We start from the raw sequence: 57,671 nt of genomic DNA, 5'->3' as shown, positions 1-57,671 counted from the left end.
CCGATTTATATTTGGTACCAGAAGTTGTCATCATACCGTCTGAAGCTTGCCCAACGGTAGTAATCATTTTTTCTATTTCTGGTTTTTTAGAAAGATACGCCTCTGCTTTTTGGGTAAGTAAATTGGTTTGCTCGATTGATGCATCTTTTGGTAATTCAAACTGTAAAAACAATTCTTCTTTATCGTTTCCAGGGAAGAAACTTCCACCGATGTATCCTGTAAAAAGAAGTAATATTGATCCTACAAAAAGAGCCAAAGTTATTAGCAAAGTAATTAATTTATTGAACCAATGTTTTAACGACCATTCCAAAATACCTGATATTCCGTTGGTTAATTTGGTTAATCCGGCTTCAAATCCGTGCAAAATTCTACCAAAAAGCGAATTTTTGCTGATGTGTGATAATTTTCCGAAACGAGAATACAACCACGGCACAACGGTAAACGAAACCAACAACGACAATAAGGTGGCGATAACTACTGTAACACAAAATTGACGTAAAATATCGGATACTAAACCGCTACTCATCGCAATTGGTAGGAATACAACCACAATAACCAACGTGATGGCTGTAACCGTGAATCCGATTTCTTTAGTACCATCAAATGCTGCGCGTACTTTGTTTTTTCCCATTTCCATGTGGCGGTGAATGTTTTCGATAACCACAATGGCATCATCCACCAAAATACCTACCACTAACGACAATCCTAAGAGCGACATTAAGTTTAAAGTATATCCAAATAATTTTAAACCAATAAACGTTGCAATTAACGACAGCGGAATGGCGAATGTTGCAATAGCGGCATCGCGCAAACTGTGTAAGAAAAACAACATGATAAAAGCTACCAATGCTACTGCAATTCCTAAATCGAGCATTACGTGGTCTGCTGCACTAATGGTATAATCCGTAGAATCGGAAGCAATTAATATGTTAACATTTTGTTCTTTATAATCGGTTTGAACAGTTTCAATAGTTTTCTTTACCAAATCAGATACTTCCACAGCATTTGCATCAGATTGTTTGTAAACCTGCATTAAAATGGTGTTGGTTTGATTGATACGTGCAATTTTTTCCACATCTTTAATACCATCTTGCACATCGGCAATGTCGCTTAAGCGAATCATGGTTCCGGTTGGCGTGGTGAGCGGTAAATTGCGCATTTGTTCTAATGAAGTGAACTTACCAGACAAACGAATGGTGGTTTGATTATTGCGCGTTTTGATATTTCCGGTTGGGAAATCCATGTTCGATGCCGCCAAAATTTGCTGCACTTGACTAATAGTTAACCCATAACCTGCCAGTTTTTCTGGATTGATGCTTACTTGTATTTCTCGTTCTTCACCACCAACCAAATCTACTTTTGCCACACCGGTTGTACGTGCAAAAACCGGTTGAATTTTTTGGTCTAATAAATCATACAATTCTTTTTCGGTGAGGTTTGATGTCACCGAAAGGTTCATAATGGGAACATCGTCTAACGAGAATTTGCTCAAAGCTGGTGTTTCAGCATCATCGGGCAAATCGTTTACCACCGCATTAATTTTTCTTTGTGCATCGGTAAGCAAAAAGTTTACGTCGGCACCAGTGTTTAGGGTAATCATCACCACCGAAACACTTTCCATTGATTTTGATTCAATTTTCTTTACATTTTCAAGCGAAGAAACCGCATCTTCTATCACTTTGGTAACCGATGTTTCAACTTCAGACGGAGCTGCACCTGGATAAATGGTTTGAACGGTGATTACATTCACGTCGAATTTCGGGATCAACTCATAACCTAAACTTAAGTAGGAGCCAATTCCACCCAAAAGTAATAACATGAACATCACGATGATTACACTGGGTCTTTTTATTGATATTTCAGATATTTTCATTGATATTTTTGCTTTTTAGGCGATAAGCTTTGGGCAATAAGCAAGGTACTTATAGCAGACAGCTTACAGCTCATTTATTTAATGACTTTTACGGCCGTTCCGTCGGCTAAATTTATTTGTCCGGATGTGATTACTTGTGTGCCTTTTTCAATTCCTGATACCACTTCGATAGATTCACCGAAAGTTCTTCCGGCAACAACTGTGGTTAAAACGGCTTTTCCGTCTTTGTAAACAAATACTTTATTAGAACTCACAGAACCCACAAAAGCATTTCTAGGTATAATTAACACATTGGCCATTTGGCTGTTTCCAAAATAGGCATTCCCATACATACCCGCTTTTAAATCGTTGGCAGCATTGTTTTGAATCTCTAATTCTACCGGGAAATTTAAGCTGGCATCTGCCTTTGGAGCAATGAATGTAATTTTCCCTGTGAATTCTTTATCTGCCACAACTGGCGATTCCACTTTATAGCTTTGACCTAATTTTAAAGAGGCAATATTTTTTTCATCTACATTTACTTTTAATTTTAAGGTAGATACATTTACGATTTCAAACAATTCTACGCCCGGATTGGCATAAAAACCTGGCTCTACGCTTTTTTTGTTTACAATACCAGAAAAGGATGCTTTAATGTTTACATCGCCTGCATTAAGTTGTGCGCTTTGCAAATTGTTTTTAGCGTTTACCAATTGCAGTTTCATTTGGTCTAACTGTTGTTTGGTAACACCGCCTGTTGCATAAGCACTTTCAAAGCGTGCAACTTCTGCTTTTGCATTGTTGTAAACCGCTTGTGCATTGCTAAGGTTTACGTTTTGTTGGTCTGCTTTAATAACCGCTAATGTTTGTCCGGCACTAACGCGAGATCCTTCAGAAACCAAAACGCGTGTTACTCTGCCCGGTACTTCGGTAGAAATTTTTACTTCTTGTTTAGGAACAAAAACGCCGTTTGCAATGTATTCACCGTTTACTTCTTTAAAATCGGCTGTTTCAACACGTACTGTTACCGCATTATTTTTTTCTGCAACAACAGCGGTTTGTGCTTCGTTTGATTCTTTGTGATTATTTAAAACGTACATAATTCCTGCTAAAGCGGCAATTATTATTACTCCTGTTATAATGACTTTTTTCATGTTTAAATGCAATTAGTTTTATTCTTCTGTTAATGATTTTAATGCTCCTTTTGCTTTAATTAGTTGAATTTCGGCAACCTTATAATCTAGTAAAGCGTTGGTGTGATTGTTTTGTGCATCGGCATATTGCGTTTCTGCGTCTAACAAATCGGTTAAAGTTGCCAATCCAAATTTGTAGTTGTTTTCTATATTGTCTAAAACTTCTTTAGCCAAATTCACATTTTCTTTTTGAATGTTGAGTGTGATTAAAGAATTGTTTAACTGTGTTATTGCGTTTTTTAAAGACATATCCAGTCCTAAACGAACATCGCGCTTGTCTGCTTCTAAACGATCAAGGGCAACCTGTGCTTGTTTTACTTTTGCTTTTACAGATCCACCATTAAAAATAGGAATGTTTAAATTTAAACCAATCGATGAAAAGTTAGACCAAGCTGCATTTGGAAGCGTTTGAAACCAAGGTAGTTTTTCACCAAAACCTAAATAACCATAAGTAGCATTAATGCTTAAACTTGGATAGCCTTGTGCTTCAATTGCTTTTTTGTTTAGTGTTAATAATTCGGTTTGTTTTTCTAATAATTGAATTTCAGTTCTGTTTTCAATCGTTACAGATTCGTCCACCAAAGCGTGTTTTGTCACCTCGAAGGTGTTGTTTGGCAATTCAATATCCTGATTCATATCCATACCAATTAAGTATTTCAACGCATTTTCTTGCAATTGCAAGGCATTTACAAGTTGCTGGCGGGTTCCTTTTAAATTGTTCAAAGCAACCTCTGTGCGGTCTAAATCAATTTTTTTTGCCAAACCATTATCAAACAAACTTTTAATAACATCGCGCACGCGGGTAGTGTTGGCAATAGTTTTATCAATAGTTTTTATCTGCGAATCGGTTTTATATGCTTCGAAATAACTGTTGGCCACCTTTTCAATAACCTGTTCTTCGGTTAATTGCGCGTTTATTTTATAAAACTCTCTGGTAGTTTTTGCAGCTTTTAAACCCGTAAAAACGGCTTGGTTAAATAATTGCTGATTCAGAGATACTGCAGCATTTGTTTGCCAAGGCAATCCAAAAGGAATCATTACAATTCCATCGCCTTGCCCAAAAAATTCTCCTGGAACAGCACTTTTTTGAATAATGGCATTGTAGGTTAAGCCGCCGTTTGCACTAATCTGCGGTAAAGCACTTGCCCGAACTTCATCGATCTGGTATTCGCTGTTTTCCACGTCTAAACGGGCTTTCACGGCTTCGGCCTTATTTTGCAAAGCATAATTAACCGCATCTTTAAGCGTTAATTGTTCTTGTGCTTGGGCAAAGAAACCTAAAAACGCTAATAAAATCGAAACTTTATATTTCATTTGTATTTATGATTTTTGTAATAATTGTTCTAATATTTCTAATCCTTTTGGGGTTGCAATTCCCCTTATGTGGTATTCTAAAAACTTGTAGTTTAGCTCGTCTATAGATTGTGTGCTTTGCAGGTTTATAAACATTTCATCGTTAAAAAATGCGGTAGAACTCGCAAAAAAGATTTTTCCAACAAAATCAATATCAATATCATTTCGGTAATACCCTTGTGCCACACCATCGCGCAGGTTTCTCAAAATCGTGAAATCATAGTTTTCATGTTTCTTTTTTTGGATGCGTTCTGCCAGTTTTGGGTAATATTTGTTAAATTGATAAATGGTGCTTGCTTTTACGTTTCCGCCAAACAAATCGGCAATGCAGTTTTTCATGGCAAAATGTTCATGAATGGGCGTTTCGCAATTTCCTGCAATGCTATTCATTCTGTTTGTAGCCGATTCAAACACATAATCTACCGTTGCTTTTACCAAATCATTTTTAGATGAAAAATGTTGGTAAATTGTTTTTTTTGATATTCCCAACTCCTTAGCAATATCATCCATAGTGACCGATTTAAAGCCGTTTTTGGTGAATAATTCTAAAGATTTTTTTAATACAGTCTCTTTCATTCGTTCAAAAAAATTTTGGCAAAGATAGAAAGGAAACTTTAAGTACAAAAAAAGTTTCCAAAGTTTTTTAAAAAATTTTATTTAGTAGATTAATTAGTTTACATTTGTAAGCGCGAATCGAAGTTGATCCACTATATGAATAATTTCATTGATTATAAAAACACTGTTGCCGAATATATCAACCAAGTAAACTTTAGCAAAGAACCTAAAGAGCTTTATGAGCCTATAGCCTATATTGCCAATTTGGGCGGTAAGCGCTTGCGACCAATACTTACCCTTTTCTCTGCAGAGATTTTCGGAGCTGCTCCAAAAGATGCCATTCATGCGGCAATTGCGATAGAAATGTTTCACAATTTTTCGTTGATACACGATGATATTATGGATGATGCTCCGTTGCGACGAGGAAAGGAAACCGTGCATGAAAAATGGGACTTAAACACCGGGATTTTATCAGGAGATGCCATGTTGATTTTGGCTTATCAATATTTTGAAAACTATCCACCGCCTATTTTTAAAGACTTAGCAAAACTTTTTAGCAAAACGGCTTTACAAGTTTGTGAAGGGCAGCAATTAGATATTAATTTTGAAACCCGGAACAATGTTAGTATTTCTGAGTATATCAAAATGATAGAATACAAAACAGCTGTTTTGGTGGGAGCTGCATTAGAAATGGGAGCTATTGTAGCAAAATCTTCAGATAGTAATAAAAGAGCGATTTATAATTTTGGTCGCGACTTGGGAATTGCTTTTCAGCTACAAGATGATTATTTAGATGCTTTTGGCGATACTGCCACTTTTGGCAAGCAAATCGGTGGTGATATTTTAGAAAACAAAAAAACCTATTTGTATCTGAAAGCGCTTGAAAACGGAACAGATGAGCAAAAAGAACAGCTTTTAAAGTGGTTTACAGATAAAGAAGGTAGCCAAGAAAAGATAGCAGCCGTTAAGGATTTGTTTGAAAAAACACAAGCAACCACTGATACGCAGCAGTTAATTGAAACATATACCCAAAAAGCTTTGTTGCAATTAGAAACCTTAGAAATTCCAGAACATTTCAAAAAAGAATTAAAAGGATTTGCCTTGGCTTTAATGAGCAGAAAAGTATAAATAAAAAATCTGAAACATTTACGTTTCAGATTTTTTTTATCTAGAAGAACACTCTTATAAAAGGCATCCAAGCTTGGTTGTAAACCAAATCATTTTCATTATACAAAATATTGTAGCGCACACCAACAGTAACATTTTGAGTCGTGTAACCGGCACCTAAAAACAAAGCGGTGTTCCAAAAGTTTTGAGCTATTTTGCTAGATCCGCCGAAATCTTGCCACAGCGTATTATTTACACGCAACTGTTCTAACTCTGCTGAAAGCTGAATCATTTCTGCCGGACTATAAATTCCCAGAATATTCGCACCGTAAGAAGTACTTTCGTAAAAACCTTTCGAACGCAAATAATTAAACTGTAATCCCAAACCAGCCGAAAATTGTTCTGTAATTGGTTTTAAAGCCATAGGCGAAACTGCAATATTGGTAAAACCACTGCCAAAGCCCACGCCCAATCCACCACCAAACTGCACATCGCTAAAAAAATTCGTTTTTTTTGGTTGATACGTATCTTGCTGTGCAAATAAATTAAAAGTAGCTAGCAAACAAAAGCTTACTCCGTAAATGATTTTTTTCATGTTTTTAGTATTTTTGCTAAGATATTAAATATTCAGTTAAAACATTCTTAACGCTAAAAAATACATGATTTGTTTTAGCAGAAGTGTTTTTTTGAATTATATATTTTTAAAAATTAAAAGCAATTAAAGATGTTTTTTAGCAAATTAATAAAAAAAATCTTTTAAAAAACGATATTGTTAATATTTAAGTAAATTCACCCCAAAATGGAATAACACAAACGTACTATAAGTTGAAAATTAAATGATAAAACTGTACTAAATATTATATTATTAATGGAAACTATTGTATTTTTGTGAAAATTTTTTAACGAAAAAAAAGAGTCATTAGACAAATATTATGGATAGGTTTTCCTTTTTAAACGCTGCACATACCACATTCTTTGCAGATTTATACGATCAGTACCTAACAAACCCTGATAGTGTAGAGCCAAGTTGGAGAAGTTTTTTTCAAGGCTTCGATTTTGCAAATGAATACAATGGCAGCCCGGTAGAACAATTATCAAATGCATACCAAGGTTCTGGCGAATCTGCAGCAATTGCTGAAACGGTTAAAAAAGAATTTGCAGTTCTAAGATTAATAGACGCATACCGCACCCATGGGCATTTAGTAACCAAAACAAATCCTTTATTAGAGAAAACAGGCGAAGCTCCTGATTTCTCCATCGAAAAATTTGGTCTTACACAAGCCGATTTAAACGTAACTTTCGATGCTGCAAAAAGCATTCACTTAGAAAAAAGTACGTTGCAGCAAATCATAGATCACTTGAAAAATACATATTGCACCACAATTGGTATTGAATATATGTATATTCCAAATGAAGAAAAAGTGCAATGGATTGCAAAATATGTAGAATCTAAAGTTTCCGATTTAAATACCGATCAACAAAAACATATTTTAGAAAAATTAGTAGAGGCATCTGCATTCGAAAATTTCTTTCACACCAAATATGTGGGGCAAAAACGCTTCTCATTAGAAGGGTTAGAAGCTACTATACCTGCAATAGACGCAATGATTGATGCAGCCGGAACTGCTGGAGTAGAAGATGTGGTAATAGGAATGGCACACCGCGGCCGTTTGAATATTTTGGCAAATATTATGCAAAAGCCGCCCAAGAAAATTTTTACTGAATTTGATGGAAAAGATTATGCCGATGTTGCCGATACATTCGATGGCGATGTGAAATACCATTTAGGATACACCTCCGAACGCGAAACCCGTTCGGGTAAAAAAATTATATTGAATTTAGCACCCAACCCATCGCATTTAGAAACCGTTGGAGCTGTGATAGAAGGTGTGGTTCGTGCCAAACAAGACAAAGTATATCCAAACGATTTTTCAAAAGTATTGCCAATAGCTTTGCATGGTGATGCAGCTGTTGCAGGTCAGGGCATTGTGTACGAAATTGTGCAAATGAGTAAATTGCGTGCTTACCAAACCGCAGGAACCATTCATTTGGTGTTGAACAATCAAGTAGGTTTTACAACCAGCTATAAAGATGCACGCTCGGGCGTTTATGCAACCGATGTAGCAAAAGTAGTGTCTGCACCCGTTGTACATGTAAATGCCGATGATCCCGAAGCAGCAGTAAAAGCAATGTTGTTTGCATTGGCATACAGAATGGAGTTTAAAGAGGATGTTTTTGTAGATTTAGTTGGATACAGAAAATACGGTCATAACGAAGGAGATGAACCTCGTTTCACACAGCCTATTCTCTACAAATTAATCTCTAAACACCAAAATGCACGCAATATCTACAATGCGCAACTTGTTGAAAATAAAATCATTGATAGTTCTTATGTGGATCATTTAGAAGAAAAGTACAAAGCCGTTTTAGAAGAAAATTTGGCCGAAGCTAAAGCAACCGATAAAGCAGTAGTTATACCTTTCATGGAAAAAGAGTGGGAAGGATATCATATTGCAGATGTTCATCGCATGTTGCAAAGTTATGACACAAAGGTTTCTCGTGAAATGTTAGACGATATTGCACCTGCATTAACTGCCTTGCCATCAAACAAGAAATTTATCAATAAAGTATCCAAACTAATAAAAGACCGCTACAATATGTACTATGAAACCAATCGTTTAGATTGGGCTATGGGCGAATTATTGGCCTATGGAACATTAATTTCAGAAGGATATGACGTGCGTTTTTCAGGGCAAGATGTGCAGCGTGGTACGTTTTCGCACCGCCATGCTGTTGTGAAAACCGAAGACACAGAATATGAATATGTACCATTAAACAATATTAAATCACAAAACGGTCAAATGCGCATCTATAACTCGCATTTATCAGAATACGCCGTTTTAGGTTTTGAGTATGGATACGCCATGGCAAATCCAAAAGCTTTAACCATTTGGGAAGCACAATTTGGAGATTTCTCTAACGGGGCCCAAATCATGATCGACCAATACATATCGGCAGGTGAAGACAAATGGGGCAACCAAAATGGAATTGTAATGTTGCTACCTCACGGCTATGAGCACCAAGGCGCAGAACATTCATCTGCTCGTTTAGAACGTTATTTACAACTATGTGCAAACCATAATATGTATGTAGCAAACTGCACAACGCCAGCAAATCATTTTCACATGTTGCGCAGACAAATGGTAACCGATTTTAGAAAACCATTAGTTGTAATGTCGCCCAAATCGTTGTTGAGACATCCAGATGCCACATCTACCATAGAAGAATTAACCAATGGATCGTTTCAAACCATAATAGATGATCCAAAAGTGGAAGAAAAATCATTGGTGAAAACATTGGTATTTGTTTCTGGAAAATTCTATTACGATTTACAAACAGAGAAAGAAAATTTAGGTCGAAAAGATGTAGCATTTGTTCGTTTAGAGCAATTGTTCCCATTGGATAACGACAAATTAAAAGAAATAATTTCTTCTTACCCGAATGTAGAGGATTATGTTTGGGCGCAAGAAGAACCTAAAAACATGGGTGCTTATGGTTATATGCTGATGAATTTTGATTTGGTGAAATTCCGTTTGGCAGCACCAGCAGCATCGGCAGCACCAGCAGCAGGTTCATCTGTTCGATCTAAAGCAAGATATGCACGTGCAATTGCCAAAGTATTCGATAAAAATTTATAATTTTAGAACGTATTTTAAATAACAACAATATTAAATTAATATACTGATGAGTATCTTAGAAATGAAAGTTCCTTCGCCAGGAGAGTCAATCACAGAAGTGGAAATTGCTACTTGGTTAGTAAAAGACGGAGACTATGTAGAGAAAGACCAAGCAATTGCTGAGGTTGATTCGGACAAAGCAACTTTAGAATTACCTGCAGAAGCAAGCGGAATCATTACGTTGAAAGCCGAAGAAGGCGACGCGGTGGCAGTTGGTCAGGTAGTTTGTTTGATCGATACAAGTGCTGAAAAACCATCGGGCAGTGGCAATACAGCGACAGAAGCTCCAAAAGCAGAAGAGAAGAAAGAAGAAATAAAAGCAGCACCCGCAAAAGCAGAACCAAATGCTGCGGCAACTTACGCAACAGGTTCGGCATCGCCAGCTGCTAAAAAAATATTAGACGAAAAGAACATCGATGCCACAGCTATCCAAGGCACTGGTAAAGACGGACGTGTAACCAAAGAAGATGCTTTGAACGCAGTACCATCGATGGGAACACCGACGGGCGGACCTCGCGGAACCGAACGTAAAAAAATGTCGATGCTTCGTAGAAAAGTAGCTGAACGTTTGGTGGAAGCTAAAAACACTACTGCAATGTTAACTACTTTCAATGAAGTGAACCTAACAGAAGTGAACAAGTTGCGCACCGAGTTTAAAGATGCTTTTAAAGCAAAACACAATGTGTCGTTAGGATATATGTCGTTTTTCACAAAAGCAGTAACCCGTGCGTTGGCATTATACCCAGATGTAAACTCAATGATCGATGGTCAAGATCAAATTAAATTCGATTTTGCCGATATTTCCATTGCAGTTTCTGGTCCAAAAGGATTGATGGTTCCGGTTGTTCGCAACGCAGAATTATTATCGTTCCGTGGGGTAGAAGCTGAAATTAAACGTTTGGCAACAAGAGCACGTGACGGACAAATTACGGTTGACGAAATGACCGGCGGAACATTTACAATTACCAACGGTGGTGTATTTGGTTCTATGTTGTCCACACCAATTATCAACCCGCCACAATCAGGTATTTTAGGAATGCACAATATCATTGAACGCCCGGTTGCAGTAAACGGACAAGTAGTTATTGCGCCAATGATGTACATTGCATTATCTTATGACCACAGAATTATCGATGGTCGCGAGTCAGTTGGTTTCTTAGTGGCTGTTAAAGAGGCTTTAGAAAGCCCAATGGAATTGTTAATGAACAATGATCCTAAAAAAGCATTAGAGTTATAATATTTTATTGTTTTTATATTGTTAAAAGTCTTTCCGGAAGGGAAGGCTTTTTTTTGAAAAAATAATTATATATTTGTAACCAATGTCTAATGTTGTATAATTTGGTTATGATTGAATATTTAACTATTTCGGAAACAGCAAAATTACTAAATAAAAGTACTAAAACCCTGCGTCGTTGGGATGAAGAAGGTAAGCTTATTGCGGTTCGTGAACCAATGAGCAATTATAGAGTTTATCGAAGAAGAGAAGTAGAGAATTTGTTTGCAGAGTTTCTAAAATCTGATTTTGAAGAAACAGTATCAAATTTTGTTTTACCAGAGAGAGAATATAAAGTGTTAGAACTTTTTGCAGGTGCAGGAGGCTTAGCAGTTGGTATGGAAAAAGCTGGTCTGAAATGTGTAGCTCTAAACGAAATAGATAGACATGCTTGTGAAACTTTAAGAAAAAATCGTCCGAACTGGAATGTTTTGGAAGGGGATATTAGAAATTTTGATTTTACCGAATACCATAATCAAATTGATGTGGTTACAGGTGGATTTCCTTGTCAAGCATTCAGTTATGCAGGGAAAAGATTAGGTCTGGAAGATGCTAGAGGAACGCTATTTTATGAGTTTGCACGTGTTGTCAAAGAGGTGAATCCTCCAATTTGTATAGGTGAAAATGTGAAAGGTCTTTTAAATCATGATAATGGAAAAACATTGAAAGGAATGATTTCTGTTTTGGATGAGATTGGGTATAAAGTAGTCGCTCCTGAAATATTAAAGGCGTTAAATTATAAAGTTCCGCAGAAAAGAGAACGTTTAATTTTGGTTGGAATTAGAAAAGATATCAACGTAAACTATGATTATCCGAAACCGTATAGAAAAATTTATAATTTAGAAGATGCACTTAAAAAAGGGGAGTTGTTTGATTCAAATGTTCCGAAATCTATTGGCGCTAAATATCCTGAAAGCAAAAAAAAGGTTTTAGACTTAGTCCCACCAAAAGGTTATTGGCGTGATTTACCTATTGAACTGCAAAAAGATTTTATGGGTGCAAGTTTTTATTTAGGAGGAGGAAAAACAGGTATGGCAAGAAGGATTGGTTGGGACGAACCTTGTCTTACGTTAACATGTAGTCCTGCTCAAAAGCAAACAGAACGCTGTCATCCAGATGAAACACGACCTTTTACAGTTCGAGAATATGCTAGGATTCAAACATTTCCTGATAATTGGGAATTTGCTGGTCCAATGGCACAGCAATATAAGCAAATTGGAAATGCAGTTCCCGTTAATTTAGCATGCGAGGTTGCTTATTCAATCATTCATTTTTTGAATAGATATTATAGCTTATCAAATCCTAAATAATAGTTGTAATTTTCAAAAGTTATTTGATTGAGTATAGAACGTCTAGATTTTTCGGTTTCAGCAGTTATTTCTTCTAAAGCCGAATGTTCTTTGATATTGCTTTCTTCTTCGAGTGATTTTAAATAGTCATCAATTGCTTGTGGTAGCACCTTGTATAATTGAAATAGAGCATCACTTTCTCCTGTAAGCAAGGCGTAAAATTGATCACCCGAAATTTTGAACACTCTAGAATGGCTGTATTCTTTTCCATTAATATCACCTTTCCAATGTTCATTAAAGCTACCTTTGGCTAATATTTGAACCCAATAACATTTAGCTTTTTTGTAATCATCTGCATAGCGAGATAATTTCTGAAATAAAGCTTCCGACGAACTACTGTTCATTGTGTTGTGCTTATTTTTAATATCAGCAAACAATGTATCATCACTTGCTTTTATATCGAAACCACTCAAATTCCCAAGTTCAAAACCATTAATTCCACCTAAAACTTGTTCATGAAAAGTTCCTATTGAATTATTGATAGATTTATCAATTTGACGAAGCATTTCAGTTTGTATTAAATCATCTTCGCTAATATCATTAAATTTTGCATCGAATGTAAGTTTTATTGTATCAATTTTATTATTGTAAAAACTTTTTTTAGAAATTTTATTTTTCGATTTTAGATACGATTGATGTAAATTTTCTATACAATTTAATAAATGTTCGTCGGATATAAAGTTTACATATTTGTTTTTCATAAATCTTTTAATGTTACAGTGCTAAAATAGCCATTTTTTTATGAAAATAAATGTTTAATTGATGAATGTTATTTTTTTATCACAAGTGCTTATATATCAATGATTTATTCTCATCATTCATCAATATTTCTTCATTCGTAAAAGCATCAATATAGTTAAACTGCGAACATTCCAAACAAACTTTAAAAATTCCTATGGTTTTATTTTGCTTCTTTAGAATTAAAAAGTCCCGATAAATGGGCAAACATTTACTGTTGTCGATTGTGTTTTGGTTTGATGTCAACACTTGTTTCACTTTTTTGGCACTAGATTTATCAACCAAAGATCTTACAAAACCTAATTCTGTCAATTGATTAATAACCAAGGTGTCAGCAATAGTTTCAATACCTTTTCCAGATAAAATAGCAGTTAGTTCCTTTTTATTAGCAGCCAAAGAATCAACCTTATAATGAATTAATTCATCAAAATTAACAACCGATATCGGTTTTTTGTTACAAGAGATAAAGCATAAAAACAACCATAAAAATGCCACAGATTTCACCATAAATTATACATACTTTTAAAACACTAATTTATAAAAAAACCGAAGCTATTTCGTAGATTTGTTTTCTTAATAAAAAAAGTATGGGCTCTAAAAAGTCAGCTGCAATAGGTTTTATATTTATTACCATGTTAATTGATATTATTGGTATTGGTATTATTATTCCGGTAATTCCCAAATTATTACAAGAATTAAATCATTCCGATATTAGCGAAGCCGCACAGTTAGGTGGCTGGTTGGCATTTGCATACGCTTTCACGCAGTTTTTGTGTGCCCCACTCATGGGCAGTTTATCCGATCGATATGGAAGACGCCCTATTTTGTTGATCTCTTTAATGGCATTTGCAGTAGATTACTTAGTTTTGGCGTTAGCGCCTAGCGTTCCATGGCTTTTTGTAGGAAGAATTGTAGCCGGAATAACCGGAGCAAGCATCTCTACCGCAATGGCCTACATATCCGATGTAAGTACACCCGAAAATAAAGCCAAAAATTTTGGTTTGGTTGGGGCTGCGTTCGGAATTGGCTTTATCATTGGTCCGGTAATTGGTGGTTTGCTAGGGCAGTTTGGTTCACGCGTTCCGTTTTATGCTGCTGCGGCTTTGTGTTTTGTGAATTTTGTGTATGGATATTTTGTGCTACCTGAATCATTACAACCCGATAAGCGTAGAAGTTTTGAATGGAAAGCTGCCAACCCAGTTGGCTCTTTATTGCGCCTAAAAAAATTCCCGAATATTATTGGCCTAGTAGCTGCCATGTTTTTTATGTATTTTGCATCGCATGCCGTTCACGGAAATTGGAGTTTTTATACCATGTATCGATACAACTGGGACGAACGCATGGTGGGTATTTCACTAGGCGTTATTGGTTTGTTGGTTGCTATTGTGCAAGGTGGTTTGGTGCGATACATTAACCCACGTATTGGCAATGGGAAAAGTATTTTATTAGGCTATTCGATAAACTGTTTGGGTTTAATTTTAATTGCATTTGCATCAAAAGAATGGATGGTTTTTGTGTTTTTAATTCCTTATTGTTTAGGTGGATTAGCCGGTCCAGCCATTCAATCAGAAATTACCAATCACGTGCCACCAAACGAGCAAGGGCAAATTCAAGGAACATTGGCAAGCTTAAACAGTGCTACAGCTACATTTGGACCGTTGGTTATGACCAGTATTTTTTATTATTTTACGCACGATTCGGCTCCGTTTATCTTTCCGGGTGCACCCTTTGTTTTGGCATCTATTTTAATGCTATTCGCTTTTAGAATGGCATTTAAAGGTTTAAAGAAAACACAAACTATATAAATGAGTACTTTTTATTATATTGATAGAAGCAATGTTACGTTTGAAGATTTCATTGCATCGGCTGAAATTAAAAGTCATTTAATGGCGTTTTTGCATGAGCAACAGTTTAAAAATTTGTTTGATCAATACAAAATACCTATATCGAACAAATTGTTGTTGTATGGCGACAGCGGTACAGGAAAAACCATGACAGCTAAAGTGATTGCCAATCATTTAAACAAAAAACTAATGATTGTAAATTTGGCAACCATTATTTCATCGAAATTAGGTGAAACAGCTAAAAATTTAGATGCGTTGTTCAAAGAATCGCAGTATGAAAGTATGGTTTTGTTGTTAGATGAATTTGATTCGTTAGGACAAATTCGCGATTACGATAACAAAGACAATTCAGAAATGAAACGCGTGGTAAATGCCATTATTCAATTAATGGATTATTTTCCGCAGAAATCGATTTTGATTGCAGCAACCAATCAAGTACAGATGATTGATGAAGCTTTGAAACGCAGATTTGAATGGCAAATTTCCTACGAAAAACCATCAAACGAATTATTAGATGATTTGTACGATACTCTTAAAGTTTCGATACCAGAGAAATATCATCCCCAAAAACGTTTGTATCAAGTATCGTATGCGCAGGCAAAAGACGATTTTTACAAACAAGTAAAGCAAAATATTATAAACGAACAATTGTCTTAACAAAATGACAAATACGATAATGAACTGGAAGCAGTTACTTTCATTAAAAAAATTTGGCGATACAAACGTTCGCGAACGCAAAAACGAGAATCCTTCACGTATTGGTTTTGAAGTAGATTACGACCGCATTATTTTCTCGAACGCTTTTCGCAGTTTGCAAGATAAAACGCAGGTAATTCCGCTATCAAAAACCGATTTTGTACACACTCGATTAACGCATAGTTTAGAAGTTTCGGTTGTTGGCAGGTCTATCGGTCGATTGGCAGGCGACCAAATCATTAATAAATATCCTGAGTTAAGTGATTTAGGTTATACTATAAACGATTTCGGAGCCATAGTTGCCGCAGCTTGTTTGTGTCATGATATTGGAAATCCACCGTTTGGTCATTCAGGAGAAAAGGCTATTGGCGACTTTTTTAAACACGGAGCTGGTGAACAATTTCGATTGGATCTAGAACCTGCCCAATGGCAAGATTTAATTGATTTTGAAGGAAATGCCAATGGTTTTCATATTTTAACCGATTCGCGTCCGGGAGCAGAAGGCGGTTTGCGCATTTCGTATGCCACTTTGGGTGCGTTTATGAAATATCCAAAGGAAAGTCTTCCAAAAAAGCCAACCAACGAAATTTCTGATAAAAAATACGGATTTTTTCAAGCCGATAAATCAAGCTTTTTAGACATTGCCAATACGCTTGGTTTGTTGAAAAGAGAAGGGGAGCGGTTGCGCTATTTTCGCCATCCATTGACTTATTTAGTAGAAGCCGCAGATGATATTTGCTATACCATTATTGATTTTGAAGACGGAATAAACTTAGGCTGGATTCCTGAAGAGCACGCGTTGGAATTTTTAATAAAGATTGTAAAAGACAATATCAACTCGGTAAAATATGCACAGTTAAAAACCAAAGCAGAGCGTGTAAGTTATTTGCGTGCGTTGGCAATTGGCAGTTTAATAAACGATGTGGTGCGTGTGTTTATGGAAAACGAGGATGAAATCTTAAAAGGAAATTTCCCGTTTGCATTAACCGATAAATGTGCCTATGTAGCCCAAATGAAAGATATCATCACTATAAGTATTTCCAATGTGTATGAAAGCAAAGAGGTGGTAGAAAAAGAAGTGGTGGGATACAAAGTTTTGCATACATTGTTAGAAAAATTCATCGCTGCCACCAATAATAAATATAATGGCACAACCACTCATTTTGATGAACTTATTTTGAAATTGTTACCCGAACAATATCAAACTGAAAATGAAAGTTTGTATTTACGTTTATTAAATGTATGCAGATTTATTTCGTTACTAACAGATGGCAAAGCATTAGAATTGTATCATTCTATCGTGGGTAGGTGAGGTATAGATATATAATTAAAAAGGGTTTTCATTAAGAAAACCCTTTTTTTGCGGAGAAAGAGGGATTCGAACCCCCGGACCTGTTACAGTCAACAGTTTTCAAGACTGCCGCATTCGACCACTCTGCCATTTCTCCAAAAAATGATTGCTCATTTTCAGTGGTGCAAATATAAAATGATTTTTTAATTCTGCAAAAACAATTCTCTAAAAAATCTAAAAATTAATATAATCTACAATTTCTAAACCGTAGCCCACCATACCAACACGTTTACTGTGTTCAGAATTACTCATCAATTTAATTTTAGTGATGTTTAAATCGTGCAAAATTTGGGCTCCAATTCCAAAATCTTTGGTGTCCATTTGAATTTTAGGTGCTTTAACAATTCCCTTGGTTTCGGCTTGCAGCTCTTTTAATTCGTTTAAACGTTTCAATAAATCTAAGGTGTTGTATTCTTGATTGATAAACAAAACAGCCCCTTTGCCTTCTTTATCAATAGCCTGAAACATCAATTCTAACTTTTCTTCTGGGTTATTGGTTAAGTTGCCCAAAATATCATTGTTTACTTGCGAAGAATTAATGCGTGTTAAAACGGCATCGCCTGTATTCCAAATGCCTTTAGTTAGTGCAATGTGTACTTGTTTATTGGTTACTTGCAAGTAAGCTCGTAAACGAAATGTGCCAAATTTTGTTTGTATGTCAAAATCTTCTTTTTTCTGAATCAAACTGTCGTGCTTCATGCGATAGGCCACTAAATCTTCAATAGAAATAAGTTTCATATCAAATTTTTTGGCAACTTCCATTAGTTCTGGTAAGCGTGCCATGGATCCGTCTTCGTTTAAAATTTCTACTAAAATTCCTGCGGGTTTAAAACCTGCTAATCGAGCTAAATCTACTGCAGCTTCTGTGTGTCCGGTTCTTCTTAAAACGCCGCCTTCCTTTGCGATTAATGGAAAAATGTGTCCTGGGCGGCCTAAATCTTCTGGCTTGGTTTCATCTTTCACTAAAAACTCGATGGTTTTTGATCGGTCGTGGGCAGAAATTCCGGTTGTGCAACCATGACCAATTAAATCAACAGAAACCGTGAACGCTGTTTGGTGCAAAACGGTGTTGTTGGTTACCATTGGGTGCAGGTCTAATTCTTTACAGCGTTTTTGTGTAAGCGGTGCACAAATTAATCCCCGACCGTGTGTTGCCATAAAATTGATCATTTCTGGGGTAACTTTTTCGGCAGCTGCTATAAAATCGCCTTCGTTTTCGCGGTCTTCATCGTCAACCACAATAATAATTTTTCCTTGGCGAATATCTTCTATAGCTTCTTCAATCGTATTTAGTTTTATATCAGACATTTTCGATATTGTTTTGTTTCTTTTTAAACTTTGTTTTTAAATAATTCGTAAGTGGATACAGCAGGTTGTCTATGCTATTTATACCACGGTCACGAGTGGCTTTGTATGTAAATGTAATAGCCATGGGAAGTAAAATTAGGGTAGATAACCATGCACCAAAAAAAGGTGTAATTCCGTTTTCTTGAGCTAATTTTTTTCCAAATGTATTAATGAAATGATAGGTAATAAAAATTAAAACAGCAAAAACCATAGGCAATCCTAAACCGCCTTTTCTGATAATTGCACCCAAAGGCGCACCAATAAAAAACATTAATAAACACGAGAAAGCAATTACAAATTTTTCGTAAAGGGCAACCCAGTGGCGGTTTATGTGTTTTTCTTTTTCGTTTACTGCATTTTTATTGTTGGTGATATTGAATTTTATGTTTTCAGCAACAGCTACGGCATTGGAATATAAACTTATTTTTTGCGCATATTTTTTTTGCTTTAATAACGTATCTAAACGAATAGTTTTATAAGTGATTTCGGGTTCTTTTGGTGTGTTCGATAAAAACAAACGCGTATTTTCTTTGTCGGCATCTGCTTGAATTTTTATTTCGTTTTTAAGATTGTTATCTAACGAATCTATGGTGTAAGCAAGCTGCGAAATATTCATCATATTTGCTGTATTGGATATTTCTTGCAATTCTTCTTCCGATTTATCAAATTCTGAAACATCAATACTCATTATATAATGTTTGAAATCTGATTTAATAAAAGGTTCGTTTGATGAAGATCTGCGGGTAGTTACATCTTCATAATAATTGCCATCGAACAAATGCAGTTTTAAAATTGGGCTGTTTTCGTTGGTTTCAATTTTTCCGGTTTTTGCTTTTATAACGGTTTTGTTTTGACTGTTTTGTTGGTTGATAACATGCATGGTTACATTGCGAAGCTGCTCATCTTTCTCGCCATATTTTTCTTCTACCTTAATATTTAAAGCACCTAAACTGTTAAATTGTCCCGCAGAGATTGCCATAGCTGGTTTGGTATGAATGATATCTCTACGCATATTCACAAACTTAAATTCTGATTTTGGCGCCACATTGTTAATGAACCAAAACGATAGACCCGATAAAATAAAAATAAAGATGATTAAGGAACGCATGGCTCTTTGCAATGAAATTCCCGATGATTTCATGGCAGCAAACTCATAGTTTTCTGAAAAATCACCAAACGTCATGATAGAAGCCAATAAAACCGATAAAGGCAAAACCATCGGAATCATTTTTGGCGAATAGAAAAACAAAAACTTAAATATTGTAATAAAATCAAGGTCTTTACCGGCTAAATCACCAATAAAGACCCAAATTCCTTGTAAAACAAATATGAAAAACAAGATTGCAAATACCGAAAAAAATGTTTTTACAAAGCTTGTTAATATATAACGATCAAGTATTTTCACGTGCTACCTTAATCTAAATTGTTGATGTAATAATTTGGATATTTTGACTTTGCAAAGGTAAAAAGGTTTTTTGACAATGCTTGATTTGTTTTGAAAGATTTTAACGTTATGATTGTTTTACTGCCGCTTTTATACACATCGGTGCGGTTGTAAATATTTTTATTTTTGGTATCGATGCCTAAATAGATTTCTTTAACATCTTTTTTTGAGGTAGGAATCAGTTTAATGAATTGGATCGATTTTCCGTTGATCGTTTGTTTTTTATCCCACACATAGGTGTAACCTTTTTTGTAAAAAGATAATAAACTTGCAATACTCACGGCTTGTGAATCTGCTGATTGGGCACTTGCAATTGTTACTTCTTCATCGTTTGGATTGATGATGTACATTTTAGAACCATCAAAAATTTGAGTAATTCCCATGAAATCTACCGTATATTTTTCGCCTTGAATAGTAGCTTTTCCGTTGGTTTCTTGCTTTCCGTTGTTAAAACTAAAATCAATAACCATATTTTTATAAGATTTTGTTTTTGCCGAAACTTCATCTAAAAGCTTCTTTGCAGCAGTTGCGTTTTGCGCATGAGTTGCTATTCCTATAAATAAAACAGAAAGTATTGTTGCTAATTTTTTCATTACATTTTTTATTTTTCGTTGTTTAAAAATTCATCTAAAGAAACCAAATCGGGAATGTTTACAGAGCGTGCTTTGCTGCCTTCAAAAGGTCCTACGATTCCTGCAGCTTCTAACTGATCGATTAATCGGCCGGCACGGTTATACCCCAATTTTAGTTTTCTTTGTAACAACGATGCCGATCCTTGCTGTGCCGTAACAATAATTTCAGCAGCTTCGCGGAACATTACATCGCGGTCTGCAATATCAATATCAAGACTTGTGCCACTTTCTTCGCCTACATATTCTGGCAATAAATACGCGTCGCCATAACCTTTCTGAGCGCCGATAAATTCTGTGATTTTTTCAACCTCTGGTGTGTCAACAAAACCACATTGCACACGAACAGTATCGTTTCCTTGCGTAAAAAGTAAATCTCCGCGACCTATTAATTGATCTGCTCCAGGACCATCTAAAATAGTTCTTGAATCGATTTTTGAACTCACACGAAAAGCAATTCGGGCAGGGAAATTGGCTTTAATGATACCCGTGATCACGTTTACCGACGGACGTTGCGTTGCAATAATTAAGTGGATACCAATGGCGCGCGCCAACTGAGCTAAACGAGCAATAGGGGTTTCTACTTCTTTACCGGCTGTCATAATTAAATCGGCAAACTCATCAACCACCAAAACGATGTATGGCAAAAAGCGGTGACCCAATTCTGGATTTAACTTGCGTTGCTTAAATTTTTCATTATACTCTTTAATGTTGCGTACCATGGCATCTTTCAACAGTGAATAGCGATTGTCCATTTCAATACACATAGAGTTCAATGTGTGAATTACTTTGGTATTATCGGTGATAATTGCATCTTCAGTATCGGGTAATTTCGCTAAGAAATGACGCTCAATTTTGTTGAACAACGTTAATTCTACCTTCTTTGGATCCACCAAAACAAATTTCACTTCGGCAGGATGTTTCTTGTATAGCAATGATGTTAATACGGCATTTAATCCAACCGATTTTCCTTGTCCGGTAGCACCCGCCATTAGTAAATGGGGCATTTTAGCCAAATCGAAAACAAATGTTTCGTTTGAAATAGTTTTACCAATTGCAATTGGCAATTCCATTTCGGCATTTTGAAATTTGGGCGATAAAATCAACGATTTCATTGAGACCGTTGTGGGTTTTGTGTTCGGAACTTCGATACCAATAGTTCCTTTTCCCGGAATAGGCGCAATGATACGAATTCCTAAAGCAGATAAAGACAATGCAATATCGTCTTCTAAACTCTTAATTTTTGAAATACGAATACCGGCATCAGGCACAATTTCATAAAGCGTTACAGTTGGTCCAACGGTTGCTTTGATTTGTGCAATACCAATTTTATAGTTGTTTAATGTTTCAACAATACGGTTTTTATTTTCTTCTAATTCTGCTTGATTAATAGTGATACCGCCTGTGGTGTGTTCAAAAAGTAATTCGCTGGTTGGAAATTGGTATTTCGATAATTCCAAGGTGGGGTCAAACAATCCAAAGTCTTCCACAATTTTAGTGGCTAAATCTTCATCAGATATCGCTTCTTCTTCTGTGGTTTCAATGATGAATTCTTCGTGATGTGTTGTTTCTTTTTTACTGTTGTCTGTAACTGAGAAATTGGTTAAATAGTCGTTGTTTTCTACTTCCTCTTCATTGTTCAAATTAAAATCAATTTGGTTTGAAACCGCAGGTTCAGCCACTTCTTTTTTTGCTGTGGGAGCAGGCACACTTACTTTTGCATCTTCTTTTACAGGCTGGTTGATGTTTATAGGTTGTGCAGGTTGCGTTTTAATAATATCTTCTGCTTTTTCTAAATTATCCTTTATTTTGGCATGCGTGTTGGAAACTACATTTGTAAATGCCTTTGGAGTCATTTTTACTCTGAAAATCAAGTAGAAAATTATTAAGAAAACCACTACTAACAAAGCGCCTATTTGCCCAATATAATCTTGCAAATAATCGTTCATTTCAAAACCAACCACACCACCCAAAAACGGATGCTTTGCACCAAAATGTCCCAATGCAATGGAAAGCACTAATACCGTAAACAAATCCCAAAAAATCATTCGGCGCAACTTGGCAGCACTGAACCGAATGCCAAACCAAAGCGCAATTTCAGCAAATATTTTTACGAATAAAAAGGATGCAATTCCAAAGCCATTAAAAATGAAATTGTGCGCCAACCAGGCACCAAACTTACCAATCCAATTTTGAGGTTCTAGCTCGCGGTTATCTAATTGGTTTACAATGCTTTGGTCAAAAGCTCCTGAGGTGAAATAGGAGATAAAACTGCACAGCAAAATCACCGAAAACATTAAAAACAATGTTCCGAAAATAAAACTTATGCGTGCACCGTTTGTGGCTGTTTGTTTCGCCTTTTGTGGATTTTGTTTTGTGCTTTTTGTATCAGGTTTTTTCTTAGCTGGCATTCTATAATATTTTTGGTAGATAAATAATAGCACCAATAACAATGGCTGTTAATGCAGCAAAAGTTACGGCACCGGCGGCTATATCTTTAATAAATCCTATTTTTTTGTCGAATTTGGGTTGTATGTAATCGCACACGGCTTCAATAGCAGTGTTAAGACTTTCGGTTGTTAACACTAAACCTATTGCAAGAATTTGAAACATCCATTCCACAAGGCTGATTTCGAAATAAAAACCAACACCGCACATAAACCCACTAATGAGCAATTGGGCAATAATACTGTGTTCTGTTGAAATTAAAAGGTAAAACCCTTTAAGGGCATAGGTTACGCTTTTAATTCTACCCGAAAGGAATGATGTTTTTTTGTGCTTCATCAACAAACAATTTTGGCAAAATTACTGAAAATATTTGGCATTGGGGTAATAAAAAAACCACGAGTTTGGCTCGTGGTTTTTTTGTGGTTTTTGTAACTTCTTATTTATCAATTGACCCTAATACACGTTGCATAAAAGTGTTTAAAGCTTCTTTTTTCGGAGTGCCTGATTTAATAAGTTTATCAACTTCAAGCGCACCATACATATTAGAGATTAATTCGCCAATTACATCTAATTCTTCATCTTTTAAAGAAGGAACCTCGGTTAAAGCTTCTAAAACTTCAATCGTTTCATTGATATAATCTTGGTCGTTTTCTTCTATGAATTGCGTAAGATGTTTTATTACAGGTAGTTTCATGTCGTTAGGTTAATTTATTCACTAATTCTGCTAAAACTTCTGCTTTGTTGGTTTGGGTTTCATCAACTAATGCCCCATTGTTAAAAATCGCAAAAGTTGGTAGGTTGGTTACATTTGCTAATTTTCTTGATTCAGGAAATTTCTCTGCATCAACAATTACAAAAGCGATATCTTCTTTTTCGGTAGCCATTTTTTTGAATTTGGGTTTCATAATACGGCAGTTTCCGCACCATGAAGCCGAAAATTGAACAGCTACTTTTTCATTTTGAGTAATAACCTCTTGTAAATTATCTTGTTCTAGTTCTAATACCATAATTTTTTGTTTAAGGTTTAAAGTTTAAGGTTTTGCTCAACACTTTTGAACTTTAAACCTTAAACTTTGAACAAATTAAAGTTTTGCTAAATATTCAGCAGTAGAATTGCGGTTTGCATTCATTGCTTCTTTACCTGATTCCCAGTTTGCCGGACAAACTTCGCCGTGTGTTTGTACGTGTGAATATGCATCAATTAAACGCAAATACTCGTTCACGTTACGTCCTAAAGGCATATCGTTTACCGATTCGTGGAAAATTTTTCCTGTTTCATCAATTAAATAAGTGGCGCGGAAAGTAACGTTTGAACCTTCGATTTGAACAGAATCCAATTCTTCGTTATACATTTCAGATGTAACATCTAAAATTCCTAAAACGCTTGAAAGGTTTCTTGTGGTATCTGCTAATAACGGATAAGTTACGCCTTCAATTCCACCATTATCTTTCGCTGTGTTCAACCATGCAAAATGCACTTCATTTGTATCGCATGATGCACCAATTACCATTGTGTTTCTTTTTTCAAACTCAGGCAAAGCAGCTTGAAATGCGTGAAGCTCTGTAGGACACACAAAAGTAAAATCTTTTGGATACCAGAATAATAATACTTTTTTATTGTTTTTTGTTGCTTCTTCTAAAACGTTGATTCGTAAATCATCGCCCATTTCTGAAATTGCGTCAACTGTAATGTTTGGGAATTGTTTTCCTACTAATGCCATAATAATTTTTATTTTTAAGTTAGTAAATTCGGTTTATTATAATTTTTCTACTACAAAGATACATTCAATTTTAAGCATTACCATAAATAATTTATTGTTTAAATTTATTATTTGATAGTTTTTGTTTATACCAACCATTTTTCATTTTGTTGTGTATCTTTCTGTAAAATTAATTAGATTTACCAAAACAAAAAATAACAATTATCATACTTTTTAACGTAAATGAATATATTCCGTAAAAAAAATGTGACCGATATTCTTGCCGAGTTAGAGGCAAATGAAAACAAAAACGAAAGTTTAGGAAAGTTTTTAACTCAAAAAGATCTCATCTTTTTTGGTATAGCTGCGATTGTGGGTGCTGGTGTTTTTAGTACCATTGGTCAAGCAAGTTATGATGGTGGTCCGGCTGTGATTTTCTTGTTTATGTTTACGGCTTTGGCTTGTGGATTTGCCGCCATGGCCTATGCCGAATTTGCATCGATGGTTCCGGTTTCGGGCAGTGCTTACACGTATAGTTACGTAGCTTTTGGCGAAATGATTGCTTGGATCATTGGTTGGTCGCTCATTATGGAATATGCGGTTGGAAATATCACACTTGCAATTTCATGGAGTGATTATTTCACAGGTCTTTTAAGCAATATGGGCATTCATTTACCGCAATGGATACAGATGGATTATCTTTCTGCAAACAAAGGCTTCAACGATGCAATAGCATTAATGGCAAGCGGAAAATCGTTTGAAAATTTACCAACAAACATACAACTGGCACACACCGCATGGACGACTGCGCCCCAAATAGGTACTTTTCATTTTGTGGCAGATATACCGGCTTTAGGCATTATATTTTTAATCACGTGGTTGGTGTATCGAGGTATGAAAGAATCGCGAAACGCAAGCAATATCATGGTTTTTGTGAAACTGGCTGTGATTGCTTTGGTGTTGGTTGTAGGTGTTTTCTATGTAGATATGGATAACTTTGACCCATTTGCACCTAATGGATTTTCAGGTGTTCTAAAGGGTGTTTCGGCTGTTTTCTTTGCATATATTGGTTTTGATGCCATTTCTACCACAGCCGAAGAATGCAAAAATCCGCAGCGCGATTTGCCTCGAAGCATGATTTGGTCTATCGTGATTTGTACTTTATTATACATTGCGATTGCTTTGGTTTTAACAGGAATGGTAAATTACAAAGAATTGCGGGTAGGCGATCCATTGGCTTACGTTTTTGATCAGGTAAATCTAAAATGGTTTGCCGGAATTGTAGCAGTAAGTGCCGTAGTTGCCATGGCAAGTGTTTTGCTTGTTTTTCAAATGGGGCAGCCGCGTATTTGGATGAGTATGAGCCGTGATGGATTGTTGCCTCCAAAGTTTTCAAAAATACACCCAAAATATAAAACACCATCATTTGCTACCATTGTTACAGGTTTCGTAGTGGCAATTCCTGCCTTGTTTATGAATTTAACCATGGTGACCGATTTGTGCAGCATTGGTACGCTTTTCGCCTTTTCTTTGGTTTGCGCAGGTGTTTTGGTGCTGCAAGATAAAGACATTCCAAGAGGCAAGTTTCGAATTCCTTATGTAAACGGAAAGTATATTTTGCCTGTGGGTTTTATTGTAGGGTTGCTTTCGGTTTTTATCTGGAACAAAAATGGGGTAGAGGCTTTTGTATATAATGCTCCTCAGGTTTATGAACCTACCCCTTTTGTAACACAACTTTCCAAACAAGAAGCAGATCAAATGATTCATTATTTACAAATGAATGATGCCATCAACCCCGACCAATTCACCAATGATTTAGAGGCAATGCTCACTTCGGTTCATGAAAAATCGGCAGATGCATATACCGTTTTGATTGAAAAAGCGCCTGTACAAAAGCATCTAAAATTTGAAACCGGTTTTAACCTTTTCAAACATAAAATACCTATGTGGTTGTTTTTATTTTCTATGGTTTTTCTATGTATTTGGAGTTTTAAAAAGAATTTATCTTTAATTCCTATGCTAGGACTTATTTGCTGCATGTATATGATGGCAGAGCTCACTATTTGGAACTGGTTGTATTTTACCGTTTGGTTAATTATTGGGTTGCTGATTTACTTTAGCTATTCGCGTTTTCACAGTAAATTGAATGGGAAGTAAATTTTTTCTAAGCAAAACTTGTATTTTCATAAATGCATGATTAAGGTATATTGTATTACTGTATATTGTAAAAAGATATAATTTTTCAATCATTACGGTGGAATCGCATGTGTGTTTATAAACTTTTTTAGTATCTTCCGAAAAAAATATGCTTTTCTTTGGCTCCTCCCATTTTTATGACCGCTATCGTTTAGAAAATCCTAATGGAAATTTTTCTTTAAAGTTAGCACCTGAACAAGTTGTTTTTCAATTTGCGGATGCTATTACAAAAGTTTTTCCAATTTTTAATCAATTGCCACATAAGTTTAAGTTGAACTTTAGCATGCGGATTCTAGAGTTTTTAAAACAGTATGCAATCATACCAAAAGAAAATGCACAGCTAACCATTGCCCACAAAGTGGCAATTGCAGCAACTTATGTAAAGCTTACTTTGGGGTATAAGTACTTTTTAATCAATACCTTTAATAAGATTATTGTATATCCAACGGCTTACTATTTTCCGCAATTAGATGAAACCCATACGGGACATTTCAACCCTAAATTGAAAACCATTATGTTGGCCTTAGATGTTTTTGAGAATGATATTCTTTATAACGAAGACGGAAAAGATGTAGCATTGCACGAATTTACACATGCCTTGTGTTTTGAAATGTTGCAAACTGCCGCAAAACATCCCAATGCAGAACGTTTTAAAAAGGGATTTCGCTTAATTGTGGAATGGATTCAAGTTGCTGAAAATCAATTGAGAATAAAACAAGTTGATTTTGTGCGTGCCTATGCTTTTACGGATCGATTAGAGTTGGTTTCGGTTTTAATTGAATTGTTTTTTGAAAAAGAAACCGCTTTTAAACAACATTTTCCCGATTTATACCTACTCGTTGGCAATATGATTAAGCACCCAAAAACCAAATAAATAGAAATTCTTGCAAAAGGATATTCTTGACTAACACACCCTATTAATTATTGTAAGTTCGTGTTGAAAAATCGTATTTTTGAACTGCTCAACCAATCCACAATTAAATTCTTGTATGTATAACTTTAGAAACGATTATTCCGAAGGCGCTCACCCAAATATTCTTCAAAAACTTATTGCAACCAATTTGCAGCAACAGCCTGGGTATGGTGATGATGTTTATTCAGAACAAGCAAAAATATTGCTAAAAAAGCATTTGGCAAATTCCAATGCAGCTATACATTTTGTTTCGGGCGGCACACAAACCAATTTACTCGTGATTGCTGCTTTACTAAAAGTGCATGAAGCGGTGATCAGTGCAAATACCGGACATATCTTTTCGCACGAAACAGGTGCCATTGAGGCTGTGGGGCATCGCATTATTACAATTGAAACGACAAATGGTAAGTTGCAGCCCCAATGCATCGAAGCTGCTTTAAAAAATTATCAATTACGCCCCCACATGGTTAAACCAAAAATGGTTTATATTTCAAACGCCACCGAAGTGGGAAGCATTTACACCAAAGCCGAGTTGATTGCTTTGTGGGAATTTTGCCAAACAAATGATTTGTTGCTTTTTATGGATGGCGCTCGTTTGGGAAATGCTTTAATGACACCAAAATCGGATGTAACATTGGCCGACCTTTCAAAATATACCGATGTTTTTTACATAGGAGGGACAAAAAATGGTGCATTGTTAGGCGAAGCCATCGTTTTTAATAATCAATCTTTAGCACCTGAATTTGATTATGTGTTGAAACAAAAGGGTGCATTATTGGCAAAAGGCAGGCTATTAGGGATTCAATTTTTAGAATTATTTACAAACGATTTATATTTTCAATTGGCAACACATGCCAACCAAATGGCATTGAAAATGGCCACAGCAATAAGCGCATTAGGATTCGGTTTTTTATCGGAACCAGTTACCAATCAAATTTTTCCAATTCTTCCCAACAAAGTAATCGAATCATTAGCAAATAAATATCTTTTTTATCAGTGGAAAGAGATAGATGCCGAAACAGCTACCATACGACTCATTACTTCATGGGCTACGGATGAACAAGTGGTAAATGAATTTATTGCCGATTTGCAAAAAGCAGTGAATTGAATAGAAAGAATAATTTCCGCATAATTTCATATGATTAAACACCAATAACCTTCTGAAATCCAAAAGATTATTGGTGGTTTAACTTGTTGATAGACAGCTTGTTTTTGCATCAATTTACTTTAAACGTTCACGCAAAAGGCATAAAACGCCCAATTCGCTATTTGATAAATTTTCGCTTGTTTGAAGCATTTTATTTATTTCTTTCTGAAAATACCGCAGTGTTTTCCCATCAAGGTATTTATCGATTACTCTTGGGTCGATATACGAACTTCGTGCTACTGCTGGTGTATTTCCTAATTTTTCACTCACTTGAATCACTGCCTTACGAATGTTTTTATCCATCGTTTTTTGATCCAAAGGTTCTTCGGCATTCAGCTCGTCCAATGCAATAGCAGCAATCATGGTACCTGACCACGTTCTGAAATCCTTTGCAGAAAAAGCATCGCCCATCACTTCGTGAATGTATTGGTTTAAATGCTCGCTTTTCACATCTTGAACAGCACCGTTTTCATCGATAAATTTAAAAATTTCATAGCCGGGTAAATCATCTACTTCCTGCACTATTTTGGCCAACTTCGCGTCCACAATATGCTTCTCTTGGTCTTTGCCCGATTTGCCCCGATAGGTAAAAACCAGCTCGTTGCCATTAATTGTCAAATGTTTACTGCGTAACGTGGTTAATCCATACGATTGATTTTGTTTGGTATAGGTATCGCTTCCAGGTCTGAAAAAAGCAGATTCTAGCAAACGCACCATAGTGGCAAGCACCTTTTCGCGTGTGGGTTTTCTTTTGCGAAGATGTTGTCCGGTAACCCGGCGCATGTGCTCCAATTGCTCAGCAAAATCAATAATTCGGTCAAATTTTTTCTGTTCTTGTTTTTGTCTGAATTGCGGATTGTAGATGTATTGTTTTCGGCCTTGAAGATCACGGCCAGTAACCAAAATTTTGCTTTTTTTCTTTTCTGCAATTTCTACTTCCGTCCACGCCGGTGGGATAACCAATGATTTAAAGTAGTTTTTCAGTTCGGTATCGGTAACGGTTTCTCCCTTTGAATTAAGGTAACGAAAACCTTTTCCATGTTTTTTTCGAAGATACATAGTTTGGTAGATTGATTCATAGCTGTATCAAATTTACGAAAATTCACGCATAATTAATTAAAGAATTTAACCGATCTGTTTTGTTTTAGAAGATTTAGAATGAAGAACGCCTCGGTGTATCGAGGCGTTTTTTAATTATCTATGCAAAATCATTGATATTTCAATGTTTACATTTCTAGGTAGTTTTTCGACTTGTACACATTCGCGTGCGGGTGCTGTTTCAGTTTTAAAATAACGTGCATACACTTCGTTTATCAAACTAAAGTGGTCCATATTTCTAATAAAAATGGTTGCTTTTACTACGTTTTCAAAGGTTAAACCAGCTTCTTCGATAATGTATTGCAGGTTTTGCATCACTTGTTCTGTTTCGTCTTGAATACCACTTGTAACCAATGTTTCTGTAGCTTGGTTAAAAGGTATTTGTCCGGAAATAAACAATAAATCGCCTACCATTACCGAATGGTTGTATGGACCAATTGGTGCAGGAGCTTTTGATGAATTAATAATTTTTTTCATTGTTTTATAGAATAAATTGTTGATTATCTGTTTCTGAATCGGCGTTCTGCAGCATTTCGTTTTTCATACTTAATGTCTTGAAGTATCGATGATTTAATTCCGATAAAGAAGTTCCACTGTTTATAGTATCCATTTGGAATCCATGAAAAATCCATTCGCCATGATTTCAAATCACGTTCAAATCGCAATTGCGTGTAGGTCACCCCTTTGTTTTTAAAATCGTATCCCGTAGAAACCCCTGCAACCCATCCAGGAGATAAGGTAACGTTTCCAGAAACCATTAACGAGTTGTTACTAATTTCTGATGTTCGGCGGGCATTGTTATAGGTTAAACTCCAAGCTAAAGTTAAATCCCAAGGAATGTCGGTATTGTAAAACGAAGTTTTTGTTTCTTTTCGCTTGTTCTCATCAAACATTGATTTTTGTCGGTCTGCCAAATCAATCGATTGCCCAAATAAATCATCCCCACGACCACCGTTTTGTACATTTTGGTCTAAATCTTCGTCATCTGGTTTGGGAGCACCACCAAAAATAGGGTCGGTACTTGCCAACGAATAATTCACGGTGATATTTGCACTGGTTAATCGCAACAAACTTCCGCCGTTTGCGATGTTGAATTTATCAATTCGGTTTCCGGCATTATCAATAGCCAATGGATCCAAATTAGCGCCAAAGTTCAAACGCAATTTGTCTTTCAGTAAATTGGTATTGGCGTTCATCCGAATTGGTTGCAATTTTAATGAATCTGCAGTAAAGTTATACGAAGTGCCAAAGTTCAATGAATTCAATAGCATTACCTTTTTTGGTTCGCCAGTTGCAGATTCCTCATCGCGCACTTTTGCTTCAAAATTATTTCCCAATGAAAAACTCATGATGTTTGACATGGTTTGATTGGGAGCACCAAACAAAGTACCTTGGAAACGGGAATATTCTTCCATGGTTGTTCCCAAAGCATCAATCGCATAAGTATCATAATATTGTTTAAACGCTGGCGTGTACGAATAGGAAACAGCCGGACGCATTACATGGCGAATCGCTTGAATTTTTGAATTTTTATTGAAGTTAAAAGTACCATAAACGGTGGTTCCAATATTGGTGCTAAAGTTATACGTTCTATAACTATCAAAACCATTCACACGTGCGGTTTCGCGCTGATTGGTTTCTAAACTATAAAATCTATTAAAAGTATTCAATACCCATGTTTCGGTATAATTACCTGTTAATGAAACAGATAAATATTTTAATACCTTGAAATTTGTGGCCAATGGAATGGTGTGTTGAATACCTGCATCCATTTCGTTAAACATTTCTGATTTAAAAAACAGCGAATCGGTGGTTTGGATTTGGTTTCTACCGCTTAGATTGTATTGCAAGTTAATGTTTTGAATAAACCCTTTTTTGGAACCACTTTTTGGCGCAAAAGGATACACCCGATCCATACTTGCTTGCACATTGGGAAGCGACATGGTTATTGCTTGTGTGTTGGTGTTTTGGGTGTGATTTGCCGAAATAGTATAGTTGATCTGCGGTGTTGATTGAAACGTTTTGGAATAACTTACCGATGACTGTAAGGTATTGTTCATATTAGAACCAATGTTTTGTGTATTAAGCGAGTTTCGAAAATAACTGCTGCTACCCAGGTTTACCGATGCCGAGAAACGCGATGTGGGGTTTGCTTTTGCATCTTGTGAATGGCTCCATTGAATATTGTATATTTTTGCATTCAAATAATCGGGTAATCCGCGTTCACTTTCCACGATGTTTTCATAGCGAATGTTGAAGTTTCCATTATATTGATAACGTTTGCGATATTGTGATTGGGCATTGATTGCAAAGGTCCCTTTTGTGTAATAATCACCCAACAAAGTTAGATCCACATAATCGTTGAAAGCAAAGTAATATCCACCATTTTGCAAAAAATAGCCACGTAAATTGGTGTCACCAAACGAAGGAATTATGAAGCCCGATGATGCTTTTTGCGACAATGGAAAAAAGGCAAAAGGCAACCCTATTGGAGTAGGTACATCTTCAATAACCAAATTGGTCAAACCGGTTACAATTTTTTTATTGGGAACAAATTTTGCTTGGCGTGTTTGAAAATAATACTCCGGATTATCAATGTCTTCGGCAGTTGTAAAAATTACATCTTTCATAAAGTAAACAGAATCGCTTACTTTTTTCGTTTTCGCAGCTTTTACATTAAAATCATTGTATTTTGTACGAGTGTTCCAAACAATGGCTCTTTTGGTTTTGGTATTGAAGCGAATGGAATCGGGTTCAACTACTTGATTGCCTTGCTTAAAAACTGGATGTTGCACCAAATTTCCTAATGAATCTTTAATTCTACCTGCATACACTTCTTCTTTATCATAATCATAAATAATGATTCCGGCAGTAAGCTCGTAATCTTGATATTTAAAAACCGCTTGATTATATAAAGTAACTTTCTTGTTTTTTTGATCTAATTTTTCATAATCTTTTGCCGTTCTAAACATAGGTGCTTCTAATTTTTGACCTTGTTTTGGTGGGGCGCTGCTTTTTCTTACCGTATCTAAAACAGTGATTGGTGGTGTGGTTTTGGTAAGTGTATCTTTCTTGTTTTCAATGTTTAATCGCTTGTTGGTGTGTGGGAAATCCTGAGCTAAAGCTGTTGATATAGCTGCCGGAATCACTAGTAAACTAAAAACGATATATAAAACTTTTCTTTGCAATTTGAATATGCTATTTTGTAAAACAGATAGGTGCTTTATTTCGACTTCAAACTTACTAATATTTTTTTTTAATTTTAGACTTTTAAATAAGAAACGAACATATAAAATATACTATGATTGTAAATAGGCTTTCAAGAGTTTTAGTAATGCTTTTAATATGCTTTTGTTCAATGGGTTATGCTCAAAAATTCAAAGTGGTTTTAGATCCCGGACATGGTGGTAAAGACCCCGGAGCTGCTTATGGAAATTTTATTGAGAAAGAAATTGTTTTAGATGTGGCCTTAAAGGTGGGCGAATTGCTCAAGGCAGAAAAAGATATCGAAGTGATATTTACTCGAAAATCAGATGTTTTTATCGAAGTGGCAGAACGAACAAAAATCGCAAACCGCGAAAAAGCAAACGTTTTTATATCGATACATGCCAATGCAGCAAAAAACAGATTGGCAACCGGCACCGAAACCTATATTATGGGTATTAGCAAAAACGAAGCCAACTTAGAGGTTGCTAAACGCGAAAATGCTGTAATTACCTTAGAAGATAATTATCAAAAAAAGTACGAAGGATACGATCCTAATCGTCCGGAATCGGTCATTGGTTTAACCTTGTTGCAAGAGCAATTTATAAAACAAAGTATCGATTTGGCATCAAAAATCCAAGTAAGCTTCAAGAATGATGTAAAAAGAGTTGACCGTGGTGTTCGTCAGGGGCCTTTTTGGGTTTTACACAGTGCCTTAATGCCTAGTATTTTAATTGAGTTAGGTTTTGTATCCAATAAAGAAGAAGGCACATATCTTCGTTCTGAAGCTGGAAAAACGGCATTGGCAAAGGCGATTGCAATAGCTATTATCGATTATAAAAAGACCAATCCAGTGTAAAAAAATCCATATTTACAGGCTTGTTAGCTTATTCGTTTTAATTCTTAATAACAAGTTGATGCATAAAATCAATTAAAAACGATATATATTACTTTTGTATGCAATTTTTAAATACTATTTTTGTAAAATTGTTTATTTGTATTTTATAAATAACAAATGGATATTTCATTAATTTTAGTCTTTTAAATAAAAAACAAAATATAAAAAAAAGCTATGTTTAAAAACAAGTTTAAAACTGCTTTGGGCGTTTTTATATGGTGCATTGGCTCAACGGTTTATGCACAAAATTTTAAGGTGGTTTTAGATGCCGGTCACGGGGCACATGACTTTGGCGCAACAAGAGGAAATTATGTAGAAAAAAGAATTGTTCTAGATGTGGCACTAAAAGTAGGCGAGCTGCTTAAAAAAGATAAAACCATTGATGTGGTTTACACCCGAAAAACGGATGTTTTTTTAGAATTAAGGGAGCGAACAGATATTGCCAATCGTGAAAAAGCCGACATTTTCGTTTCAATACATGCCAATGCAGTTGCTAATGCGCCAAATGCATCGGGTACAGAAACCTATGTGATGGGAAGAAGCAAAAATGCTTCGAATTTAGAAGTTGCAAAAAAGGAAAATGCGGTTATTACATTAGAAGATGATTACCAAACAAAATATGCGGGATACGACCCTAGCAGACCAGAATCATTAATTGGCTTGACTTTAATGCAAGAACAATATGTTTTGCAAAGTATTGATTTGGCTTCTAAAGTGCAAACACGCTTTACAAATGATGCCGAAAGAAGAAATCGTGGGGTAAAACAAGATTTATTTTTGGTATTGCACGGTGCTTTTATGCCAAGTATCTTAATAGAGCTAGGTTTTTTATCTAACAGAGAAGAAGGTGCGTATTTGAACAGTGAAGAAGGAAAAAATGAATTGGCACTTTGTATTGCCAAAGCGATATTAGATTATAAACGCCAGCATCATTCGGCAAGCGATGAAATCGAATCAAAACCTAAAAAGCAAGAACCCGTTGTTGCAAAAGTAGAACCTAAAAAAGTAGATAGTGTTCGGGAAAAAGTTGTTCCTGTAGCCCAAACTTCATCAGTCGATGCCTCAAAGCCAGAAAAAGTCACTGCAGCAGGCGTTACCTTTAAAGTGCAGATTGCTGCTAGCGGAAACAATATAGGTTTGCAACCAAGTAATTTTAAAGGTTTAGATAAGATATCGGTTATGAAAGAAGGTACCTTGTACAAATATTTCTATAACGAAACCACAGATTATGAACACGCGCGCAAAGCTTTAGAAATTGCCAAAAACAAAGGATACAACTCTGCTTTTTTGGTGGCATATAAGAACGGAAAGAAAATCAGCATACAACAAGCCATAAATAACTAGTAATAAAAAAAATAGAAATTGAAAATAGCTATATCAAGAGAGATAAAAACCGCTGTATTAGTGTTGTTATCGATAGGAATGTTAATTTGGGGTTATACCTTTTTAAACGGTAAAAACTTGTTTAACAGCTCACGTACCTTTTTTGTGGAATACGATAATGTAGAAGGACTTTCAACCGCTTCATCGGTAACTATCAACGGAATGGTGGTAGGAAAAGTGCATCATATTTCGCTTAAAGGACAAGGAAAAATATTGGTTGAATTAGTCATGACAGATAATGTGGATATTCCTATTTCGTCGAAAGCGGTTATGTATTCACCCGATTTAATTGGTGGTAAGCAAATTGCTTTACAAATTAACTACAATGATGCAACCTTGGCAAAAAGTGGCGATTATTTACAATCGGGTAAAATGACGGGGATGATCGATGATTTTACTCAAAAAGTAGATCCTATTGCAAAAAAGTTAGATTCTGTTCTTTATAATGTAAATATTTTAGTGCAATCAATCAACAAAACTTTAGACCCGGCTGCTCAGAAGAATTTGCAGGAATCTTTGGCACAGTTAAACGCTACAATGGGCAATGCAAATGCTATTACGGGAAAGTTTGATAGAATTGTATCCACCAACGAAGCAAAAATTAACAATATTGTAAGTGATTTCAATACCACTTCTAAAAACCTTTCGGCTTTTTCAAACGATTTAGATAAAATTCAATTACAAAAACTGCAAGACATCCTAAATAAGTTCGATAGTGCAGCATCAAGCCTCAACCAAATGATGGCAGATGCAAATAGCGGCAAAGGAAATATTGGTAAATTAATGAAAGAAGAACAATTGTACAATAATTTAGAATCGGCTACAAAAGAGTTGAACCAATTGTTAGAAGATGTGAAACTAAACCCAAGCAGATACATCAATATTTCGGTCTTTGGTAAAAAAGCACAGCCTTATCAAGAATCAGAAAAACAATAAAGCATACATCAAAATACAAACAATAATTAATCTTATTTAATATGCATATTCTTAGCAGTATATTATTTATAGCTTTAACCGCAGTAGGATTTGGCTTTTTTGCAAAAAATGCCAAAAAAATCTACCGCAATATAAAGTTGGGTCAACCAATAGATCGCACAGACAAGCCCGCAGAACGTTGGCGAAATATGCTTTTGGTAGCCTTTGGGCAGAAAAAAATGTTTGCAAGACCCATTCCGGCAATTTTGCATTTTGCGATTTATGCAGCTTTTATGATTACCCAAATTGAATTAATTGAAATTTTCATCGATGGAATTTTTGGCAAACATCGTATCTTCAAAGAATCATTAGGTGGTTTTTATACATTCATGATTAGTTTAATCGAAATTGTTTCGGTTGCTGCCTTGCTTGCAACAATCATCTTTTTATCGAGAAGAAACCTGCTAAAGTTGCCGCGCTTAAACATGAAAGAACTTTTGGGCTGGCCTAAAAAAGATGCCAACTTAATTTTAATAATGGAAATTATTTTGGTGTTGTGTATTTTTACCATGAACGGAACCGATGAGGTTTTATACAACATGGGCAAATCCCATTTTGCAGGGCAAGGGTCTTTTAATTTTGCTATTTCGCAATATATAGGTCCTGCTGTTTTTGGCGGTTTTAGCGAAGGAACTTTACACGTTTTAGAGCGAATAGGTTGGTGGGGACACTTTATAATGGTGCTGTCTTTCTTAAATTATTTGTACTATTCAAAGCACTTGCACATTTTGCTGGCTTTTCCAAATACCTATTACGCACATATAGAACCGCTTGGCGAGTTTGATAACTTACAAGCAGTTACAAACGAGGTGAAATTAATGATGGATCCCAACGCCGATCCGTTTGCAGCACCTGCACCTGATGAAAATGCAGTACCCGCAAAATTTGGTGCGCAAGATGTTCAAGATTTGAATTGGGTGCAACTTTTAAATGCCTATTCGTGTACCGAATGTGGACGATGCACTTCTGCGTGTCCGGCAAATATTACAGGAAAAAAACTATCACCGCGTTTAATTATGATGAAAACGCGTGATCGTTTGGAAGAAGTTGGGAAGAATATCGATGCCAACAAAGGAACTTTTGTAGATGATGGCAAAACGCTTTTGAATGATTACATCACCCCAGAAGAATTATGGGCGTGTACCACTTGTAATGCCTGCGTTCAAGAGTGTCCGATAGACATTAGCCCATTGTCTATCATTATGGATATGAGAAGATTTTTGGTTATGGAGCAAAGTGCCGCACCAATGGAACTAAACGCCATGATGACCAATATCGAGAACAATGCCGCACCTTGGCAATACAGCCAAATGGATCGTTTAAACTGGAAAGACGAGAATTAACCAGCACACGAAGTATCAATTAAAAAAAAGAAATCATGTCAGAAAATTTAGTAGTGCCCACAATGGCAGAAATGATGGCGAAAGGCGAACAACCCGAAGTATTATTCTGGGTAGGTTGTTCGGGAAGTTTTGACGACAGAGCAAAAAAGATTACCAAAGCGTTTGTACGCATTTTAAATAGAGCCAATGTAAAATTTGCCGTTTTAGGCACAGAAGAAGGTTGTACTGGAGATCCGGCAAAGCGCGCAGGAAACGAATTTTTGTTTCAAATGCAAGCCATGATGAACATTCAAGTGTTTGATGGTTACGAAGTGAAGAAAATAGTAACGGCGTGTCCGCACTGCTTTAATACCATTAAAAACGAATATCCTGGTTTGGGCGGAACGTACGAAGTAGTACATCATACCGAATTTCTAAAGTCGCTTTTAGAAGAAGGCCGATTGACCATTGAAGGCGGACAGTTTAAAGGAAAACGCATCACTTTTCATGATCCTTGTTATTTAGGACGTGCTAACAAAATTTATGAAGCTCCACGCGATTTGATCCAGAAATTAGACGCCGAATTGGTGGAAATGAAACGCTCTAAAGCCAATGGATTATGTTGCGGTGCTGGTGGTGCGCAAATGTTCAAAGAACCTGAAAAAGGTAATAAAGACGTGAACATGGAGCGTACTGATGACGCTTTGGAAGTGAAACCAAATATTATTGCAGCAGGTTGTCCGTTTTGCAATACCATGTTAACAGACGGTGTGAAATTTAACCACAAAGAAGGCGAAGTACAAGTTTTAGACGTAGCCGAATTAATTGCTAATGCCCAAGATTTGTAATAATGAATAAATTTTTGATAATATTTTTTCTTATTTCTAATCTTGCTTCGGCGCAAAAGCTTTCTAAGATAGACTTGTTAAGCACTATTGCAGACGATATTTGCAAGGAAGTGAATAATGACAAAGTGGAAATAAAGTCTGAATTCACAATGGGTGTTTATATGTTGAAATCTGTAAATAAACACAGAGAAGATATAACGCATTATTACGGAAATGATTATTTTGGAGATGAAGGTGTAATGCAAACAATGGGTGAAGATATTGGTGTATATTTAGCTTTGAAATGTCCGGAAATTTTTGAACATTTTGTTTATGAAGAAGAAGCAGAAATTTTTGAAAGCATAGAAACAAAAACAGTTACAGGATCCATTCATAAAATAAACGATGAAAGATTTATAACTTTTGTTGTACAAGAAGAATCGGGAAAAAAACACGAATTCATTTTGTTGTATGATTTTGAAACGGCTTATTTGTTAACCGATAAATTAGTGAAAGTTAAAGATAAAGTAGAAATATCTTATTATGTTGGCGAACTATATGATGCCAAAGTAGGAAAATTTGTAAATTATAATATAGTATCTTATATACAAGCAAAATAACATGTTGATACCTTTTGAAGAAATGCCGAAATCGGCTCGGGTTTGGATTTACCAATCAAATAGAAAAATGACCGATGAAGAGCTGGTAACAGCAAATGAAGTGTTGACTAGTTTTGTAGAAAATTGGGCAGCGCACAGCACTCCACTTAAAGCATCGTATCAAATAAAATACAACCGTTTTATTATTTTGGCGGTAGATCAGGAATATCATGCAGCATCGGGCTGTTCGATTGATGCTTCGGTAAAAATCATTCAAGATTTAGAACAAAAATTCGGAATCGATTTATTAGATAAAATGAATGTAACCTATAAAACAGGTGAATTCATCGCTCATAAATCATTAATCGATTTCAAGAAAATGGCAAAAGAAAGAGCAGTTAACGCCAATACCATTGTTTTTAACAATTTGGTGAATACCATTGAAGAATTCGAAGAATTTTGGGAAGTTCCTGCAGGCGAAAGCTGGCATAGCCGCTTTTTTTAAAAAAACAGAAAATCATCTTTAGTTATTTAAAGATGATTTTTTTTTTAAGAAATATGGCAACACACTTTTAACGCAAAATTCCGAATTATAATTATTAAAATCGTAGCTAAAACATTATTTTTGAAAATGTTTTATTTAAAATTTGTTATGAAAAAAATCTGGGTAACGTTTTTATTAGCTCCTTTATTACTAGTTGCACAACCAAAACAAAAGTTTCAAGCACCTGATAAATGGGTTGATAGCGTTTACAATCAAATGTCGTTCAATGAAAAAGTAGGGCAACTTTTTATGGTAGCCGCATACTCCAACCGCGATGAAAAGCACCTTCAAGAACTCTTAGATTTGGTACAATCTAAAAATATTGGCGGTGTGATTTTTTTTCAAGGCGGACCGGGCAGGCAAGCACACATGACCAATAAACTACAAGCGGCATCAAAATTGCCTTTATTTGTTGGTATTGATGCCGAATGGGGATTGGGCATGCGTTTAGATTCTACTTATATTTATCCTTGGAACATGAACCTTGGAGCCATTCAAAACAACGATTTAATAGAACAAATGGGCACGCAAATGGGCGAACAAGCAAAACGTTTGGGAGTTCATTTTATGTTTGCGCCTGTGGTTGACATCAATATCAATCCATTGAACCCTATTATTGGTAACCGCTCATTTGGCGAATCAAAAGAGAACGTTGCAGATAAAGCAACTGCTTTGATGCGCGGCATGCAAAAAAGTAATGTGTTTGCAACAGCCAAGCATTTTCCAGGACATGGCGATACAGCAACCGATTCGCATCATGCGTTACCCAATATCGGTTTTGATAGAAAAAGATTAGACAATATTGAATTGTATCCATATAAAAAAATGATTAAAGAAGGTTTGGCATCGGTTATGGTGGCACATTTGTCAGTACCTGCACTAGAGCCAAAATCGGGTGTTCCTACCTCCTTGTCATACAACACTATTACCAAGCTTTTAAAAGAAGAATTAAATTTTAAAGGATTGATTTTTACCGATGCATTAAATATGAAAGGTGTTGCCAACCACAAATCGCCAGGTGAAGTTGATTTAGCAGCCTTTTTAGCCGGAAATGATGTGTTGCTTTTTGCAGAAAACGTGCCCTTGGCAGTTGAAAAATTCAATGAAGCATTTGAAAAAGGCGAATTTACAGAAGAGCGATTGGCACATTCGGTAAAAAAAATATTGCTTTACAAGTACAAAGCAGGTTTAAATAAATACCAACCAATCCTTACAAAAAATCTGTATAAAGATTTAAACAAAGAAGAATATACCAACTTAAGCTACAAGTTGTATGAAGATATGGTTACTGTTATTAAAAACAATAAAAATATAGTACCTTTTAAAAGCGCTAAACCTCAAAATATTGCCTATGTGAAATTGGGCGACGACGTGAACGATACATTTATCGAAGCTTTGCAGGCAAACCAACCTGTAACGGTTTTTAATCATTATCAAATTGAAGATCATTTGAACGATTTAAAAGCATTTGATCTAATAATTGTGGGCTATCACAAAGCAGATGGCGTGTGGAAAAAACATGATATGGCACGCAATGAAATCAACTTGCTAGACAATATCGCCAAAAACAATAAAACCATTTTTGTGTCTTTTGCAAAGCCATACGCAATAAGTGATGTGAAAGATTTTTCAAATTTTGAAGCCGTAGTTTTAGGCTATCAAAACAATGTGATTGCCCATAGAAAAGTAACCGATGTTTTGTTTGGAATGCAGGCTGCAAAAGGAAAATTACCTGTTTCTATTGGTTCTCATTTTAAATATGGTGATGGAATATCAACCAAGGCCAATAAAAATTTGCGTTACGGCCGTGCCAGCGAACAAGGTTTTAACGAAGAAAAATTAAAAGAAATCGATGCGTTTGTTCAAACAGCGATAAGAAACAAATATACACCTGGTGCACAAGTTTTAGTAGCCAAAAACGGAAATATTGTGTATAATAAATCGTTTGGAACCGTGACCTATAACGATCATTTAACCGTGAATAATCAAACCATTTACGATTTGGCTTCGCTTTCTAAAATGTTGGGAACCTTGCCCATGGTGATGAAAATGTATGACGACGGAAAGTTGCGTTTCGATCAAAAATTAGGAGATTTATTGCCCGAATTTAAAAATACAGATAAAGCTCATATCACCATAAAGGAATTACTAACACATAATTCTGGTTTAGTTGCTTGGATTCCGTTCTACAAAGAAACCTTGGAAAACGGCAAACCTAATGCAGCTTTATACAAGCCTACTTTTTCAAATGATTATAATTTACAAATCAATGATAATTTATTTTTAAAATCAGATTATAAAAAAATTGTTTTTCAAACCATTGCCGCATCAAAATTGGGCAGAAAAGAATACAAATACAGCGATCTTAATTTTATCCTTTTGGCTGAAATTGTAGAAAGATCCTACAAAAAACCGTTGAATGAATTGGTGAACCAGTATTTTTTTGATAAAATATCAGCAAACAATTTAACCTATCTTCCGTTAACAAAATTTGATGTATCGCAAATCGCACCAACCGAAGAAGATACCTATTACCGATACACCACCGTTCAAGGATATGTGCACGATATGGGTGCTGCGATGTTTGGCGGAGTTGCAGGTCATGCAGGATTATTTGGTAATGCATTGGATGTGGCGAAAATGATGCAGCTTTTTTTAGACAAAGGCAGATTTAATGGCGAACAATTGCTTTCTGAAAAAACCATTAACGATTTTAATACCTGTTATTATTGCAAGGAAGGAAATAGGAGAGGAGCCGGTTTCGATAAACCCCAATTAGGTAAAAGCGGACCTACCTGCGGTTGTGCTTCCATGAACAGTTTTGGGCATACAGGTTTCACAGGAACAATGGCTTGGGCAGATCCAGAAAACGATTTAATTTATGTTTTTTTATCTAACCGAACCTATCCCAATGCCGATGAAAATAAGCTTTCAAAAGCCAATACCCGTGAAGACATTCAGCAAGTGATATACGATGCACTTAAATAATTAATTTTTGAAATTTACAATATGAAAATAGCCATAGTTTGCTATCCAACCTTTGGTGGAAGTGGTGTAGTTGCTACCGAATTAGGTATTGAACTTGCCAAGCGCAACCACGAAGTTCATTTTATAACTTATAGCCAGCCGGTGCGTTTGGCACTTTTAAATAAAAATATTCATTACCATGAAGTGGTCGTACCAGAATATCCATTGTTTCATTACCAGCCTTATGAATTGGCGCTTTCTAGTAAAATTGTAGATACAGTTAAAGAATTTGGTATCGATCTTTTACATGTACATTATGCCATTCCACATGCTTTTGCGGGTTATATGGCAAAGCAAATGTTGGCAGATCAAGGAATTTCATTGCCAATGGTAACCACATTGCATGGTACCGATATTACATTGGTGGGCAATCACCCGTTTTATAAAACCGCGGTGAGTTTTAGTATCAACCAGTCCGATTTTGTAACTTCGGTTTCGGCAGATTTAAAAAAATCTACTTATGAATTGTTCGATACCACCAAAGACATTCATGTAATTCCCAATTTCATAGAAGAAAAAAACACATTTGATGCCAATTTTCAGTGCAAACGAAGCCTATTTGCTCATGAAGGCGAACGTATTGTTACCCATGTGAGTAATTTTAGAAAAGTGAAACGCATATTGGATGTAGTAAAAGTTTTTCATGGAATACAACAACAAATTCCAGCAAAATTAATGATGGTGGGCGATGGTCCCGAACGATTAGGAGCAGAAGAATTAGTCAAAGAATTGGGTATCGAAAACAAAGTGATATTCTTTGGAAATTCGTCTGAAATCGACAGTATCCTAAAGTATTCAGATTTATTTTTATTACCTTCTGAAACCGAGAGTTTTGGCTTAGCCGCATTAGAAGCCATGGCCAATAAAGTGCCGGTAATATCATCAAACACCGGCGGTTTACCAGAAGTAAATGTGGAAGGTGTTTCGGGCTTTTTAAACAATATTGGCGATATAGACGGAATGGTAAGTAATGCCTTACACATTTTAAAAGACGATCGCTCCCTTGATACTTTTAAAGAACAAGCATTTGCACATTCAAAAAATTTCAGCGTAGAAAAAATTGTTCCGCTTTATGAAACAATTTACAATAAAGCATTAAAAAACACGCCTGTTTAGGCGTGTTTTAGGTTATTATTTTGCTTATAATTACTGTACGATTATTTTTTTAGTAGCATTACCTTGATTGGTTAAAACTTGCACATTGTAAATACCTTTAGCAAAACCACTTACATTAATTGTTTTTTCAGAAGTTTCTTTCACTAATTGACCGTTTGTGTTGTAAATAAATACTTTTTCCAACGATAAGTTTTCTTTCAATTCAATATTTAAAATATCGGTTGTAGGATTAGGGTAAATGTTGAAGTTTTCTAACACAAAAGTATCTGATGATAAAATGCCTGATAAATCAAAAACTCGCACAGAACCGGGAAATGTTCCTTTAGATTGATAATTATTTGCTTGCAATAAGTTGTCACTGAAGGTTAGTTCCTCAAAATTAGTAGTATATGGTTTACCACCAACGCTGCTATTACCTGGATTACCAACGGCTAAATTATATCCGTCTTTAGATAATGCAATCGACCATCCGATTCCATCTCCCGGATTAGCTCCAATTACACTGCCTTTTTCAACCCAATTGTTTTGAATGTTTTCAAAGATGCGTACTTTACCAGTATCTGTTCCATTTGCGGTGTCACATCCAGTGCAACCTATAGCTAAAGCATTTCCATTTGCTGACATAACCAAACCTTGACCACAAGCATCTAGTGCTGCCTCTCCAACAATATCATTACCTATTTGTACCCAATTGTTAACAACGTTTTTATATACAGATACAGCACCAATTCCTCCATTATTTGTAGTGACAGCTAAAATACTGCCATCATTAGAAAGAACAACTCTAAATCCCAAAGTTTCATTTTGATTTGTAGTAGATATTGTATTCCCTACTTTTATCCAATTACCCAGCTGATATTTATATACATATAAGATTCCACTATTATTTGTTCCTCCGTTAATTCCGCCTTGTATATCAGTAAAGGCAATAACTTTTCCATCTCCAGATAACGATACATTAAAACCATAGTTGATTGATAAATTATCATTTTCAATGTTTAGCAGACGCACAAATCCACCAATTTTTTGCCATGATCCAACTGTATTTTTGTAAACTTGAATATTTTCAAAAAATGTAGAATGAGCACCTGGACTACTTATTGCGATAGTAGAACCGTCACTTGATAAAGAAATAGCTAAACCAAATTGGTTACTTCCAATGTCTATTATATCCTGACCGACTTTCGTCCAAGTATTATTTACATTTTTGTAAACACTTACATAACCCCAGTGAAAAACACCATTGGTATTTCGTTTAGCTGACACAGCAGGAAAAGCTATTGTAGTTCCATCGTCAGACAATACTATTTTATGTCCTATTTGATCATCGGCTATAGTTCCTTCGATATCCTGCCCAATTTGTGTCCAAGTACCTGATACTTTAGAATACACACGAATATGTCCTGCGTCTGTTCCGTTGTTATCGTTTCCGGGAGCTGAGACTGCCATAACATTACCATCGGCAGATAATGCAACACCATGTCCAAATCTATCATCGGGCATATCGCCTACAATATCCTGTCCAATTTGTGTTTGTGCATTACTAATTGTAGCAATTAAGAATGCAAATAGTAGTTTTAGTTTCATAAATGAATTTTTATTTATAATTTTTCAAATATAAGATTATTTTCTTTTAACATCTTAAATCCACGGAAAATAAAATACTAATAATTCCATGATTTACAAATAAATGAAATAGACTACTTTTATATTACTTGAATTTATATAAAAATTTCCTATTAAAATTCTTAATCATTTAGTGAGGTAATTTATTTAAAAAGCCTAATTTTTAATTTCTCAACCAACCAACAAGTCAAAAATGCAAAAGAGCTTATGATTAAAGAGGCTTAATTGAAATATAAATTGATGCTTAAAGCTAGTACAGAAATGTATTAGCTTTTTTTGTTATTTTTATCTTTCAAAGTTAAATTCTAATGGCAAAAAATATCATAATTATATTGTTCTTTTTACCAATAATGTGTTTTGGTCAACAGGAAAAAGATTTAAAGAAAAAATTTAAGTCACTTTTTAAATTAGAGAAAACAAATGATATTAGATGGATAGCACAAAATAAAGAAGATATGTATTTTGAAAATGATACTTTAGTTTTCTATAGATATAAAACTCCCGAAGATAAAAAAATAGTTATGTGGAGTTTTGCTTCAGCCAGATATTTTTATCAAGGTACGGGAGGTTATAGTAATGGTAGTTTTTTTATGAGTTCTTTTGCACGACCAAAGAATTTAGCATATAAACTAAAAATCATAAATGAAAAAGAAAATATTTATCTTAAAATTTTTTACGATAATAAATTAGAAACAGTTTATAAATTGCAAAATATTGAATTTATTGAACATAAAGATTATAAAGTAACTTTAGTAAGACAAAATTAAGTTATGTAAATCGAATTGTGTCAAAATTTCCACACAAAAACATACCAATTTTTTTATTCTGTCGTTATAAAGTTATATATTCGTTTTCATGTAATTTCACTAAACATGCGCAAACTATACACCTTAGTTTCATTTATAACACTCACAACTGCTACTGCACAAGTAGGCGGCAGAGATGCTTATCAGTTTTTACAAATGCCCACATCCCCCAAACAAGCGGCTTTAGGAGGCAGTAACGTTACCATAACCGGCAATGAAGTAAATCAGGTGCTCTATAATCCGGCATCGTTAAATGCCGAAATGAACAATATGCTGGCTGCTAATTTTGGTAGTTATTATGGTGATATAAGTTTGGGAGCGGCTGCTTATGCACATCAACTTAAAAATGGAAGAAACGTTCATGTTGGGGTCACTTATTTAGGATATGGTTCTATTGATGGATATGATGAAAACGGAGTGAGCACTGGTTCTTTTTCAGGAAGCGACGTGGCAGTTTCCGTGGGATATGCGCATCCTTTCAGCAATACCAATTTTTCGGTAGGTGCCAATTTAAAAGCTATTTCATCCACCTTAGAAAGTTATAACTCTTTTGCTGTGGCTGCTGATATTGGCGGATTGTATAATGATAAAGACAGTGGTTGGACTGTTGGTTTAACCTTTAAAAATTTGGGCGGTCAACTTTCAAGTTACGAAGATACACGCGAATCATTGCCATTTGAAGCAGTTGTTGGTGTAAGTAAATTGTTAGAAAACGTGCCTATTCGTTGGCACTTCACTCTTGAAAATTTGCAGCAATGGGATGTTTCATTTTCTAATCCCAATCGTTCCCAGGTTGATTTAGAAAACAATGTTACCCAAGAAGAAGTAAGTTTTGGAAACAATTTGTTGCGACATGTGGTGTTTGGAGTAGAACTTTTTCCTGAAAAGAATTTTAATGTTCGCTTGGGATACAACTTTAGAAATGGCGAAGAAATGAGGATTTTAGAGCAAAGACACTTCGCCGGATTTACCGCCGGATTTGGCTTACAAGTAAAGCGTTTTCGATTTGAATATGCCTATAACCGATTTACTTTGGCAGGAAACACCAATTTATTTGGCTTGTCGATAAAACTGTAATATTTTTGCAGCAAAAAGAAATTGTTTTGAAAAAAATCACCATAGCCATCGACGGGCATTCATCAACAGGTAAAAGCACCTTGGCAAAACAATTGGCAAAGGAATTGAATTACATTTATGTAGATACCGGAGCCATGTATCGAGCCGTGACTTTGTATGCCATGCAACAAGGTTTTATCTCACATGATTATTTTAATGAAAAAGAACTAGTTGCAAATTTGCAGCATATCTATCTTTCTTTTAAGTTTAATGAGGATTTAGGATTTGCAGAAATGTTTTTGAACGATGAAAACGTGGAAAAAGCCATTCGTTCGATCGAAGTATCTGGTTTTGTGAGTAAAATTGCGGCTGTTTCTGAAGTGCGGTCTAAATTGGTGCAACAGCAAAAAAGATATGGAATAGACAAAGGTGTGGTGATGGACGGACGCGATATAGGAACAGTAGTTTTTCCCGATGCCGAATTAAAAATTTTTATGACCGCTTCTGCTGAAATCCGAGCAAAGCGCAGGTATTTAGAATTGCTTCCATCAAACCCATCTGTATCGTTTGATGAGGTATTGAAAAATGTTACCAACCGCGACGCAGTTGATTCTACCCGTAAAGATTCTCCACTAATTATTGCACCCAATGCAATAGTAATTGATAATTCTAACCTTACAAAAGAAGAACAATTTTCTAAAATTTTAGATTTGGCAAAGCAAGCAATAAATGCCTGATTACCTACTATTTTTTTGGATAAAATTTATATTTTTACACACTTTTTATAAAAAACAGAAAAAATGGGCATAAAATCAAAGTTAATCGCCATGAATTTCATGCAGTTCTTTGTTTGGGGAGCATGGTTAATCACCATTGGAAATTATTGGTTTGGCGATAAAAAATGGGACGGCACACAATTTGGAGCTGTTTTTGGAACTATGGGAATCGCATCGATTTTTGTTCCAACATTAACCGGAATCATTGCCGACCGCTGGATCAATGCAGAACGTTTATACGGATTCTTGCATATACTGTATGGTTTGGTGCTGTTTTATTTACCCGAAGTGAATAATCCTTCAGCTTTTTTCTATGTTATGCTTTTAGCGATGTGTTTTTATATGCCCACCATAGCACTTAACAATTCCATATCATATACCATTTTAAAAAACAAAGGTTTCGATGTAATTAAAGATTTTCCACCCATCAGAGTTTGGGGAACTGTGGGCTTTATAGCAGCAATGTGGCTCACGAATTTAACAGGTAATAAGGCAACTGCCGGACAATTTTTATAGCAGGAGCATCGGCTGTTTTGTTGGGTTTGTATGCATTAACCTTGCCAAAATGTCCGCCATTGCGTTTAATCAATAAAGAAGCGCCACTAAATGAACAGTTGGGTTTAAATGCCTTTAAATTGTTTGGAAACTATAAAATAGCATTGTTTTTTATTTTTTCAATGTTTTTGGGTGGTGCCTTGCAATTAACAAACGCTTATGGAGATGTTTTTTTAACAGAGTTTGAACATTATCCAGCATATTTAGATTCAATAGTTGTAGAGAGATCCACCATAATCATGTCTATTTCTCAAATCTCCGAAACGCTTTTTATTCTAGCAATTCCTTTTTTCTTAAAGCGATATGGTATTAAAAAAGTAATGCTTATTTCAATGCTTGCTTGGGTGTTGCGCTTTGGATTATTTGCCTATGGCGATCCGGCAGGAGGTTTGTGGATGATTATCCTTTCATGTATTGTTTATGGAATGGCGTTTGATTTCTTTAATATATCAGGTTCATTATTTGTAGAAACCAACACAAGTGCCAAAATTCGCTCATCTGCTCAAGGATTGTTTATGATGATGACTAACGGTTTCGGGGCGGTAATTGGTAGCAACGTGGCAGGTTGGGCAATTGATAAATTTTTTACGCATTCATTTGCTACAGCAGATTTATTAGCACAAGAATTAAACACCACAGCCAATAATCCTAAATTTATTTCTATTTTGAAAGATTCTTTCGGTGTAACCTTTTCAGAAAACGGTTTGCTAAGCAGCGAAGTATTGCTTAAAGATTGGAGCAACATTTGGCTTAGTTTTGCTATTTATTCATTAATTATTGCTGTTCTGTTTGCAATTTTCTTTAAACATAAGCACAACCCTAATGAATTAGATCAGATAAATCATTAAAAAAACAGAGGTGAAAGCCTCTGTTTTTTTATAGAAATAAATGCGTCAAAGTGTAAATAAGCAACCCAACAAGTCCACCAACCAATGTGCCGTTTATGCGAATGTATTGTAAATCTTTACCTACTTCTAGTTCCAATTTTTCGCTTAATTCATTGCCGTCCCATTTTTCAACAGTTTGCGTAATGATTTTGCCTACTTCGTTACTGTTTTTCAAAACCACTTTATATACATATTGTTTGGCATATTTATCAATATTTTCCTGCAAATCTATATCTTCATTAAAAGTAGTAATCATTTGCTGTATGTTTTGTTTTATATAGTGATTAATTGTTGCTTCGGGATTGTTTAGCTTAGAAAGTACTTCTTTTTTTAAGCGAATCCAAATATCTTGAGTGTATTCTAAAAGTTTTTGCTTGGTAATGAATTCCTCTTTGATTTGATCAAATTTTTCGTGCCAATCATCTTTTTCATTCAAATCTTCCACCACCTGATGCAGTTTTGTTGTCACCGCCAATCGAATATCATGCTGCGGATTGTTTTCAATTTCTTGCAAAAACGTTGTGATGCCTGAAATTAATTGATTAGTAACCGATTTTCCACCGATTAATCCCAATATAGGTTGCTTTTCCACCACTTTTTTATAGATTAATTCCCGGTTTTTTTCCACATATTCTTGCGCTTGTGGCAAGATAATATCCAATAATCGGTCGTGTTCTTGGTGCTCTAAAAGATAGAGTAGGGAAGTGGCGGCTAATTTTTCTAATATAATTTCTTTAGTAAGCTCAAAACCTTTATTTGCAAGCATTTCAGCAATCGTTTCATCGTTTAAATTAATCACAATACGCTGAATAAGTTTGTTGCATTCAGTATGTAAAATACGTTGATTTTTCTCTTTAGAAAGCCAGTCTTTTAAATAATCGCTCACTGATAACTGATCAATATACGGACGAATATTGGCTGCGGTTAAAAAATTAGAACTAACAAAAGTTCCTAAATTGGTACCCAAAGCATTTTTATTATTGGTGATTAAATTAGTATGTGGAATTTTTAACCCCAAAGGATATTTAAACAGCGCAGTAACAGCAAACCAATCTGCCAAAGCTCCAACCATTCCCGCTTCTGAAAACGCACGAACATATTCCATCCAATTTTGGGGATTGTGCTCTAAAAGGTACATCATACTCACATAAACTATTGCCATTAAAACAAACAGCCCAGTTGCCAATAATTTATGTTTTTTTAATTGTTTTTTTTTAAAATCTTCTTTCATTTGTTGCCTCTTTTTATGTAAGGTACGATTTTTTGTATAAATTATTATAAAGCTATATCTAGAAATTTAAAGCAAAGTTGTTGGATAATAATAATTTTGAATAAATATCTTTTTCAATTGTTTTTTTTAAAATGAATTGTATGTAAATTACTTGATTAATTTTTTTGTTTAATTAATAGTGTTTAAGTATTTGATTAAAAGTGTTTTAAACACTAATTATAGTTTTTGTCTATGTGTTAATTTTTGATAAGCTTTTAGTATTAGATTGATAAAAAGTTTCCAAAAATTAGCAGCAATAAAAAAGCGTAATGTTGTTAAAAAACATTACGCTTGTACTTAAATCTATTCTATTATTTTAAATACTTGGAACTTGAACCATTTCATTTGTTTCGGCTTCGTAATCTATAGCATCAAAATTAAATCCAAACAAATTAAAAAAGTCATCTCTGTATCCTTGAATATCCGAAATTTGTTCTAAATTTTCAGTAGTAGCTTGGCTCCATAATTTAGCAACTTCTTCCTGAACATCTGCTCGCATTTCCCAGTCATCTACTCTAATTCTTCCTTCATTGTCTAAAGGTATTGCGCCATCTGTGGTATATAGTCGGTCATTAAATAAACGATACATTTGCTCAATAGTTCCTTCGTGAATTCCTTTTTCTTTCATAACCTTATACAAAAGCGAAATATACAATGGTACAACCGGAATTGCAGAACTAGATTGAGTAACCAAAGCTTTGTTTACAGAAACATATGCTTCGCCGTTCACATCTTTTAAAATATTGTTTATCGTAGTTGTTGTAGCTTCTAAATCATTTTTTGCCTGACCAATAGTACCATTTCTGTAAATTGGAAAAGTAAGTTCAGGACCAATGTATGAATAAGCAACCGTTTTCACTCCGTTTGCTAGAACCCCAGCGTTGTGCAAATCTTCCATCCAAAATTTCCAATCTTCACCACCCATTACAGCAATGGTATTGTCAATATCTTCCTGACTTTCAATAGGATTTATAGTGATATCCGAAACAACGCCTGTGTGAAAATCAACTGTTTTGTTAGAAAATGTTTGTCCGATTGGTTTTAAAACGGATGCATATGCCACACCTGTTTTGGGATGTGTTCTGCGAGGTGATGCCAAGCTATATACTACTAAATCGATTGTTCCTAAATCTTTTTTAATTAAATCGATTGTTTGCTGTTTAACTTCATCAGAAAAAGCATCGCCATTGATAGATTTTGCATACAAACCTGCCTGATGAGCTTCTTTTTCAAATGCGGCTGAATTGTACCATCCGGCAGTCCCAGGCTTACCTTCAGCGGCTGGTTTTTCGAAAAACACCCCAATAGTTGCCGCTCCCGAACCAAATGCAGCTGCAATACGCGAAGAAATACCAAATCCGGTAGATGCACCAATTACCAAAACTTTCTTAGGTCCGTTTTCAATAGTGCCTTTAGATTGCACATAGTCAATCTGGTTTTTAATGTTTAAAGCAGTTCCATCAGGATGCGATGTTAAACAAATAAAACCTCTTGTTCTTGGTTTTATAATCATTTTAAATCTATTTTATTATTTAGTGTTGTTTAAATTTAATGAACCAAATTTAGCTATTTATATCCTATTTTAAAAACAATATTTCTCTAACATAAAAAACGGTTTGTTATCATTGTTCCATCTAAAAATAGCTGTTTATAATTTATTTGATTACTGGTTCAAAAAATAATTCCTATCTTTAAAGATACTAAATATTAATTTTTTAAGCTATGAGAAAGAATTTTAGTTTTATACCTGTTTTCATATTGTTAGGCATTTTTTCTTGCAATGATGATAATGCTAATCCACCAACCGATGAAACTGTTCAATTGGGTGATCCTGTGGAAACACAACCACCACACACAACTTATAAACCAGCTTTTGAAGGGCAAACGCGCATTGGTAGTGTTAAAACCCAAACAAAGTTGTCTGTAGAAGTAATTGCAGAAAATATTGGCAGACCTTGGGCAATTGTGGATATGCCCAATGGAAATTTATTGGTGACAGATAAAAACGGGCACATGAAAATTTTCACAGAAAATGGAATTTTACAATCACAAGTGAATGGCTTTCCAAATGTGGACAACAGCGGTCAGGGTGGAATGCTAGATGTTGCTCTAGATCCTGAATTCTCATCAAACCGAATGATTTATTGGTCATTTTCTGAAGCTTATGGAAATGGTAATTTAACTTCAGTTGCAAAAGGAAAATTGAGTGCTGATGAAAAAGCTATTGAAAACCCTACGGTGATTTATAGAGCAGAACCTTCCTATAATGGCAGTTTGCATTATGGAAGTCGATTAGCTTTTGATGACGCAGGCAATTTATATGTTAGCACGGGTGAACGATCAGATTTAGCAACGCGTCCGCAAGCACAAGCACTTAATTCAGCATTGGGAAAAATTGTTCGAATTTCTAAAAGCGGACAGCCTGTTTCGAGTAATCCTTTTGTTTCTGATGCCAATGCAAAATCCGAAATTTATTCGTATGGTCATAGAAATCCTCAAGGTATGGCTTTTCACCCCGTTACCAAGCAGTTGTGGGAAGCAGAGTTTGGTGCAATGGGTGGCGATGAAATTAACTTTATCGAAGCAGGTAAAAATTACGGTTGGCCAATAATTTCGTATGGTTTAGAATACAATGGCAACAAAATTGGTGAGGGCATTACTCAAAAAGAAGGTATGGAACAACCGGTATATTATTGGGATCCATCTATTTCGCCCAGTGGTATCGATTTTTATACAGGAAATGCGGTTCCCGAATGGCAAAATAATTTATTTCTTGGCGCATTAAGTGGTCAACACATTATTCGATTGGTTATTACAAATAATAAAGTAGCGGGCGAAGAACGTTTGTTAGCTGATAAGAACGAGCGTTTTAGAGATGTATTAGGACGACATCAAAATCAATCTTTATACGCCATCACCGATAGTGGTAAAATTTACAAAATATCTAAAGCAAAATAGCCCTAAAAAAGTACAGCCAGTTTTATTAACTGGCTGCATTTCTAACTTATTAATTGATGATTTATAACTGATTTTCCTCGCACCATTTGCGTGCATTCACAAAAGCTTCTACCCATGGCGAAACTTCGTCTTTTCTGCCTGCGGGATAGTTTGCCCAATTCCATGGAAAAACAGAACGCTCTATATGAGGCATAGTCACTAAATGGCGTCCGGTTTTATCACACATCATTGCGGTGTTGTAATCAGATCCATTTGGGTTGGCAGGATATTTATCATACGCATATTTTGCCACAATGTGATAGTCGCTTTCGCTATTTGGTAAATTAAATTTCCCTTCACCATGCGAAATCCAAACCCCTAAAGTTGTTCCGGCTAAGGTAGAAAGCATTACCGATTTGTTTGGTTGTACTTTTACAGAAACAAAGTTTGACTCGTGTTTTTGGGATGTGTTGTGATGCATTTTTCCGTGTACTTCATGCTCTGGATTGATCAATTCTAATTCCATAAACAATTGGCATCCGTTGCAAATTCCTACTGAAAGAGTATCCGGACGTGCAAAGAAATTTTTCAATGCAGTGTTTGCTTTTTCGTTGTACATAAATGCACCAGCCCAACCTTTTGCAGAGCCTAAAACATCTGAATTTGAAAAGCCACCAACAGCACCAATAAACTGAATATCTTCTAATGTTTCACGACCAGTGATTAAATCGGTCATGTGTACATCTTTAACGTCAAATCCGGCTAAGAACATAGCATTTGCCATTTCGCGTTCAGAATTTGATCCTTTCTCACGAATGATTGCTGCTTTTGGTCGTGGTTTTGTATTCTCAATTACAGGTTTTTGTCCGTTGAAATGAAACGGAAAATTAAACTGTAACGGTTGGTTTTTATAATTCATTAAGCGTTCGCGTGCCATTCCGTTTTTAGATTGTCTTTTATCTAAATAATACGAAGTAATGAACCAAGTGTCGCGTAATTCATTGATATTAAAGTTGTAAAACTCTTTTCCGAAGATTACTTTTAAATCGTGACCTTCTGAAGGAACACCAATTTTTACAAACTCGATACCGTTTGCATCCATTTTGCTTTCAAAAATACGGTCGTTTTGAGCTTGTAACACTACGGCGATGTTTTCATTGAAAAGCGCTTTAATGATATCAGATTCGTTTAAGCCTGTTAAATCAATATCGGCATCTAAATTATATCCGGCAAAACACATTTCTAGCAAAGTGGTGATTAAACCACCAGAACCCACATCGTGCCCTGCTGCAATTTGATTGTCATTGATTAATTCTTGAATGGTATTGAATGCTTTTTTAAAGTAAGCAGCATCTGTAATTGTTGGAACATCGTTGCCCACCTTGTTTAAAATTTGTGCAAAAGATGATCCTCCTAATTTGAATTGATCTTTGGATAGATTGATATAATAAATAGAATCGGCACTTTTTGATAAAACAGGTTCTACCACTTTTTTAATGTCTGTACAGTTTCCTGCAGCCGAAATAATCACCGTTCCTGGAGCAATAACATCTCCGTCAGGGTATTTTTGCTTCATTGAAAGCGAATCTTTCCCTGTTGGAATGTTAATTCCTAATTCAATTGCAAAATCGGCACAGCCTTTTACTGCTTCGTATAAACGGGCATCTTCGCCTTTGTTGTTACACGCCCACATCCAGTTGGCTGATAGGGAGATACCACTTAATCCATTTTTTATAGGAGCAAATAGAATGTTCGACAACGCTTCGCCAATGGCATTTCTACTACCTGCAACAGGATCTACCAATGCGGTGATAGGTGAGTGGCCCACTGAGGTTGCAATACCTTCTTTCCCTTTAAAATCAAGCGCCATCACACCTACATTGTTTAGCGGCAATTGCAAAGGTCCCACACATTGCTGTTTGGCTACACGACCGCCCACGCAACGATCTACTTTATTGGTTAACCAATCTTTACAAGCAACAGCTTCTAATTGCAAAACTTGGTTTAAATAGTTGTAAACTTCTTCTTTTTCATATACTATATCGGCATAATTATAAACAACAGTTTCATCGTTCATAATGGTTTTTGGGGAAGAACCAAACATGTCTGCCAAAGCTAAATCCATTGGTTTTTCGCCACTTGTAGCCGATTGAAAAGTAAATCTTTGGTTGTTGGTAACCTCGCCCACGGTATATATCGGAGAACGCTCACGTTCAGCAACGCGTTTTAAGGTATCCATATCATTTTTACCAATAACCAATCCCATACGCTCTTGCGATTCGTTACCAATAATTTCTTTTGCTGATAAGGTTGGATCTCCAACTGGCAATTTATCTAAATCGATCAATCCGCCAGTGTTTTCAACCAATTCCGACAAGCAGTTTAAGTGTCCGCCTGCACCGTGATCGTGAATAGAAACAATAGGGTTTACATCTGATTCCACCATGCCGCGCACTGCATTGGCTGCACGTTTTTGCATTTCGGGGTTGGAGCGTTGAATGGCATTTAATTCGATACCCGAACCAAAAGCACCCGTGTCTGCAGACGAAACTGCAGCACCGCCCATACCAATTCGGTAGTTTTCACCTCCTAAAATTACAATTTGGTCGCCAGATTGTGGTTCGTGTTTTTTTGCTTGATCGGCTTTTCCGTAGCCAATACCACCGGCTTGCATGATTACTTTATCGTAACCTAATTTTCTTGCCTGTGCTGAGCCTGTCGAAGCATTTTCTTCATGTTCAAAGGTTAAAACCGAACCTGTAATGAGTGGTTGTCCAAATTTGTTTCCAAAATCGGAAGCACCGTTTGATGCTTTTATTAAAATATCCATTGGTGTTTGGTACAACCAATTTCTTTCATTCATTGCTTTTTCCCAATTTCGATCGTCTTCTAAGCGCGAATACGAAGTCATATAAATTGCTGTTCCTGCTAAAGGCAACGAGCCTTGACCACCTGCTAAGCGATCGCGAATTTCACCGCCCGAACCCGTTGCAGCACCGTTAAAAGGTTCTACTGTGGTAGGGAAATTATGTGTTTCGGCTTTTAAGGAAATTACCGAATCAAATTCTTTTTCTGTGTAAAAATCGGGTTTGTCTGCGGTATTTGGGGCAAACTGCGTTACACGTGGTCCTTTTACAAAAGCCACATTGTCTTTATAAGCCGAAACAATATCGTTTGGATTGGTTTCCGACGTGCTCTTTATCAATTTGAATAAGGAAGTTGGTTGTTCCATTCCATCAATTACAAAAGTGCCGTTGAAAATTTTATGACGACAGTGTTCTGAATTTACTTGCGAAAATCCAAAAACCTCAGAGTCGGTCAATTTTCTACCTATTTTAGTTGCAACATTGTTTAGATAAGTCACCTCTTCATCGCTTAAAGCCAAACCTTCTTGTTTGTTGTAAGCTGCAATATCATCAATTTCTTGAATGGGTTGCGGTTGTATATCAATAGTAAACATATCCTGCGTAAGCGACGGATATTTTTGAGAAATCATTGGGTCGAAGTCGTTAAAATCTTCTTCTGTTTTTTGGAATTCTTCTATACGAATGATTCCGTTTACACCCATATTTTGTGTAATTTCTACTGCATTAGTACTCCAAGGTGTAATCATGGCAGCACGCGGCCCCACAAAAGTTTGGTTTACAGCGGGTGTTTCGATTGGTGCAGCATCGCCAAATAACCAATTTAGTTTTGCTACATCGTCCATGTTTAATGGAATTGAGGTTTGCACAGCATAAACTGTACCAGACGCATTTTCAAAAAATTGAATCATCGTTTTAAGGTTTGTTGTATTGTTATTGATAACTAAAAAACAAAATTACTACTAAAAAATAATATTAGCAATTTAATCTACCGAAGAAGTTACGTGTTGATAAGCACCTAAATCGGGT

46 protein-coding genes, 1 tRNA gene and 1 pseudogene (2 of these 48 only partly in view) are annotated in these 57,671 nt (G+C 35.6%); 24 read left to right on the top strand and 24 right to left on the bottom strand.

Going from position 1 to position 57,671, the window contains the following annotated elements; translation table 11 throughout:
* The 4 genes from MG290_RS05205 to MG290_RS05190 form a co-directional block, all read right to left on the bottom strand.
* Positions 1 to 1,873: the 5' portion of an efflux RND transporter permease subunit gene (locus MG290_RS05205; protein ID WP_264562810.1), read on the bottom strand. The gene continues 1,304 nt to the left of window position 1, outside the view; the window shows 1,873 of its 3,177 coding nt (coding positions 1-1,873); it begins with the start codon at positions 1,871 to 1,873; the stop codon falls past the left edge of the window.
* Positions 1,874 to 1,947: 74 nt separating this feature from the next.
* On the bottom strand, positions 1,948 to 3,006 hold the full coding sequence (locus MG290_RS05200; RefSeq protein ID WP_264562809.1) for an efflux RND transporter periplasmic adaptor subunit: 1,059 nt from the start codon (positions 3,004 to 3,006) through the stop codon (positions 1,948 to 1,950).
* An 18-nt stretch (positions 3,007 to 3,024) separates the two neighbouring features.
* On the bottom strand, positions 3,025 to 4,359 hold the full coding sequence (locus MG290_RS05195) for a TolC family protein (RefSeq protein ID WP_264562808.1): 1,335 nt from the start codon (positions 4,357 to 4,359) through the stop codon (positions 3,025 to 3,027).
* 6 nt (positions 4,360 to 4,365) lie between these two features.
* Positions 4,366 to 4,974 carry a TetR/AcrR family transcriptional regulator gene (locus MG290_RS05190; protein ID WP_264562807.1) on the bottom strand — a complete coding sequence of 203 codons (609 nt, stop codon included), beginning with the start codon at positions 4,972 to 4,974 and terminating at the stop codon, positions 4,366 to 4,368.
* Between the two features lie 135 nt (positions 4,975 to 5,109).
* On the opposite strand from MG290_RS05190, the gene MG290_RS05185 reads away from it, so the two are divergent.
* Positions 5,110 to 6,081, top strand: a complete 972-nt coding sequence (locus MG290_RS05185) for a polyprenyl synthetase family protein (protein WP_264562806.1) — start codon at positions 5,110 to 5,112, stop codon at positions 6,079 to 6,081.
* A 40-nt stretch (positions 6,082 to 6,121) separates the two neighbouring features.
* Here MG290_RS05185 and MG290_RS05180 read toward each other — a convergent pair whose 3' ends face one another.
* Entirely contained in the window at positions 6,122 to 6,655 is a 534-nt protein-coding gene (locus MG290_RS05180) for a hypothetical protein (RefSeq protein ID WP_264562805.1), read from the bottom strand.
* Between the two features lie 337 nt (positions 6,656 to 6,992).
* Between MG290_RS05180 and MG290_RS05175 the strand changes: the two genes are divergently transcribed.
* The 3 genes from MG290_RS05175 (at position 6,993) to dcm (ending at position 12,380) form a co-directional block, all read left to right on the top strand.
* A complete protein-coding gene (locus MG290_RS05175; RefSeq protein ID WP_264562804.1) occupies positions 6,993 to 9,758 on the top strand; it encodes a 2-oxoglutarate dehydrogenase E1 component in 2,766 nt (921 codons plus the stop codon).
* 46 nt (positions 9,759 to 9,804) lie between these two features.
* The gene (odhB, locus tag MG290_RS05170; RefSeq protein WP_264562803.1) at positions 9,805 to 11,034 is read left to right on the top strand and encodes a 2-oxoglutarate dehydrogenase complex dihydrolipoyllysine-residue succinyltransferase; all 1,230 of its coding nucleotides are present in this window, start codon (positions 9,805 to 9,807) and stop codon (positions 11,032 to 11,034) included.
* A gap of 107 nt (positions 11,035 to 11,141) precedes the next feature.
* Positions 11,142 to 12,380, top strand: a complete 1,239-nt coding sequence (gene dcm / locus MG290_RS05165) for a DNA (cytosine-5-)-methyltransferase (RefSeq protein WP_413614617.1) — start codon at positions 11,142 to 11,144, stop codon at positions 12,378 to 12,380.
* Here the strand turns inward: dcm and MG290_RS05160 are convergent.
* On the bottom strand, positions 12,356 to 13,120 hold the full coding sequence (locus MG290_RS05160) for an Eco47II family restriction endonuclease (protein ID WP_264562802.1): 765 nt from the start codon (positions 13,118 to 13,120) through the stop codon (positions 12,356 to 12,358). The two genes, dcm and MG290_RS05160, sit on opposite strands and share 25 nt — an antisense overlap.
* 79 nt (positions 13,121 to 13,199) lie before the next feature.
* A complete protein-coding gene (locus tag MG290_RS05155; protein WP_264562801.1) occupies positions 13,200 to 13,664 on the bottom strand; it encodes a hypothetical protein in 465 nt (154 codons plus the stop codon).
* Between the two features lie 80 nt (positions 13,665 to 13,744).
* Between MG290_RS05155 and MG290_RS05150 the strand changes: the two genes are divergently transcribed.
* Genes MG290_RS05150 through dgt form a run of 3 tightly spaced genes read left to right on the top strand, consistent with a single transcriptional unit; the run spans position 13,745 to position 17,009 of the window.
* Positions 13,745 to 14,962 carry a TCR/Tet family MFS transporter gene (locus tag MG290_RS05150; RefSeq protein ID WP_264562800.1) on the top strand — a complete coding sequence of 406 codons (1,218 nt, stop codon included), beginning with the start codon at positions 13,745 to 13,747 and terminating at the stop codon, positions 14,960 to 14,962.
* Positions 14,963 to 15,658 (top strand): AAA family ATPase, encoded by a 696-nt coding sequence (locus tag MG290_RS05145; protein ID WP_264562799.1) that lies wholly within the window; start codon positions 14,963 to 14,965, stop codon positions 15,656 to 15,658.
* 19 nt (positions 15,659 to 15,677) lie between these two features.
* Positions 15,678 to 17,009, top strand: coding sequence for a dGTP triphosphohydrolase (gene dgt, locus MG290_RS05140; RefSeq protein WP_264563179.1), 1,332 nt, complete (start codon positions 15,678 to 15,680; stop codon positions 17,007 to 17,009).
* Positions 17,010 to 17,060: 51 nt separating this feature from the next.
* Here dgt and MG290_RS05135 read toward each other — a convergent pair.
* The 9 genes from MG290_RS05135 to MG290_RS05095 all read right to left on the bottom strand — a co-directional run bounded on the left by MG290_RS05135 (position 17,061) and on the right by MG290_RS05095 (position 24,637).
* Positions 17,061 to 17,145, bottom strand: a tRNA-Ser gene (locus tag MG290_RS05135).
* A gap of 77 nt (positions 17,146 to 17,222) precedes the next feature.
* A complete protein-coding gene (gene ribB, locus MG290_RS05130; RefSeq protein ID WP_264562798.1) occupies positions 17,223 to 18,356 on the bottom strand; it encodes a 3,4-dihydroxy-2-butanone-4-phosphate synthase in 1,134 nt (377 codons plus the stop codon).
* The gene (locus MG290_RS05125) at positions 18,349 to 19,800 is read right to left on the bottom strand and encodes an LptF/LptG family permease (protein WP_264562797.1); all 1,452 of its coding nucleotides are present in this window, start codon (positions 19,798 to 19,800) and stop codon (positions 18,349 to 18,351) included. Before MG290_RS05125 ends, ribB begins: the two co-directional genes overlap by 8 nt.
* An 8-nt stretch (positions 19,801 to 19,808) precedes the next feature.
* On the bottom strand, positions 19,809 to 20,432 hold the full coding sequence (locus tag MG290_RS05120) for a LolA family protein (RefSeq protein WP_264562796.1): 624 nt from the start codon (positions 20,430 to 20,432) through the stop codon (positions 19,809 to 19,811).
* An 8-nt stretch (positions 20,433 to 20,440) separates the two neighbouring features.
* Complete coding sequence (locus MG290_RS05115) at positions 20,441 to 22,879, bottom strand: DNA translocase FtsK (protein WP_264562795.1); 2,439 nt, start codon at positions 22,877 to 22,879, stop codon at positions 20,441 to 20,443.
* A gap of 1 nt (position 22,880) precedes the next feature.
* Entirely contained in the window at positions 22,881 to 23,252 is a 372-nt protein-coding gene (locus MG290_RS05110) for a diacylglycerol kinase family protein (RefSeq protein ID WP_264562794.1), read from the bottom strand.
* A gap of 100 nt (positions 23,253 to 23,352) precedes the next feature.
* Complete coding sequence (locus MG290_RS05105) at positions 23,353 to 23,610, bottom strand: DUF6952 family protein (protein ID WP_257498477.1); 258 nt, start codon at positions 23,608 to 23,610, stop codon at positions 23,353 to 23,355.
* 4 nt (positions 23,611 to 23,614) lie between these two features.
* The gene (locus MG290_RS05100; RefSeq protein WP_264562793.1) at positions 23,615 to 23,923 is read right to left on the bottom strand and encodes a thioredoxin family protein; all 309 of its coding nucleotides are present in this window, start codon (positions 23,921 to 23,923) and stop codon (positions 23,615 to 23,617) included.
* Positions 23,924 to 23,998: 75 nt separating this feature from the next.
* The gene (locus MG290_RS05095) at positions 23,999 to 24,637 is read right to left on the bottom strand and encodes a peroxiredoxin (protein ID WP_264562792.1); all 639 of its coding nucleotides are present in this window, start codon (positions 24,635 to 24,637) and stop codon (positions 23,999 to 24,001) included.
* Positions 24,638 to 24,859: 222 nt separating this feature from the next.
* On the opposite strand from MG290_RS05095, the gene MG290_RS05090 reads away from it, so the two are divergent.
* From MG290_RS05090 to MG290_RS05080, 3 genes are all read left to right on the top strand, one after another.
* Positions 24,860 to 26,773 carry an amino acid permease gene (locus MG290_RS05090; RefSeq protein WP_264562791.1) on the top strand — a complete coding sequence of 638 codons (1,914 nt, stop codon included), beginning with the start codon at positions 24,860 to 24,862 and terminating at the stop codon, positions 26,771 to 26,773.
* 148 nt (positions 26,774 to 26,921) lie between these two features.
* Positions 26,922 to 27,686 (top strand): zinc-dependent peptidase, encoded by a 765-nt coding sequence (locus tag MG290_RS05085; protein WP_264562790.1) that lies wholly within the window; start codon positions 26,922 to 26,924, stop codon positions 27,684 to 27,686.
* Between the two features lie 115 nt (positions 27,687 to 27,801).
* A complete protein-coding gene (locus MG290_RS05080; protein WP_264562789.1) occupies positions 27,802 to 28,833 on the top strand; it encodes a threonine aldolase family protein in 1,032 nt (343 codons plus the stop codon).
* 114 nt (positions 28,834 to 28,947) lie between these two features.
* On the opposite strand, the gene MG290_RS05075 is transcribed toward MG290_RS05080, so the two are convergent.
* From MG290_RS05075 to MG290_RS05065, 3 genes are all read right to left on the bottom strand, one after another.
* On the bottom strand, positions 28,948 to 29,931 hold the full coding sequence (locus tag MG290_RS05075; protein ID WP_264562788.1) for a DNA topoisomerase IB: 984 nt from the start codon (positions 29,929 to 29,931) through the stop codon (positions 28,948 to 28,950).
* Between the two features lie 135 nt (positions 29,932 to 30,066).
* On the bottom strand, positions 30,067 to 30,447 hold the full coding sequence (locus MG290_RS05070) for a RidA family protein (RefSeq protein WP_264562787.1): 381 nt from the start codon (positions 30,445 to 30,447) through the stop codon (positions 30,067 to 30,069).
* A gap of 23 nt (positions 30,448 to 30,470) precedes the next feature.
* A complete protein-coding gene (locus tag MG290_RS05065) occupies positions 30,471 to 33,158 on the bottom strand; it encodes a putative LPS assembly protein LptD (protein ID WP_264562786.1) in 2,688 nt (895 codons plus the stop codon).
* Between the two features lie 113 nt (positions 33,159 to 33,271).
* Here MG290_RS05065 and MG290_RS05060 point away from each other — a divergent pair, with 113 nt between their 5' ends.
* The 9 genes from MG290_RS05060 to bshA all read left to right on the top strand — a co-directional run bounded on the left by MG290_RS05060 (position 33,272) and on the right by bshA (position 43,865).
* Positions 33,272 to 34,033, top strand: a complete 762-nt coding sequence (locus MG290_RS05060; RefSeq protein ID WP_264562785.1) for an N-acetylmuramoyl-L-alanine amidase family protein — start codon at positions 33,272 to 33,274, stop codon at positions 34,031 to 34,033.
* A gap of 213 nt (positions 34,034 to 34,246) precedes the next feature.
* Positions 34,247 to 35,416: an N-acetylmuramoyl-L-alanine amidase family protein gene (locus MG290_RS05055; RefSeq protein ID WP_264562784.1), complete on the top strand. Its 1,170-nt coding sequence runs from the start codon at positions 34,247 to 34,249 to the stop codon at positions 35,414 to 35,416.
* A gap of 18 nt (positions 35,417 to 35,434) precedes the next feature.
* Positions 35,435 to 36,391 (top strand): MlaD family protein, encoded by a 957-nt coding sequence (locus MG290_RS05050; RefSeq protein WP_264562783.1) that lies wholly within the window; start codon positions 35,435 to 35,437, stop codon positions 36,389 to 36,391.
* A 41-nt stretch (positions 36,392 to 36,432) separates the two neighbouring features.
* A complete protein-coding gene (locus MG290_RS05045) occupies positions 36,433 to 37,773 on the top strand; it encodes a (Fe-S)-binding protein (protein WP_264562782.1) in 1,341 nt (446 codons plus the stop codon).
* Between the two features lie 35 nt (positions 37,774 to 37,808).
* Positions 37,809 to 38,600 carry a (Fe-S)-binding protein gene (locus MG290_RS05040; protein ID WP_257498490.1) on the top strand — a complete coding sequence of 264 codons (792 nt, stop codon included), beginning with the start codon at positions 37,809 to 37,811 and terminating at the stop codon, positions 38,598 to 38,600.
* A 2-nt stretch (positions 38,601 to 38,602) separates the two neighbouring features.
* The gene (locus tag MG290_RS05035) at positions 38,603 to 39,199 is read left to right on the top strand and encodes a hypothetical protein (protein ID WP_264562781.1); all 597 of its coding nucleotides are present in this window, start codon (positions 38,603 to 38,605) and stop codon (positions 39,197 to 39,199) included.
* 1 nt (position 39,200) lies between these two features.
* Positions 39,201 to 39,683 carry an ABC transporter ATPase gene (locus tag MG290_RS05030; RefSeq protein WP_264562780.1) on the top strand — a complete coding sequence of 161 codons (483 nt, stop codon included), beginning with the start codon at positions 39,201 to 39,203 and terminating at the stop codon, positions 39,681 to 39,683.
* Positions 39,684 to 39,830: 147 nt separating this feature from the next.
* Positions 39,831 to 42,710 carry a glycoside hydrolase family 3 N-terminal domain-containing protein gene (locus tag MG290_RS05025; RefSeq protein WP_264562779.1) on the top strand — a complete coding sequence of 960 codons (2,880 nt, stop codon included), beginning with the start codon at positions 39,831 to 39,833 and terminating at the stop codon, positions 42,708 to 42,710.
* A gap of 21 nt (positions 42,711 to 42,731) precedes the next feature.
* Entirely contained in the window at positions 42,732 to 43,865 is a 1,134-nt protein-coding gene (gene bshA / locus MG290_RS05020; RefSeq protein ID WP_264562778.1) for an N-acetyl-alpha-D-glucosaminyl L-malate synthase BshA, read from the top strand.
* A gap of 30 nt (positions 43,866 to 43,895) precedes the next feature.
* On the opposite strand, the gene MG290_RS05015 is transcribed toward bshA, so the two are convergent.
* Entirely contained in the window at positions 43,896 to 45,452 is a 1,557-nt protein-coding gene (locus MG290_RS05015; RefSeq protein WP_264562777.1) for a T9SS type A sorting domain-containing protein, read from the bottom strand.
* Between the two features lie 347 nt (positions 45,453 to 45,799).
* Here MG290_RS05015 and MG290_RS05010 point away from each other — a divergent pair, with 347 nt between their 5' ends.
* From MG290_RS05010 to MG290_RS04995, 4 genes and pseudogenes are all read left to right on the top strand, one after another.
* Complete coding sequence (locus MG290_RS05010; protein ID WP_264562776.1) at positions 45,800 to 46,258, top strand: hypothetical protein; 459 nt, start codon at positions 45,800 to 45,802, stop codon at positions 46,256 to 46,258.
* A 105-nt stretch (positions 46,259 to 46,363) separates the two neighbouring features.
* On the top strand, positions 46,364 to 47,374 hold the full coding sequence (gene porQ, locus MG290_RS05005; protein WP_264562775.1) for a type IX secretion system protein PorQ: 1,011 nt from the start codon (positions 46,364 to 46,366) through the stop codon (positions 47,372 to 47,374).
* Positions 47,375 to 47,400: 26 nt separating this feature from the next.
* A complete protein-coding gene (gene cmk, locus MG290_RS05000) occupies positions 47,401 to 48,090 on the top strand; it encodes a (d)CMP kinase (RefSeq protein ID WP_264562774.1) in 690 nt (229 codons plus the stop codon).
* 63 nt (positions 48,091 to 48,153) lie between these two features.
* A pseudogene (locus tag MG290_RS04995) lies at positions 48,154 to 49,532 on the top strand (nucleoside permease).
* A gap of 28 nt (positions 49,533 to 49,560) precedes the next feature.
* Here the strand turns inward: MG290_RS04995 and MG290_RS04990 are convergent.
* Both MG290_RS04990 and fabV read right to left on the bottom strand, forming a co-directional pair.
* Entirely contained in the window at positions 49,561 to 50,802 is a 1,242-nt protein-coding gene (locus MG290_RS04990) for a DUF445 domain-containing protein (RefSeq protein WP_264562773.1), read from the bottom strand.
* Positions 50,803 to 51,157: 355 nt separating this feature from the next.
* Positions 51,158 to 52,354 (bottom strand): enoyl-ACP reductase FabV, encoded by a 1,197-nt coding sequence (gene fabV / locus MG290_RS04985; protein ID WP_264562772.1) that lies wholly within the window; start codon positions 52,352 to 52,354, stop codon positions 51,158 to 51,160.
* 209 nt (positions 52,355 to 52,563) lie between these two features.
* Here fabV and MG290_RS04980 point away from each other — a divergent pair, with 209 nt between their 5' ends.
* Positions 52,564 to 53,799 carry a PQQ-dependent sugar dehydrogenase gene (locus MG290_RS04980; RefSeq protein WP_264562771.1) on the top strand — a complete coding sequence of 412 codons (1,236 nt, stop codon included), beginning with the start codon at positions 52,564 to 52,566 and terminating at the stop codon, positions 53,797 to 53,799.
* 61 nt (positions 53,800 to 53,860) lie between these two features.
* On the opposite strand, the gene purL is transcribed toward MG290_RS04980, so the two are convergent.
* Both purL and MG290_RS04970 read right to left on the bottom strand, forming a co-directional pair.
* Positions 53,861 to 57,553, bottom strand: a complete 3,693-nt coding sequence (gene purL / locus MG290_RS04975; RefSeq protein WP_264562770.1) for a phosphoribosylformylglycinamidine synthase — start codon at positions 57,551 to 57,553, stop codon at positions 53,861 to 53,863.
* Positions 57,554 to 57,625: 72 nt separating this feature from the next.
* Positions 57,626 to 57,671, bottom strand: partial view of a hypothetical protein gene (locus tag MG290_RS04970; RefSeq protein ID WP_264562769.1) — the 3' end only. The gene runs 1,472 nt beyond the window's last position; 46 of the gene's 1,518 nt are visible here — the last part of the coding sequence; its start codon lies beyond the right edge, outside the window; it ends in the stop codon at positions 57,626 to 57,628.

This window comes from Flavobacterium sp. CBA20B-1, assembly GCF_028473145.1.
Lineage (GTDB): Bacteria > Bacteroidota > Bacteroidia > Flavobacteriales > Flavobacteriaceae > Flavobacterium.
Note: the sequence above shows the minus strand (reverse complement) of the source record. Positions and strands in the feature narration are given on the sequence as shown.

Bases quoted from the DNA above. Each gene is read 5' to 3' on its own strand.
- MG290_RS05200 (WP_264562809.1), bottom strand. From the start codon at position 3,006: ATGAAAAAAGTCATTATAACAGGAGTAATAATAATTGCCGCTTTAGCA.
- MG290_RS05195 (WP_264562808.1), bottom strand. From the start codon at position 4,359: ATGAAATATAAAGTTTCGATTTTATTAGCGTTTTTAGGTTTCTTTGCC.
- MG290_RS05190 (WP_264562807.1), bottom strand. From the start codon at position 4,974: ATGAAAGAGACTGTATTAAAAAAATCTTTAGAATTATTCACCAAAAAC.
- MG290_RS05185 (WP_264562806.1), top strand. From the start codon at position 5,110: ATGAATAATTTCATTGATTATAAAAACACTGTTGCCGAATATATCAAC.
- MG290_RS05180 (WP_264562805.1), bottom strand. From the start codon at position 6,655: ATGAAAAAAATCATTTACGGAGTAAGCTTTTGTTTGCTAGCTACTTTT.
- MG290_RS05175 (WP_264562804.1), top strand. From the start codon at position 6,993: ATGGATAGGTTTTCCTTTTTAAACGCTGCACATACCACATTCTTTGCA.
- odhB (WP_264562803.1), top strand. From the start codon at position 9,805: ATGAGTATCTTAGAAATGAAAGTTCCTTCGCCAGGAGAGTCAATCACA.
- dcm (WP_413614617.1), top strand. From the start codon at position 11,142: ATGATTGAATATTTAACTATTTCGGAAACAGCAAAATTACTAAATAAA.
- MG290_RS05160 (WP_264562802.1), bottom strand. From the start codon at position 13,120: ATGAAAAACAAATATGTAAACTTTATATCCGACGAACATTTATTAAAT.
- MG290_RS05155 (WP_264562801.1), bottom strand. From the start codon at position 13,664: ATGGTGAAATCTGTGGCATTTTTATGGTTGTTTTTATGCTTTATCTCT.
- MG290_RS05150 (WP_264562800.1), top strand. From the start codon at position 13,745: ATGGGCTCTAAAAAGTCAGCTGCAATAGGTTTTATATTTATTACCATG.
- MG290_RS05145 (WP_264562799.1), top strand. From the start codon at position 14,963: ATGAGTACTTTTTATTATATTGATAGAAGCAATGTTACGTTTGAAGAT.
- dgt (WP_264563179.1), top strand. From the start codon at position 15,678: ATGAACTGGAAGCAGTTACTTTCATTAAAAAAATTTGGCGATACAAAC.
- ribB (WP_264562798.1), bottom strand. From the start codon at position 18,356: ATGTCTGATATAAAACTAAATACGATTGAAGAAGCTATAGAAGATATT.
- MG290_RS05120 (WP_264562796.1), bottom strand. From the start codon at position 20,432: ATGAAAAAATTAGCAACAATACTTTCTGTTTTATTTATAGGAATAGCA.
- MG290_RS05115 (WP_264562795.1), bottom strand. From the start codon at position 22,879: ATGCCAGCTAAGAAAAAACCTGATACAAAAAGCACAAAACAAAATCCA.
- MG290_RS05110 (WP_264562794.1), bottom strand. From the start codon at position 23,252: ATGAAGCACAAAAAAACATCATTCCTTTCGGGTAGAATTAAAAGCGTA.
- MG290_RS05105 (WP_257498477.1), bottom strand. From the start codon at position 23,610: ATGAAACTACCTGTAATAAAACATCTTACGCAATTCATAGAAGAAAAC.
- MG290_RS05100 (WP_264562793.1), bottom strand. From the start codon at position 23,923: ATGGTATTAGAACTAGAACAAGATAATTTACAAGAGGTTATTACTCAA.
- MG290_RS05095 (WP_264562792.1), bottom strand. From the start codon at position 24,637: ATGGCATTAGTAGGAAAACAATTCCCAAACATTACAGTTGACGCAATT.
- MG290_RS05090 (WP_264562791.1), top strand. From the start codon at position 24,860: ATGAATATATTCCGTAAAAAAAATGTGACCGATATTCTTGCCGAGTTA.
- MG290_RS05085 (WP_264562790.1), top strand. From the start codon at position 26,922: ATGCTTTTCTTTGGCTCCTCCCATTTTTATGACCGCTATCGTTTAGAA.
- MG290_RS05080 (WP_264562789.1), top strand. From the start codon at position 27,802: ATGTATAACTTTAGAAACGATTATTCCGAAGGCGCTCACCCAAATATT.
- MG290_RS05075 (WP_264562788.1), bottom strand. From the start codon at position 29,931: ATGTATCTTCGAAAAAAACATGGAAAAGGTTTTCGTTACCTTAATTCA.
- MG290_RS05070 (WP_264562787.1), bottom strand. From the start codon at position 30,447: ATGAAAAAAATTATTAATTCATCAAAAGCTCCTGCACCAATTGGTCCA.
- MG290_RS05060 (WP_264562785.1), top strand. From the start codon at position 33,272: ATGATTGTAAATAGGCTTTCAAGAGTTTTAGTAATGCTTTTAATATGC.
- MG290_RS05055 (WP_264562784.1), top strand. From the start codon at position 34,247: ATGTTTAAAAACAAGTTTAAAACTGCTTTGGGCGTTTTTATATGGTGC.
- MG290_RS05045 (WP_264562782.1), top strand. From the start codon at position 36,433: ATGCATATTCTTAGCAGTATATTATTTATAGCTTTAACCGCAGTAGGA.
- MG290_RS05040 (WP_257498490.1), top strand. From the start codon at position 37,809: ATGTCAGAAAATTTAGTAGTGCCCACAATGGCAGAAATGATGGCGAAA.
- MG290_RS05035 (WP_264562781.1), top strand. From the start codon at position 38,603: ATGAATAAATTTTTGATAATATTTTTTCTTATTTCTAATCTTGCTTCG.
- MG290_RS05030 (WP_264562780.1), top strand. From the start codon at position 39,201: ATGTTGATACCTTTTGAAGAAATGCCGAAATCGGCTCGGGTTTGGATT.
- MG290_RS05025 (WP_264562779.1), top strand. From the start codon at position 39,831: ATGAAAAAAATCTGGGTAACGTTTTTATTAGCTCCTTTATTACTAGTT.
- bshA (WP_264562778.1), top strand. From the start codon at position 42,732: ATGAAAATAGCCATAGTTTGCTATCCAACCTTTGGTGGAAGTGGTGTA.
- MG290_RS05015 (WP_264562777.1), bottom strand. From the start codon at position 45,452: ATGAAACTAAAACTACTATTTGCATTCTTAATTGCTACAATTAGTAAT.
- MG290_RS05010 (WP_264562776.1), top strand. From the start codon at position 45,800: ATGGCAAAAAATATCATAATTATATTGTTCTTTTTACCAATAATGTGT.
- porQ (WP_264562775.1), top strand. From the start codon at position 46,364: ATGCGCAAACTATACACCTTAGTTTCATTTATAACACTCACAACTGCT.
- MG290_RS04990 (WP_264562773.1), bottom strand. From the start codon at position 50,802: ATGAAAGAAGATTTTAAAAAAAAACAATTAAAAAAACATAAATTATTG.
- fabV (WP_264562772.1), bottom strand. From the start codon at position 52,354: ATGATTATAAAACCAAGAACAAGAGGTTTTATTTGTTTAACATCGCAT.
- MG290_RS04980 (WP_264562771.1), top strand. From the start codon at position 52,564: ATGAGAAAGAATTTTAGTTTTATACCTGTTTTCATATTGTTAGGCATT.
- purL (WP_264562770.1), bottom strand. From the start codon at position 57,553: ATGATTCAATTTTTTGAAAATGCGTCTGGTACAGTTTATGCTGTGCAA.